Here is a 56,304-nt window from a genome sequence, read left to right as displayed (position 1 = left end):
AGTGCTGCATTTACTGCATAGCTGCTGCGAGTTGTTGCCGCAGAACCATGCCGTACGTGAACGCAAGGAAGAGATTTATCGCAGGCTGTGCCACCTCGATCTCGAAGTGGTACTCGAATAGGCCCCAGGGCCACAACCGCAAGGAGAAAAGCCATGGCCAAAGAAGGCTCGGTAGCCCCCAAGGAACGCATCAACGTCACCTTCAAACCCGCCACCGGCGGTGCTCAGGAAGAGATTGAACTGCCGCTGAAGCTGCTGGCAATCGGTGACTACACCCACCGCAAGGACGAACGCAAGATCGAAGATCGCAAGCCGATCAGCATCGATAAGGTGACCTTCGACGAGGTGTTGGCCAAGCAAGAGCTGAGCCTGTCGATGAACGTGCCGAACCGTCTGCAGGAAGAAGGCAGCACGGAAGAGTTGGGCGTGCAGCTGCGCGTCAATTCGATGAAGGACTTCAACCCGGCCAGCCTGGTCGAGCAAGTGCCTGAGCTGAAAAAACTGATGGAACTGCGCGATGCGCTGGTGGCCCTCAAAGGCCCGCTGGGTAACGCCCCTGCGTTCCGTAAAGCCATCGAAGGCGTGCTCGCCGACGACGAATCCCGCGGTCGCGTACTCGGTGAGCTGGGCCTCAACGCCGCAGCCCCGGACGCCTGAACCCAGCAGCCAAGGAAGCCAACACAATGAGCACTAGCGCAGCACAAGAGAAAGGCGCCGCGAGCGGCGAGTACAGCATTCTCGACAGCATCATCGCCGAAACCCGTCTGACCCCGGACGACGAAGCCTACGACATCGCCAAACGCGGCGTGTCGGCCTTCATCGAAGAACTGCTCAAGCCGCAGAACAACGGTGAGCCGGTCAAGAAAGCCATGGTTGACCGCATGATCGCCGAGATCGATGCCAAGCTCAGCCGTCAGATGGACGAAATCCTGCACCACCCGGATTTCCAGGCGCTGGAATCGTCGTGGCGTGGTCTGCAGCTGCTGGTCGACCGCACCAACTTCCGCGAAAACATCAAGATTGAAATCCTCAACGTCTCCAAAGAAGACCTGCTGGACGATTTCGAAGATTCGCCGGAAGTCATGCAGTCTGGCCTGTACAAGCACATCTACACCGCTGAATACGGCCAGTTCGGTGGTCAGCCGGTGGGCGCGATCATCGCCAACTACTACATGTCGCCAAGCTCGCCTGACGTGAAACTGATGCAGTACGTGTCCAGCGTTGCCTGCATGTCTCACGCGCCGTTCATCGCTGCGGCCGGCCCGAAATTCTTCGGTCTGGAAAGCTTCACCGGCCTGCCGGATCTGAAAGATCTGAAAGACCACTTCGAAGGCCCGCAATTCGCCAAATGGCAGAGCTTCCGGACTTCGGAAGACTCCCGCTACGTTGGCCTGACCGTGCCGCGTTTCCTGCTGCGTAACCCGTACGACCCGGAAGAAAACCCGGTGAAATCGTTCGTGTACAAGGAAACCGTTGCCAACAGCCACGAGCACTACCTGTGGGGCAACACTGCTTACGCGTTCGGCACCAAGCTGACCGACAGCTTCGCCAAATTCCGCTGGTGCCCGAACATCATCGGCCCACAGAGCGGTGGCGCTGTTGAAGACCTGCCGCTCCACCATTTCGAAAGCATGGGCGAAATCGAAACCAAGATCCCTACCGAGGTTCTGGTCAGCGACCGTCGTGAATACGAACTGGCCGAGGAAGGCTTCATCTCCCTGACCATGCGCAAAGGCTCAGACAACGCGGCGTTCTTCTCCGCGAGCTCGGTGCAGAAGCCGAAGTTCTTCGGCATCAGCGCAGAAGGCAAGGCTGCAGAGCTGAACTACAAGCTCGGCACTCAACTGCCGTACATGATGATCGTCAACCGCCTGGCTCACTACTTGAAAGTGCTGCAGCGCGAGCAACTCGGTTCGTGGAAAGAGCGTACCGACCTTGAGCTGGAACTGAACAAGTGGATCCGTCAGTACGTTGCCGACCAGGAAAACCCGAGCGCCGAAGTGCGTGGCCGTCGTCCGCTGCGCGCTGCGCAAATCATCGTCAGCGACGTTGAAGGCGAGCCGGGCTGGTACCGCGTGAGCTTGAACGTGCGTCCGCACTTCAAGTACATGGGTGCCGATTTCACCCTGTCGCTGGTTGGCAAGCTGGACAAAGAGTAAGAGCGACTCATGGACGGATACGGCAGCCTTTTCGAACGCCTTAATGGCGACGCAGAAAAACGCAGTGGTTGGAGCCGCGAGGTTTCCGCCATGGCGTCCGTGGCTGCCCATCTGGCCAAAATGCTCAGCACCCGGGCCGGCAGCGTGCAAACGCTGTCCGACTACGGGTTGCCCGATCTCAATGACATGCGTCTGAGCCTGCACGACTCTCTGAGTCAGGCCCGTCTGGCCATCGAATGCTTCATCGAAGCCTACGAGCCGCGCCTGAGCAACGTGCGTGTCATTTCCCTGCCGCGTGATCACGATCAGCTGCGCCTGGCCTTCAGCATCGAAGGCCTGCTGGAAGTTGATGGTTTCAAGCGCCAGGTCAGTTTCGCCGCGCGCCTGGATGGCAGCGGACAAGTGAAGGTCAACTAAGGAGATTCCCGATGTCTGGCAAACCCGCAGCACGCGTATCCGACCCCACCGCTTGCCCGCTCCCCGGCCACGGCACCAACCCGATCGCCGCCGGTTCCGGCGACGTGTTCTTCGACGGCCTCGCGGCCGCCCGCCAGGGCGATGCCTCGGCGTGTGGTGGTGCGATGTCGGGAGGTTTGGCCACCACTGTTTTGATCAACGGCAAACCTGCCGCGACGGTTGATTCGGTGGGGACACACGGCAACAAAGTTACGGCTGGATCCGGGACGGTGATTATCGGAAATTCGCATTCGCCCGCGCCATTTTCGGGGCTTGCCGCTATAGCGGTTGTCGCGGCGCTGGATTACCGACTGGGTTTGAAGTCCGGTGGCAACTCGGTACTGACGCCGCTGGAAATTCCAGACTTCGACGAGCTGAAATCAGGAACATCGGAAAACCGTGAGTTGGTCGATTTCGTCGTCGAGAACCGCATGGACGCAGCTGACAGTGTGAAGCTGGAAGTGCTGGACGGCGAGAAGCTGGTATACGCCGAAGCCAATACCGCGCCGTTCCTCCCGCCAGGCAAACACCCATGGCAATGGGACGGCTACGACACGGCCGGCATCCTCGATACCAAAGTCCTGAAAAGCCCGAACCTGAAAGTGCGCCTCACCGCGACCGGGGCGGGGAAGCAGCAAGTGACTGAAGTGAAGCTTGATTGCTCGGCTAAAAAGGTGAAATGGGTCGATGTGCGTGTTGACCGCAACGCCAAGACCGTTGAAGTCACGTTACGCCCGAGCTTTTCGGATGGCGGCAGCAGTGGCTCCACACCCGGACTGGTACCCACGCCTTTCAGCACGTTGCTCGGCTGGGCCAAGGAAGGTATCGAGTTGTACTGGTCGCGTAATGGCTCACGCGGCGGCGGTATCGCCGAGGGCATCACGACCAGCAAAGGCCTTTACAAAGTCACCGTCAAAACCGAGATCAACGTCGAGCCCAAAGCCGGGAATTTCCCTCTGATTGATTCGCTGTCGGCGGACTTCGGACGTTCCACCAGCCTGGCTATTGCAAGAAAGGTTTATCACAACGCCGGCTATGCCTATGAAAGCTACGTTGTTCAACGACGTCGATCTCCAGAGTTCGCTAAAGACATTGCCAGAGAAGAGTTCAAAGAAACGTCGGCTCATGAGTTTGGTCATTTGATTCTTAATGAGTACGGCGGTGGAATCATCCCCGGTTACTCCTGGACTCACAAAGAAACATCGACATTGATGCAAAACCCTAAGGACAACCACCCGACGCCGAACGCCGGCGAGGTGGATGTCATGCATTACTTCAGCAGTTACACGCAGTCCTCCGCTGATCTGCAAAAAAGAATGGCGGCGTCTGAACAGGACGTCAAAAGCCTGCTTTGGCTGGCAAGGGTCGAGTTCGATGACTAGGTTGACCGGTCTCATCTTGCCGTTCGTTTCCCTTTATGGCTGCGCTGCTCAGCAGGTGTACAACAACCATGTGTATGTCGAAAACCGCTGTGGCCAGCGCTTGGCAATGAGGGTTTCCAACGGCTCGAACCTGTATTCGCAGGATCGCCACATGACTGCCGAACCGGATTCCCGTGCCATGGTCGCGAGTTTTGCTTCCTATGGTGAGGATGTGATGGAGCAGATCCCGCATAACCATCTGTTGAAGATCAACGATGCTGCTGGCACCAGGATTATCGGCGCTCTGGAGTTGAAGAGGCGCCTGAGTGGCGTGCAGAAGGTCAGTCAAGGGACACAGCGCGAGTGGACAATCAGCGAGGCTTCGGTTTGTCCATGAAACTGCCTAGGACGATTTTGATGATGAGATGGGTAAGCTTCTTCGCGTGCTTCGTTTCGCTGGCTGCATGCGCTGCGCAGCAGGTCTATCGCAATGATGTTTACCTGCTGAACACTTGTGGAGTACCACTGGAGTTGGCGTTGGCGAACGACTCCAACTATGACGATCAGCCACGCAGCTTCACGTTAAACCAGAACCAGCGCAGTTCTATCGGCAACTACCAGTCATTCGGTGAAGACGTATCGGGTCAGATCAGCGACAAGTACAGCCTGTCGATCAAAAGCCAGAACGGGACTAAGTCCATCGATGCGCAGACGTTGCGAAATGCAGTAGCGAGCATCAAAAAAACTGAAGAAAAAGCTGTCCGCTCTTGGACGATCGATACCGGGGCTTTCTGCCCATGAAGCACATGTTCGGGTCGGCTCGATGAAACTCAGAGCCTGGCAATGCCTTGTCGCTTTCCTCTGCTCGGTCGGTTTGCTGACGATTCTGGTGGGATTTGCGTTGCTGTTGCGAATGGAAAGTTCGACCGAACCAAAGCTGTTCGCTCATCCCCACGCGTTGTGGATTGGCGCCGAGGATGGCGGGGTTTTTGTCGAGATCACCAAGCACGAAGCGCCGGACTATTACGTAGAAATTCGTCAAGAAAATGGTGAGATGTGGACTGAAGGCTGGGTTCGCTATGGCAACAGGGACAGTCATCCACTCAGCGCTGCGGCAATTGGTGGCTACGACGGTGAAGAACTCTATGTCTATACGGGTGTCGCGATCACGCCGCAAAAACAGGGAGTTGCGCAGCGATGAATAAATATGTGCCAGCGACCCCGGGGCAGGAGACGGACGCATGACCGATTCAGGTCGCTTCGCAATGATTTGGCTGCAGCGCTTGCTACTCGTGGTGGGAGCGATCGCCTGCATGCTCTATTTTGCTGCGCACGCGCTTTCCAACGCGTTGATGTTGCTAATGGACCGCGAAAATTTTATCCCTGCGCAGTCGTCCATCTGGACATTCGAACCTTACGAAATCAATCAAGGTTCTTCGTCTTACTGGCTCTACGGTGAGGACAGGGACAACTATTACTTTTTTGCGTACGTCCCTGAACATTCATATCGCGTAATCGCAAAAGACAATTGGTGCGCAGGCTTCGACAAGCGTGATGTCCGCACATGGTGCATGGATCACGCTGTGGAGGTTCGCCGATGACCGACTCATCAAGCGAGATGCTCATGCTCGGTCGCGCGCAACTCAGCTTCTTCATGGCTGCATTGTGGTGGCCATTGATGGCGGTGTTGGCGATCAGTTCCTGTGACCTGTGGAATGGCGAGTATTCAACACCCGAGTCGTCCGGAATTTATTGGCAGTACTTGTTGTGGTGGGGAATTCCCGGGCTTCTGGGCTTTTCGCTGTGGATGTCCCGATCGGCGCAGAGCCGCAACGAGCAACAGGCACTGCGGATGGTTTGGTGGGCGCCGGTGAAGTTCATCCCGTTCTACGCCGTGCCATGGATGCTGTATGGCTTGTTCAGTCTGATCGTCGGGCCGTCCAGTGACGCTTACATGGCGTACGGCTGGATCTCGATTGTGCCGTTTCTCCTGATTGGCGGTTACGTCTGTGCCGGCGTGACGGTCGCGCTCTACAGGATATTTTTTTGATGAGTTCCACTACCAGGCAGGTACCCCGTGTCCTTTAACCACTACTACCAAAGCGAACTCACCGCACTGCGCCAACTCGGTCGCCGTTTCGCCGAGCGTAGTCCGGCGCTGGCGCCGTATCTGGGCCAGGCCGGGCGGGATCCGGATGTGGAGCGGTTGCTGGAAGGCTTTGCGTTTCTGACCGGGCGCCTGCGCCAGAAGCTCGATGACGAACTGCCGGAGCTCAGCCATTCGCTGATGCAATTGCTCTGGCCCAACTACATGCGCCCGCTGCCGGCGTTCAGCATTTTGCAGTTCGATCCGCTCAAGCGTTCGGGCCCGGCGCTGGTGGTCGAGCGTGATACGCCGGTGGAGAGCAAGCCGATCGAAGACGTGCGTTGCCGCTTCCGCACTTGCTACCCGACTGAGGTGTTGCCGCTGGATCTCGCGGCGTTGAATTACTCGGTGAAGGGCGACGGCTCGCTGCTCAGCCTGCGTCTGGAAATGAGTGCCGACGGCCACCTCGGTGAGCTGGAACTGAGCAAGCTGCGCCTGCACTTTGCCGGCGAGCGTTACATCAGCCAGATGTTGTACCTGAGCCTGCTGCGCAACCTCGAAGGCATCGAACTGATTCCGCTCGACGGCGCCGGCAAGCCAATTGATGGCGTCAGCGGCAAGCCGATGGCGTTCAAGATTCCCGGTGACCGGGTCACCCCGGTGGGCTTTGCCGAAGAAGAAGCGTTGATCCCGTATCCGCTGAACACCTTCCGTGGCTATCGCTACCTGCAGGAATACTTCGCCTTTCAGGACAAATTCCTCTTCGTCGACGTCAACGGTCTGGACATCCTCAACGCGCTGCCGCAGGACACCCTCAAGCAGATGCGCGGCCTGGAATTGCGCTTCGACATTCGCAAGAGCGGCATCCTGCGCATGCGCCCGACACTGGATAACGTGAAGCTGTTTTGCACGCCGATCGCCAACCTGTTTGCCCACGATGCGTTGCCGATTCGTCTCGACGGCAAGCAGGACGAATACCTGCTGCTGCCCGCGGAATACGATCTGGAAAACTGCGGTGTGTTCTCGGTGGAAACCGTGACGGGCTGGAAGCCCGGCGGCCTCGGTTATCAGGAATACGTGCCGTTCGAATCCTTCGAGCACGACCCGAGTTTCGACGTGCCCAACAGCCGTCCGCATTACAGCATTCGCCAGCGCTCGTCCTTGCTGCACGACGGCCTCGACACTTATTTGAGCTTCGGCATTCGCCACACCGAAGCCCACGAAACCCTGTCGATCGAGCTGATCTGCACCAACCAGAATCTGCCGCGCAAGCTCAAGCTCGGCGACATCTGTGTGGCCTGCGAAGAGACGCCGGAGTTTCTCAGTTTCCGCAACATCACCCCGGCCACGTCGAGCTTCGCGCCGCCGCTGAACCGTGACTTCCTGTGGAAGCTGATCAGCAACATGTCGCTTAACTATCTGTCGCTGGCGGACGTCAATGCGTTGAAGGTGATTCTCGAAACCTACGACTTGCCGCGCTACTACGACCAGCACGCAGAGAAGGTCAGCAAACGCCTGCTCGGTGGCCTGAAGAATATCAAGCACCACCACGTCGATCGCTTGCACCGTGGCTTGCCGGTACGCGGCTTGCGCACCGAGCTGACCATCGACCCGGAAGGGTATATCGGCGAAGGCGATCTGTTCGTCTTCGCTTCGGTTCTTAACGAGTTTTTCGCGCTTTACGCCAGTCTCAATTCATTCCACGAGCTGCGAGTAAAAAGCACACAGGGAGAGGTGTACCAATGGACACCACGTATGGGCCTGCAGCCCCTGCTTTAAGCGGGCTCACCAAGGCGATACGCGAGTACTCGCTGTTTCAGGCAGTGCTGCTGGTGATCGATCGGCTGCGCGAGGCACACCCGTACCTGAGCGAAGACGATTTGTACGATCAGCTGGAATTCCAGGCCAATCCGAGCCTGGGTTTTCCCGGCAGCGACGTCGATCGCGTGGAGTTTTTCGAAGAGCACGGGCAGATGCGCGCGCGCATGCGTTTCAACCTGATCGGCCTGGTCGGTTCCGGTTCGCCGCTGCCGGCGTTCTATGGCGAACAAGCCTTGGGCGATAGCGAAGACGGCAACCCGACGCGCAACTTCCTCGACCTGTTCCACCATCGTTTGCAACGGCTGATGCTGCCGATCTGGCGCAAATACCGCTACCGCGCAAGCTTCCAGAGCGGCGCGCTCGACCCGTTTTCGGCGCAGTTGTTTGCGCTGATCGGCCTCGGTGGCGAAGAGATTCGCAAGGCCAAGGAACTCAACTGGAAACGCCTGCTGCCGTACCTCGGTTTGCTCAGTCTGCGCGCGCACTCGGCTGCGCTGATCGAAGCCGTGTTGCGTTACTACTTCAAGCACGAAGACCTGGTCATCGAGCAGTGCATCGAGCGCCGCGTCGAGATTCTCGAAGAACAGCGCAATCGTTTGGGCCGCGCCAACAGCCTGCTCGGCGAAGACCTGGTGCTCGGCGAGCACGTGCGCGACCGCAGCGGCAAATTCCGCATTCACATCACCGAACTCGACTGGCAGCGATTCCATGAATTTCTGCCGATCGGTTTTGGTTACCAGCCGCTCTGCGCGCTGGTGCGGTTCACCCTGCGTGACCCGCTCGATTACGACATCCGCCTGGTGCTGCGCCAGGAAGAAATCCGCGAACTGCGCATCGGTGAGCAGAACGCCTGTCGCCTCGGTTGGACCAGTTGGCTGGGCCGCGAAAAAGCGGACGGCGTGGTGACCCTGGGCAGCAAAATTCATTAAGGACGTGAGCCATGATCAACGTAGACCTGCAACAACTCATCCAGGCGCTGGACGCCGAAACCCGTCGTGATCTTGAGCGTTCGGCTGAGCGTTGCGTCGCCCGTGGCGGTAGCAAGATCCTCGTCGAAGACCTGATGCTCGGCCTGCTCGAACGTCCGAACGGCTTGCTTGCCCGCGCGTTGCAAGACGCCGATGTCGACGCCGGTGAACTCAGCGCGGCGCTGCAATCGCGCGTCGAGCACAGCGCTTCGCGCAACCCGGTGTTCGCCCCGGAACTGGTGCAGTGGCTGCAAGATGCGTTGCTGGTGGCCAACCTCGAACTCGGTCAGACCCAGGTTGAAGACGCCGCGCTGATCCTCGCGCTGTTGCGCAACCCGATGCGTTACGCCGGCAGCCGTTATCAGCCGCTGCTCGCCAAGCTGAACATCGATCGCCTGAAAGAATTTGCCCTGTCGCAACAGGAGCAACCGGCGGCCAACGGCAAACCGGCGGCGCAGGGCGAATCACTGTTGCAGCGCTTCACCCACAACCTGACCCAACAGGCCCGCGACGGCAAACTCGACCCGGTGCTGTGCCGTGACGGCGCGATTCGGCAGATGGTCGACATCCTCGCCCGTCGCCGCAAGAACAACCCGATCGTCGTCGGTGAGGCCGGTGTCGGCAAGACCGCCATTGTCGAAGGACTGGCTTCGCGCATCGCTGCCGGTGAAGTGCCGCAAGTGCTCAAAGGCGTCGAGCTGCTGTCGCTGGACATGGGCCTGTTGCAGGCCGGCGCCAGCGTCAAAGGTGAGTTCGAGCGTCGCCTCAAAGGCGTGATCGACGAAGTCAAAGCTTCGCCAAAACCGATCATTCTGTTTATCGACGAAGCCCACACGCTGATCGGCGCGGGCGGCAATGCTGGCGGTTCCGATGCGGCCAACCTGCTGAAACCGGCACTGGCCCGTGGCGAACTGCGCACCATCGCCGCCACCACGTGGGCCGAGTACAAGAAATACTTCGAGAAAGACCCGGCACTGGCCCGTCGTTTCCAACCGGTGCAATTACACGAACCGACCGTCAGCGAAGCGGTGACCATCCTCCGTGGTCTGGCCCAGGTTTATGAGAAAAGCCACGGTATCTATCTGCGTGATGACGCGGTGGTTTCGGCGGCGGAATTGTCCGCACGTTACCTGGCCGGTCGGCAACTGCCGGACAAAGCCGTCGATGTCCTCGACACCGCTTGCGCCCGCGTACGCATCAGCCTCGCCGCTGCCCCGGAAAGCCTGGAGCGTCTACGTGGCGAACTGGCTGAAGGTGGCCGTCAGCGTCAGGCCCTGCGCCGTGACGCCGAGGCCGGTCTGCTGATCGATCACGAAGCGCTGGAGGCTTTGGAAGCACGTCTCGACGACGCCGAAGACGAAATGGTCGCGCTGGAAGCCCTGTGGACTGAACAGAAAACCCTGGCCGAGCGCCTGCTCGATCTGCGTCAGCAACTGGCCAAGGCCCGCGAAGCCGCTGCCGTTGAACCGGTGCTCAGCGTTGAAGAAGACGCCGAAGGCACCGTCATCGAAACCCTCGCTGCCGAGGTCGAAGAAGGCCAAAGCGTCGAAGCGCTGGAAGCCCAACTCAACGAAACCCACAGCGCGCTGACTGCCGCCCAGGTCAAAGAACGTCTGGTCAGTTTCGAAGTGTGCCCGCGTCTGGTCGCCGAAGTGATCAGCGCCTGGACTGGCGTGCCGTTGGCGCAACTGGCTCGCGAGCACAACGCCAAAGTCGCCAGTTTCGCCACCGATCTGCGCACGCGCATTCGCGGTCAGGAACAAGCCGTGCACGCACTGGATCGCTCGATGCGCGCCACCGCTGCCGGCCTGAACAAACCTGATGCGCCAGTCGGTGTGTTCCTGCTGGTCGGCCCGAGCGGCGTCGGTAAAACCGAAACCGCGCTGGCCCTCGCTGATCTGCTGTACGGCGGCGACCGTTTCATCACCACCATCAACATGTCCGAGTTCCAGGAGAAGCACACCGTCTCGCGCCTGATCGGCGCACCGCCAGGCTACGTCGGTTACGGCGAGGGCGGCATGCTCACCGAAGCCGTGCGGCAGAAACCGTACTCGGTGGTGCTGCTCGATGAAGTCGAGAAGGCTGATCCGGACGTGCTCAACCTGTTCTACCAAATCTTCGACAAAGGCGTGGCCAACGACGGCGAAGGTCGCGAGATCGACTTCCGCAACACGTTGATCCTGATGACCTCGAACCTCGGCAGCGATCGCATCAGCGACCTTTGCGAAAACGGCGCACGGCCGACCGCCGAAGTGCTCGAAGAAACCATTCGCCCGGTGCTCAGCAAGCACTTCAAACCGGCGCTGCTGGCGCGGATGAAAGTGGTGCCGTACTACCCGGTCGGCGGCCCGGTATTGCGCGAGCTGATCGAGATCAAACTCGGTCGTCTCGGCGAGCGCCTCAGCCGTCGTCAGCTGGATTTCAGCTGGTGCCAGAACCTCGTCGATCACTTGTCCGAGCGCTGCACGCAAAGCGACAGCGGCGCGCGCCTGATCGATCATCTGCTCGATCAACACGTGCTGCCGCTGGTGGCCGATCGTCTGCTCGACGCCATGGCCACCGGTGAAAGCCTGAAGCGCGTGCACGCCACGCTCGACGGCGAAGCCAGTGTGACGTGCGAGTTCGCCTGAGGTGGGCGTGATGTTCACTCAAGTGCCGCAGCCGCTGGTGTATGCCGAAGCGTTGCTGGCGCAGTTCGCCAGTCTGTCGCGCGCGGCGGACGGTGCTGCGCTGCTGGGTGACTTCGTGCGCGGCTTGGCCGAGTTGAGCGGTTGCGAACTGGCGCAGTTGTACCTGCTCGACGCCACCCACACCTGCCTGGGGATGAACGCCGAATGCCTCGACGGCGCCCTGCAACCGCGTGAAGCGGCGAGCCTGCCGGCGGATTACAACGGTGAGCAACTGCTGCAATTCGCCCTGTGCCAGAACCGCGTGGTGTGCCTCGACGACTTGAGCGGCAGCCTGCACGAAACCAGTTTTCTGCCGGCGGTGGCCTCGCCGTGGCAGTCGCTGTTGTGCGTGCCGCTGGTCAATCAGCATAAGGCTGTCGAAGGCTTGCTGCTCTGCGCCAGTCGCCGTCGTACCGACCTGCAAGGTTTTGCCGACTCGCTCGGTCAACTCGGCTCGTTCGTGCTCGGCCAACTGCATTTGCTCCAGCGTCTGCGTCAGCCACGCGATGTGTCGGCACCGGTGGCGCGCAGCGTGCCGAGCATCAGCGGTTACGGCTTGATTGGCAAAAGCACCGCGATGCGCCAGACCTACTCGCTGATCGGCAAAGTCCTGCACAGCCCGTACACCGTGCTGTTGCGCGGCGAAACCGGCACCGGCAAGGAAGTCGTCGCGCGGGCGATTCACGATTGCGGGCCGCGTCGCTCGCAGGCTTTCATCGTGCAGAACTGCGCGGCGTTCCCTGAAAACCTGCTGGAAAGCGAGCTGTTCGGCTATCGCAAGGGCGCCTTTACCGGCGCCGATCGCGACCGCGCCGGGCTGTTCGACGCGGCCAACGGCGGCACGCTGTTGCTCGATGAGATCGGTGACATGCCGCTGTCACTGCAATCGAAATTGCTCCGCGTTTTGCAGGAAGGCGAGATTCGTCCGCTGGGCTCCAACGACACGCACAAGATCGACGTGCGCATCATCGCCGCGACTCACCGCGATCTGTCGGTGCTGGTCAGCGAAGGTAAATTCCGCGAGGACTTGTACTACCGCCTCGCGCAATTTCCGATTGTGCTGCCGGCGTTGCGTCAGCGCGAAGGCGACATCCTCGACCTGGCCCGGCATTTCGCCGAAAAGGCTTGCGCCTATTTGCAGCGTGATCCGGTGCGTTGGTCGGACGCGGCGCTGGAGCATCTGGCGGGTTACACCTTCCCCGGCAACGTCCGCGAACTGAAAGCGCTGGTCGAACGCGCGGTGCTGTTGTGCGAGGGCGGCGAGTTGCTGGCCGAGCATTTCTCCCTGCGCATGGAGCCGATGCCCGAAGACAACAGCAGCCTGAATCTGCGTGAACGCCTGGAGCAGGTCGAGCGCACGCTACTGCTCAACTGCCTGCGCAAAAACGACGGCAACCAGACCCTCGCCGCCCGCGAACTGGGCCTGCCCCGCCGCACGCTGCTATACCGCCTCGGCCGCCTGAATATCAATTTGGGTGACTTCGATGGTTGAACAGAAATTGATCGCCTTGTCCCGCACTCCCACGGCCAATGAATTCCTTAAGGCTGTTGATTCCCCTGTGGCGAGGGGATTTATCCCCGATCGGCTGCGCAGCAGCCGCAGTCCGGTAAACACGGTTTCACACAGTGACCGCGCTGGCAGGTTTTGGGGGGGCTGCGCACCCCATCGGGGACAAGTCCCCTCGCCACAGGAGATCGTGGCACCTCCTTGGATTGGCTCTGAGCCTCGGTTTAGAGCCCCCCAAACCAATAAATTCGCTAATAACGGCGCCGCCCGCAAGGGCCGGCGCTTTGTGCTTTGTCTACCCCTGGAGACCCTCTGATGTCTGTTCGTCACTGGCACGCTGTCCTGCTGACCCTCGTCGTTCTATGCGGCCTTGGCGGCTGTAGCGGCAACTACAAATTCAACGACAACGACTATCGCCCGCTGGGTGATCCGCAAGCGGCCAATCGCGGTAAGTGATTGCAAGGAGCAGCAAACATGGAATTGGTTTTCGAAATGCTGAACACCAAGCAATTCGTGCCCACCGAGTTGTGCCAGAAGACCTTCAAGCAGGCCGGCGGCGTGATCGGGCGGGGCGAGGATTGCGACTGGATCATCCCTGACCGCAAGCGTCACCTGTCCAATCACCACGCGATTGTCAGCTACCGCGAAGGCTCGTTTTTCCTGACCGACAGCAGCAGCAACGGCATTCAGGACGGCGGCAGCGGCGCGCGTCTGCACAAGGGCGAACCGGTGCGCATCGAGCACGGCAGCACCTACGTGCTGGGCGACTTCGAGATTCGTGCGCGACTGGTGCGTGACCCGGCCACGTTCGACGGCGAAGCCGGCCGTCCGCGCGCGGCGGGCAGCATCATTCCCGACGACGCGTTCCTCGACCTTGACCCGCTCAATGCCATCGAACAGCAAGAGCGCGTGTACTCGGAAATCGACGAATTGCTAGCGCCGACCGCCAAACCCGAAGACTCCCGTCAGCGTGCCGACTACGCACGCATCGACATGGAAAGCCTGATGGTGCCGGAGCTGATCGCCGCTCCCGTCGAGCCTGAACCCGCGCCGGCGCCGAAGCCTGTTGAACGGCAAAGCGAAGGTTTCTGGGAGCACTTCGGCGCCGCGCTGGGTGTCGACGTCAAAGGCCTCAACCACGACGAACGCGAAGCGCTGGCACTGAATGCCGCGCGCTTGCTGCGTCAGAGCGTCGGTGGTTTGCAGCAGAGCCTGCGCACCCGCTCGGAGCTGAAAAACGAGCTGCGTCTGGCGCAGACCATCGTCCAGGGCACCAACAAGAACCCGCTGAAATTCGCCGTCGATCCGAGCGAAGCGCTGGAGATTCTGTTGCAGCCAAGCAAGCCCGGTCATCTGCCGGCCGAGCAAGCTATCTCCCGCGCGTTCCGTGATCTGCAGGCGCATCAAGTGGCGCTGCTGACCGCCAGCCGCGCCGCCGTACGCGGCACGCTGGAGCACTTCTCGCCGGAGCAATTGACCCTGCGTTTCGAGCGCGACAACAAGCCGCTGATCGCAACATCGGGTGGGCGCTGGAGAGCGTTCGGCCGTTATCACCAGGCACTGCGTCAGGACGATGACTGGAGCGAGCGCCTGTTGGCCCGCGACTTCGCTCAGGCCTACGAAGAACAGATCCGCCTGATTTCCACCCTCCACACCGACCACCAAGGATGATGCGCATGTCTCGCCGCTCGACCGCTTTTTTCCAGACGCTGACTGCGCTCACTTTGCTGGCGTTGCTCGCCGGTTGCTCGTCGCTATCGCCGTACTCGAACGTGACCAAGGTCAACCTGAAACTGACTGGCAGCGATCAGTTGAACCCCGATCTCAACGGCCGTCCTTCGCCGATCGTGGTGCGCCTGTTTGAACTCAAACACCCGGTGACCTTCGAAAACGCTGACTTCTTCAGCCTCTACGAGCGCGCCAAGGAATCCCTCAACCCGGATCTGGTGGCCACCGAAGAACTCGAACTTCGCCCGGGTGAAACCGTCGAGTTGAAGCTCAGCGTGGAGGAGGGCAGCCGTTACGTGGGCGTGCTCGCCGCTTACCGCGATCTGCCGGAAACCGAGTGGCGCTACACCGTGCAGGTCACCCCGCAGGAACTCACCGAGGCTGATCTGACCCTCGATCAGACGGGTATCCGCAACAGCCAAGAAACGCTCGCCAAGGCGGATAACTGATCATGAATACCCATAAAGTCATTTGGCAGGAAGGCATGCTGCTGCGGCCGCAGCACTTCCAGCACAACGATCGCTATTACGATCACCAGATGAAAACCCGCACCCAGTTGCTGGGCAGTTACACCTGGGGTTTCCTCAATCTGGAGATCGACCTGCAGTTCCTCAACATGGGCAAACTGGTGGTCAGCCAGGCTTCGGGGATTCTTCCGGACGGCAGCCTGTTCGAGCTCGGCGGCAACACCGAACCGCTGGCGCTGGACGTACCGCCGAACACCGGCAACACCCCGATTTTTCTGGCGCTGCCGCTGGTCACCGGTAACCACATCGAGGCGCGCCGTCCGGAGCAGTCCGACGTGCTCGCGCGCTTCACCGCGTACGACGCTGAAGTGGCTGACTCCAACGCCGGCGACGATTCCGCCAGCCAGGTCAGCTGCGGTCGCCCGGATTTCAAACTGATGCTCGGCGAGCAGCAGAGCGATCAGGCGTATGTGAAGCTGAAGATCTGCGACGTGCTCGACACGACGCCCGACGGCGTGATCAGCCTCGATCCGGATTTCGTGCCGACCTACATTCAGGCTCACGCGTCCAGCTATCTGCTGTCGTGCCTGAAAGAAGTCATCAGCATGCTCAACCACCGTGGCGACACGATTGCCGAGCGGATTCGCTCCAACGGCAAGGTCGGCGGCGCTGAGGTTGGCGACTTCATGATGCTGCAACTGATCAACCGCACCGAGCTGCTGCTGCGTCACTACCTCGGTCTGGAGCAAGTGCACCCGGAAGAGTTGTACCGCACGCTGCTGACCATGCTCGGCGATCTGGCGACGTTCTCCGGCGAGAGCAAACGCCCGCGTCTGGACAGCCGTTATTCCCACGCCGATCAGGGCGGCAGCTTCCGCAAACTGATGGAAGCGATCCGTCAGGTGCTGTCGATGGTGCTCGAACAGCACGCCATCGAGTTGATCCTGCAAGCCCGTCAGTACGGGATCATCGTTTCGCCGTTGCACGACCACAAATTGCTCGGCACCGCGTCGTTCGTGCTGGCAGCGAGTGCCAACTGCGATTCCGAAGAACTGCGCCACCGCTTGCCGGCGCACCTCAAGGTCGGCCCGGTGGAGCGCATCCGCCAACTGGTCAACCTGCATTTGCCGGGGATCAAGGTCAAACCGTTGCCGGTGGCCCCGCGGCAGATCGCGTTCCACTCCAACAAAACCTATTTCATTCTCGAACTCAGTTCCGAAGACCTGGCACAACTGGAACGCTCCGGCGGTTTCGCGTTCCACGTGTCCGGCGAATTCGCCGAGCTTGAACTGAAATTCTGGGCCATCAGGAACTGACCGACATGATCAAGGACATGGAACACAACCAGGACGACAAAACCGTCCTGCTCGACCGTCAGGGCCACGGCCCGGCGTCGAGTCCGCTGACCGACTTCGCCGCGCCACCGCGCTTCGAACAACTGGAAGAACGGATGATCTACGCCGCGCGCCTGCGCCCGGCAGAGTCGTTCAATATCAGCCTCAATTCGCTGGTGGCCGCGTCCTCCGATTTGCTTTCGGAAGTGGTGCGCCTCAAGCACAGCGAAAGCCGCGAAGACTTGTACGCGCTCAACGAGCGCCTGACCGCCGGGCTCAAACTGTTTGAAGTGCGCGCCCTGCACAACGGCGCCGAAAGCAGTCAGGTGATGGCCGCGCGTTACGTGCTCTGCACCGTGGTCGACGAAGCCGTCGTGACCACGCCGTGGGGCAACGAGAGCGAGTGGTCGCAGATGAGCCTGCTCAGCAGCTTCCACAACGAAACCTTTGGCGGTGAGAAGTTTTTCCAGCTGCTTGATCGGCTGTCGAAAAACCCGGTCAAACACCTGCCGATGCTTGAGCTGATGTATCTGTGCCTGTCCCTCGGTTTCGAGGGCAAGTACCGCGTACAGGCACGCGGCATGCTCGAACTCGAAGGCATCCGCGACGCCTTGTACCGTCAGATTCGTCAGTTGCGTGGCGACGTGCCGCGCGAGTTGTCGCCGCACTGGGAAGGCCTCAACGATCAGCGCCGCAGTCTGGTGCGCATCGTGCCGGCGTGGATGGTGGTGTTGTTCACGCTGGTCTGTCTGGTGGTGATGTATTCGGGCTTCGCCTGGGTTCTGGGCGAGCAGCGCGACACCGTTCTGCAACCTTATCAGCCGCTTGATCCGGCCGCGGTGCAACCGCAGTCGCAGCCGTAAACAGGGACGTGTGATGAAAAAGTTTTTCAAGAAAGTCGGCGCCTTCCTGCGCCAGACCTGGGTCTGGACTCTGCTGCTGGTGCTGTTCGTGGCGCTGCTGGTGTGGTTCGTCGGCCCGTTGTTGGCGGTCGATGACTACAAGTTCTGGGAGAGCCCGACCTCCCGCCTGCTGACCATTGCCGTGCTGTTCCTGATCTGGGGCCTGGTCATGGTCTTCGTCAGCTGGCGCGCCGGTATCCGCAAGAAAGCCGAAGAAGAAAGCGAAGACGGTCAGGATCGCATCCGCCGTGAAGAGTTGATCGACGAAGAGCAGAAAGAGTTGAAGGCGCGCTTCAAAGACGCGCTGAAAACCCTGAAGACGTCCAGCCTCTATCGTGGCCGCAGCGAGCGCTGGCGCAGTGACTTGCCGTGGTATCTGCTGATCGGCCCGCAGGGTTCCGGCAAGACCAGTCTGCTGGACTTTTCCGGTCTGGAATTCCCGATCAACAAAATCGACCGCAAGCTGACCCGCGACACCCTCGGCACCCGTCATTGCGACTGGTACTTCGCCGACCACGGTGTGCTGATCGACACCGCCGGCCGTTACCTGACGCAGCCGGACGCCGAAGTCGACAGCAGCGCCTGGACGACCTTGCTCGAGTTGCTGCGCAAGCGTCGCCGTGGCCGTCCTTTGAACGGTGTGCTGGTGACCATTCCGGTGGAAACCCTGCTCGGCGGTAGCGAGCAAGACATCGACACCCTCGCGCGTCAGGTGCGTGGCCGTCTGCAAGACGTGCATCAGAAACTGCACGTCGACGTGCCGGTGTATCTGGTGCTGAGCAAGGCTGACAAGCTGCTGGGCTTCGACGAATTCTTCGATCAGCTGAGCCGCGAAGAAAGCGATCAGGTGCTCGGCACCAGTTTCCGCAAGGATCAGGTCGGCACCGACGTCGCGGTACTGCGCAATGAATTTGAAGAGCTGCTGCGTCGCCTCAACAGCCAGGTGATCATGCGCATGCACTCCGAGCGCGACACCCAGCGCCGTGGCCGCATCCTCGACTTCCCGCATCAACTCGGGCAGATCGGCGAGCGCCTGTGCCTGTTCGTCGACATGGCGTTCACTGGCAACCGTTATCAGCGTGCCACGCAACTGCGTGGTTTCTACCTGACCAGCGCACCGCACCTGACCCAGGAAATGGATTCGACCACCGCCGGCATCGGCGCGAGTCTGGGCATGAGCGCCGGTGTATTGCCGACGCTGCGCAGCGGTCGTTCGCGCTTCATTCACCACTTGCTCAGCCGGGTGATCTTCCCCGAGGCGGATCTGGCTGGTCTCGACAAGCGTGAACGCAGCCGCATCCATTGGGGCCAGCGTGCGTTGTACATCGGCGCACTGGCGTCGTTGGCGCTGTTCGGCGTGCTCTGGGCCGGTGGTTTCTCGGCCAACTACGAGCGTCTGGAAAACCTCCGCACGCTGGCGCAGAACTGGACGCAACAACGTTCGGCACTGACCCCGCGTGATGACGCGATGGGCGTGCTGAAAACCCTCGACACCAGTTATGCCGCGACCCAGGTGTTCCCGAAAAAGGGCGACGTTTCGTATCACGAACGTGGCGGTCTGTATCAGGGCGAAGACGTCAATCCGCCGGTCGCCGACGCCTACGAGCGTGAGCTGCAAGCGCAGTTGCTGCCACGGGTTGCTTCGCAGCTCGAAGGGCAGATCCGCGCCAATTTGCAGGATCGTGAAAAGCTGCTCAACAGCCTGCGCGCGTACCTGATGCTGAACATGAAAGATCGTCGCGACGCGGCGTGGCTCAAGGACTGGATCGCCACTGACTGGTCGCAGCGCTACACCGGCAACACCGCGGTGCAGAACGGTCTGAATACTCACCTCGAACGCCTGCTCAAGCAGCCTTTTATCTATCCGCTTAACGACCAATTGGTCGCGCAGGCGCGGCAGGTATTGCGCAGCGAATCGCTGGCCAACGTGGTGTATCGCATGCTCCGCGAGCAGGCGCGCAATCTGCCGGAATACCGTTTCAGCCAACACCTCGGCCCACAAGGCTCGCTGTTTATCGGCACCGATTACGTGATTCCGGGCTTCTACACCCAAGAGGGTTATCAGCAGTATTTTTCGGTACAGGGCGCGACTCTGGTCACCGACATCCTGCGTGACAACTGGGTGCTGGGCGAAGGCGCGGGCATCAGCGACATGGACTTGCGTCGTCTGATGGTCGAGCTTGAGCAGTTGTATTTCCGTGACTACGCCAACTACTGGAGCGAAGCCGTTGGCCAGGTGGCACTGCCGCCGATCAACGACGCCGGTGAAGGCGCCGAGCAACTGGCGGGCCTGACGTCGGCCAACTCGCCAGTGCTCGCGTTGCTCACTGAAGTGCGCGAGAACACCCGCTTCCAGGCTGTTGCTGACCCGGTGGATCAAGCCGCCGATGCCGCTGATGCGCTGGCCGAGCAGAAAGGCAAACTGGGCAAGGTCGGTAAACTGGCGGCCGCCGCAGCAGACAAGGCTTCGGCCCTGACCGTTGCGAAGAACCTGCCGGACACCGCGAAGAAGTCGCTGCAACGTCGCTTCGAGCCGCTGCATCGTTTGCTCGATGACAACAACGGCCCGGCCGCTGACCTGACGCCGGCGCTCAACGCGCTCAACGACCTGCAACTGCAACTGGCCAGCCTGGCCCGTTCCAGCTCGCCGGAACAAGCCGCGTTCGAACTGGCGAAAACCCGCATGAGCGGCCAGCGTGATGCGCTGACCAACCTGCGCAATGCCTCCGGTCGTCTGCCGCGTCCGCTGAGCGTGTGGTTCAACGTGCTGGCCGAAGACTCGTGGCGTCTGGTGCTGAACGATGCGTACCAATACATGAACGGCCGTTATCAAAACGAGCTGTACAGCGTGTATGGCAAAACCATCAGCAAGCGTTATCCGTTCAGCGCTACCAGCACCAGCGACGTGGCGATCGCCGACTTCCGCGAGTTCTTCAAGGATCAAGGCATCGCTGACCGTTTCTTCGACAACTACATGCGTCCGTTCGTCAGTGGCGATCCGGGCAACTACCGCATGCGTAGCGTCGATGGCCACAGCCTGCCGGTGTCCAAGGTTTACCTCGATCAGATGGCCGCCGCACTGACCATTCGCAAGAGCTTCTTCTCGATCAACCCGGCCGAGCCGACCGTGCAGTTCAAACTCGAGCCGTACACCCTCGATCCGGCGGTCAGCCGTTCCGAGTTCAAGTTCGGCGACAAGACCATCGAATACCGTCACGGCCCGATTGTGCCGGTGTCGTTCAAATGGCCAACCGATGCTGAAGACGGTCGCACCAGTCTGGTGATGGACAAGATGTCGGGGCGTCCGATCGGCATCGAGAAAAACTCCGGCCCGTGGTCGCTGTTCCGTCTGTTTGATCTGATGCAGACCGAGTATCTGAACGGTCGCGACGTGCTGGTGCTGAAAGCTGACGTGGGTGGCCTGCGCGCCAACTACCTGCTGACCAGCCAACGCTCGCCGAACCCGTTCGACATGGGCGTACTGCGCACCTTCCGTATGCCGGTGCAGCTCTGATGCTCGTGGCCAGTGCCTGGCGCAGCGCGGCGCGTACCGACCCGGGCAAGGTGCGGGCGCGCAACGAAGATGCCTTCCTCGACTCGCCACAGCAGGGGCTGTGGGTGGTCGCGGACGGCATGGGCGGTCATCAGGGTGGCGACATCGCCAGCCAGTTGATCGTCGCCAGCCTGGCTGAACTGCCGCAACACGATGACTTCGACGAACGCCTCAAAGCCATTCGCCAGTGCCTGCATTGGGTGAACCGACGTTTGGGGCAGGAGTTGACCGTCACCGCCGGCCGTCACGACAGCGTCATGGGCAGCACCGTTGTGGCGCTGCTGGTGGAAGGCAATCGCGCGGCCTGCATCTGGGCCGGCGACAGCCGTTGTTATCTGTGGCGCGGGCAGCGTCTGTATCAGCTGTCCAAAGACCATTCGCTGCAACAACAATTGATCGACGAACAGAAAATGAGCGTCGATCAAGCGGCGGCGCACCCGGCGGCTCATGCCTTGACCCGAGCCGTCGGCGCGGCCGAACAACTGACCCTGGACGTCCTCGAACTCGAGGTCTATCCGGGCGATGCGTTTTTGCTTTGCAGCGATGGTTTGTACCAAGGCCTGAGCAGCGATGCCCTCGGCAACGCCCTCAGTCTCAGCGCGCCGCACGTGGCGCTGGAACGTTTGTTCGACGGCGCCTTGCGGGGCTCCGCGCGGGACAACCTGACTGCCGTGGTGATCCGCCAATGAGTGAAATTGAATCGCCAATCGATGACGTGTTGATCAGCGAAGAACAGGCCAGCAACCTGACCTACTTCGCCTTCGCCAAGTCGCACAATGCCGAACCTGCGCTGGCCCCTAAAAAGGCCAGCATCGGTGTGCTGCCCGATGTGTTGGCCGGTCGCTACCGCCTCGAGCGTTTGCTCGGGGCCGGTGGCATGGGCGCGGTTTACCGGGCGCGGGATCTGCTGCACGAACAGTTTGGCGATCCCGACCCTTACGTTGCGCTGAAAATCCTCAGCGAAGAATTTGCCGAGTCGCCGGACGCCAGTGCCTTGCTCTACAGCGAGTTCGCCCTGACCCGACGCCTGCGCCACGACAACGTCGTGCGTGCACACACTTTTGAAGTCGACACCGACTGCCAGCGGGCCTTCATCACCATGGAATACATGCGTGGCCTGACCCTGGACAAATTGCTCTGCGAGCGGCCCCTCGGCCTGCCGTGGAAAGAACTGCGCGACATCGTCCTGCCGCTGCTCGACACGTTGGCGTATGCCCACTGTCGCGGCGTGCTGCACGGTGATCTGAAACCGAGCAACGTCATGCTCAGCGAAGACGGCCTGCGCCTCTTCGACTTCGGCCTCGGCCAAGCGGAGGAGGGTGTGCTGCCCGGTCTGCCGCACCTGAGCCGTGAACGCTTCAACGCCTGGACACCGGGCTACGCCGCCCCCGAACTGCTTGAAGGCCAGCCGTTGTCGGCCGGCGCGGACGTGTACGGCGTGGCCTGCGTGATCTACGAGCTGGCGGGCGGCAAGCCGCCGTTCCGCCGCGTGGCCTCGACCCTGGCCCGCGACGAACACCTGGAGCGCGAGCTGCACGCGCCGAAAAACCTACCGAAACACTGCTGGCCCGCGCTGCGCAAAGCGCTGAGCTTCAATGCGGCAGAACGCAGCATCACTGCCGGTCAATTGCGTGACGCCATGAGCGCCACTTCGTCCTGGCGGCAACGCCTGCGTTTTCGGGCGTAACGGATGACATTCGAACAGGGAGCACACAATGTTCAACTCAGCTAACGAGACCCACTTCAGCCTGACGGTGGAAGACTATGTCGGCGACCTGCAAGTGCTGTCGTTCACCGGCACCGAGGGTGTCAGCCAGCCGTATCGTTTCGACCTCGAACTGGTCAGCGAAAACCCCGATCTGGATCTGGAAAAACTCCTGCACAAGCAGACCTTTCTCGCGTTCGATCCGCAGGGCTCCGGCATTCACGGGCAGATCTATCGCGTCGCTCAAGGCGATGCCGGCAAGCGCCTGACCCGCTACAAAATCTCTATCGTGCCGCAGCTGCAATACCTGCATCACCGCACCAACCAGCGCATCTACCAGCAGATGTCGGCGCCGAAAATCATCGCGTTGATCCTCGACGAACACGGCATCAAGGCCAACGCCTACAGCTTCCAGCTCAGCCAGCCATGCCCGGATCGCGACTACTGCGTGCAGTACGACGAAACCGACCTGCATTTCGTCCAGCGCCTGTGCGAAGAGGAAGGCATTCACTACCACTTCCAGCACAGCGAAAAAGCCCACCTGCTGGTGTTTGGCGATGACCAGACCGTGTTCCAGAACCTCGGCCAGCCGACCGCGTACGTGCAAGGCAGCGGCATGGTCGCCGACGAACCGGTGATCAAAGGCTTCAAACTGCGCCTGGAAACCCGCACCACACGCACCATGCGCCGCGACTACGACTTCGAAAAACCGCGCCTGCAAATGGAAGCCGCCTACAAACCGGATGGCGAGAGCAATGAACCGGATCTGGAAGACTACGACTACCCCGGCCGCTTCCTCGACCGCGCGCGCGGCAAGTTCCTCAGCCAGCGCGCCCTCGAACGCCACCGCGCCGACTACCGTCAGGCCGAAGGGCGCGGCGACCAGACCAAACTGGTCAGCGGCCACTTCATGGAAATGTCCGACCACCCGCGCAGCGAATGGAACGACCTATGGCTGCTCACCGAAATCGTCCACGAAGGCAAGCAACCGCAAGTGCTCGAAGAAGGCGTGACCAGCGACACCACCAATAACAAGGACGACTTCCATCAGGGCTACCGCAACACCTTCCTCGCCACCCCGTGGGACGTGTTCTACCGCCCGGCCCTCGAACACCCGAAACCGCGCGTACTCGGCAGCCAGACCGCCATGGTCACCGGCCCCAAAGGCGAAGAAATCCACTGCGATCAATACGGCCGCATCAAAGTGCAATTCCACTGGGATCGCGAAGGCCTCGCCGACGACAAAACCAGCTGCTGGCTGCGCGTCTCCAGCTCCTGGGCCGGCGACCGCTACGGCGCCATCAGCATCCCGCGCATCGGCATGGAAGTCCTCGTCACCTTCCTCGAAGGCGACCCCGATCAACCACTGGTGACCGGCTGTCTGTACCACAAAGAAAACCCGGTGCCGTACGCACTGCCGGCGAACAAAACCCGCAGCGTATTCAAAACCCTTAGCTCCCCGGGAGGCGGTGGGTACAACGAACTGCGCATCGAAGACAAGAAAGGTGCGGAGCAGATCTACATCCACGCCCAGCGTGATTGGGATGAGAACGTCGAGCATGACCAGAAGATTCGGGTCGGGAATGAACGTCACGACACGGTTGAGAAAAACACCTACACCGAGCTGAAAGCTGAAGAACACCGCACCACGATCGCTGATCGCAAGATTGAAGCGAAGGCTGACGATCACCTGACGGTGGGGCAGAGCCAGCACGTCAAACTGGGTACGGCGCAGCTGACCAGTGTCGGGAATGAGATTCACCTGAAGGCGGGTGACAAGATTGTGATCGAGGCGGGATCGGAGCTGACGATTCTGGGTGGGGGGAGTTTTATCAAGCTGGATGCGGGCGGCGTGACGGTGGTTGGGCCGGTGGTGAAGATTAATGCGGGTGGGGCGGCTGGGTCGGGGACGGGGATCGGGATTTTGACACCGGTCATACCGTTGATTGCGGATCAGGCTCGGGCGGGGAACACTCTAAAAAATGCAGCTGTTGAAAATTTCTATGGGCAAATGAAGTTCGTCACGAGTACGGGTGTTCCTTACAGCTCAGTAGCTGCGGCATTTATCATTCCTAATAGGACTGCACCATTAACATTTCGAAGCGATGCGGACGGACTGTCGCCAAACGTCAAAGCCGAGTCCATCCAAGAAGCAGAAGTGCATTTAATCTGGGATGATTTTGAGGTTCCGGAAGGTTCTGATGATTATGAGAAAGGACGCAAAGCATGAAGCAGGAGCCCATCACCAAATTAGACATAAGCAAAAAACAGGATGCCAGACCACACGAGTATTGTGTGACGTGCGAACAATCCTGGTCTTTTGCTCAGATGGAAGCCGTTAAGCGCTTGAGTATTCGCGAAAAAAGCCTTTTTTCAGGGAAAAGCAAGCTAACCCTGGTGAGTGACTTCAGTGTCAGGGCTGCGCGAATTGCAGGAAACTATGCACGTTTTTACCTCGAGACTGAACCCGGCGGTAGGCCTGAATTAAAAGGTCGATTCTATTGGATGGGCCTTGCCGCATTCGCCAGTAAGCAGGTCATGTGTGGGCTGGACTTCACAAAATTTGCCCAACGAGCTTCTGCACCCCTCGTCGTCATGCCTGCGACTTATGCTGAGGTCAATGCCGCGATTCTGGTTGGGAAAAATGGGTTGGGCAAAGGCAACTTCTGGTTATTTCAGGATATTTTTTGTTGGCATTGGTTATATGTTAAATCTCCCGATGAGTTTATGTCGTGCAAATCTCGTCGTAATGTCGATACCTATGAAACAGAAACCCAAAAGCGCGTTAAAGATTTACCGTGGGCAAGTGCGGCGCTTGGCTCAATAAACAACCTAAAGAAAACCAACGAAATTGATGAGGCGTTTGATTTAATAAAGGCTGTAGAAGCAATGCCCGCGGGCGCCGCGCGGGAAACAGCAAAATTCGAATCGCTTTTGAAAATTGCCGATCATGAACAATTAAAAATTCTGCAGCCGCTTATTTATGATGATTGGACATTTCAAAAAATTCTTGACGGTCAGGCGTTGTCCGAAGGGCTTCCCTACGTTCCGTTGAGATCTGCTGCGTTTGCAATTGCGTGTGATGTAAAAGACTCTGAGCATAGAGTTCAGATGACGGACGACGATGGCAGTCTATATAAAGCCAAAGAACGAATGAAATTCATTCTGGCGATTGCTAAGCAGTACCACAAATTAATGCAGATAGAGACTCGGCGTATGGAGTCGACAATTGCCACCATCGCAAGTTGGGCCGACAAGACATGAAGCACCATCTATTGATTTTGTTAGTTTTGTTAAGTGGTTGTGGTAATGATCAGGGCGAAGTGAGTACTAAAATGGAAAAGAGTAATCCGGTTGTCAAAATTGACGTTGACGGTTCTTTCGATGCTCTGTTTAAAAGCAGTCCTTTGAGGTTCTCCGAGGAATGCCCAGCATCGATGGGGATTTGTTGGTACAAAATAAACATGCGCAGTGGTGATCCATCTATCCCTAACGTTGTTGTCGATGTGGCTGGCGATAACCTCACAGTCGATAAAGTGACCGACATCAGTGTCTCACGAGTGACAGGAGAGGAGAATGTCACGGACTTCGACCTGACGCTGCTCGGGTTGCCTGATAATACGAGCCATGAAGATAACCGTAAGTGGGTTTATGAACTTCTGAATGGTTTCAAATTAGCCGGTTGGAAAAAGTACTTTTACCCTGCAGATCCACGCATTTCGGGAGACGAGTTGGCGAAGATACCGCAGGGAAAGCAAGTCTTTGGTGAGTATCCATTAAGCCATCCCATGTTTGATCCCGATGTTTCACTGGCACTCGATAAGTGGATGGAAGTTAAATCTTTCTACAACTGGTATATGTATAAAGGTAATGAGTTTGTTCATGTGATGGTTCAGCGCAGTGACAGTGATACTGAACCAAAATCTAAAGGCACTTATCTGACTGTCATAGAATTTACCTCTCAAGAAAACACTTGGAAGCTGGATTTTAAGGAGGAGGACAGGGCTGATTGGAAGCAGAAATTCCCTGCTCGACTGAATGAACTGTTAGCGCGCCGAGCAGAAGCTGAGAAACTGGCACGTTTGGCGGGGGTTCAGATTCAGGAAAATTATCAGGCCCCTGACATCGAGTCGAGTGTCCGCCAATAAAGTACGAACGGGTGTTCATTGATCCTGACTCAGGTCGGCACTCTTTTTCATTTGAAGGCTATTTCCAAATGGCCGGTATTCCATTTGGGAAATTAAGCATGAAGCGTTTTGTATTTTTACCGCTGTTTTCATTTTTGATCAGCGGTTGCGATGATGTCAGTGGTAGCCGAGGCATGGCAGACATTGCCACCAACCGCCCCATTGAAATTAATATGCATGAAGATATTGAAGGGTTAGTCGCGCGTAGTCCTGTAATATTTTCCGAAGGTTGCATGTCAGCAGTTAACATGTGTTGGTATAAGGTTGAAAGATCCTTTGGTGACAGCAAACTTCCGACTGTTATTATAGATAAGTCTCTGACACTCGACCACGTCGCTCGTATCAGCATTGCGGTAGATAGTGATGTTGGTAGAAGTGTTGAGGATCTAGATCTTTCAATTCGATCGTTGCCAGATAACAGCTTGCATGATGATTACAGGCTGTTCCTTTTTGAACTGATTGATAAGATCACCGCTGCTGGCTGGCAACATTATTATTCGCCATCCGATCCGCGAGTTTCTGGATCGCAGATGGATAAGATTGATACACCAGACTACGTACTGGGCGACTACGTATTGAGCCATCCTTGGCTAGATCCGAGCTATCGTTTAGATCTGAGGCGCTGGTTGAGGATTGGGCGTTTTCATACGTGGACTTTTTTCAAAGACGGTAACTATCTTAAGGTGCAGGCTTGGAGCCGGGATTCGGATGATGCACCTGAGGAGCGAGGCACTTATCTGGTTAGTTTGAATTTCAAAACGCAATCAGAGTATTGGCGCACTACATTTGATACTGATAAAGAAAATGCCCGCTGGACGGAGCTCATGCCGGAGAGATTAGAAAAATATCGGATTATCCGAGAGGCAAGAGAGCAAAAGGCAATTGAAGCGGGTATTGAAATCGATACGAGTTATCACGATCCAGTTATTCAGGCGCTGAAATGAGCGTGCGGTGTTTCGATCAAAACGAGGGCTCGCGATCGGCGCCTATGGATAGCAGGTTTTCCGACGCGTTAGCCAGAATGGTTTCCGTGTCGAGCTCTTCGCAGATGTTAAAGAGGTTGCTTTTGCGGCGGTTGGACGGTTTTTTGGAGTGTGTGGGGAAGTTGTAGGCGAAGGTACGTTTAGTGGCCAGCTCGCTTGGTTCACGCATGCCGCCGTGCTTTGCGGGAAAATTCCTAGGGAGTTGCAGGGCGGAGGATCAAAAGATCGCAGCCTTCGGCAGCTCCTACAGGAATGTATTTCGGGAGGTGTAGGGGAGTGTGACTTGGTGGTCATCGTGTTGGGAAAACGGGGGATCGTCTTCAAACGGTGTTGAATAGTGGCGTTCCAGCGTGAAGTGGTTAAACTGCCCCGGCCGTTCATTTTCCTTTTGAGGCTGTGCGCATGAAATTTCGTTTTCTTCTGTGGATGCTGGGTCTGTTGATGGGTAAGGCCAGCCGGACAAATCCTGCATTCCAGCAGCAGTTGGGTGACAAGGATCTGGTGTTTCAGCTGCAGACGCTGGACGGGAAAGTGGCGCGGCATTTTGTGGTCAAGGATCAGCGCATCACCAGCAAGTCTGGCGTGGTGGCAGAGCCAGCGTTTGCGATTGCGTTTAAAGATGCGGGTTATGGCTTTGCCACGATGCAGGCGAAGAACAAGCAGCTGGCGTTTATGCAGGGGATTCAGGACAAGTCGATTCAGCTGAAGGGCAATCCGGCGCTGGTGATGTGGTTTCAGGGGTTGATGAAGTATTTGAAGCCGAGGAAGGCTAAGCCGAAAGCCTGAGGGCTAGAAGCTGAAGTAGAAGGGCCTGAGTCGATAGTCTGAGTAGAAGGCCTGAGTAGAGGGCTTGAGTAGAAGGGCTTTTGTGGCGAGGGGATTTATCCCCGATGGGCTGCGAAGCGGCCCCGAATCCTGAGACCTCGGTTTGACTGACACACCTTGTGGCTGGGTTTGCGACTGCTTCGCAGCCGGTCGGGGATAAATCCCCTCACCACAGGGTTTTGTGTGAATCAGCTAGATTGAGTTGGGTTTTTCGCGAGCAGGCTCGCTCCCACAGGGGGATTGTGTAAATCCTTGGGGGAGCGGGCCTGTTTTGTTTTAGCCCTGGCTGAATTGCGAAGCCAGTTCGCGCAGCAGGACTTCGGCTTCGAGGACTTTGCTGACGACGTCGTTGGCTTTTTCGCGGGTCAGGCCAACGCGTTCGAGCAGGGCGTCTGGAATGTCTTCATCCGGGCCCGAGCCAATCCCGCGTCCACGCAGCAATCGCACGGCCAGGCACACTAGATTCGGATACTCGGCATAAGCGCCGTCGTAGCTCGGATCGTGCTGGAAGCGCAGCGCGGTGGCCAGTTCGTCCGGCATGTCCCAGTAGCGCATCAGCCACGAGCCGATCTGTTCACGGCTGATACCGAGCAGGTGTTGCTCGATGTAGCTGTGGCACAGGTGCGGGTTGACCTCCAGGTGGCGGCAGATCAGCGAGAAGTGCGGCGGGAACACGTGGGCCAGCAGCAGATAACCGAAGTTGTGTAGCAGACCGGCGAGGTAGGTCAGGCCGGCTTCCGGGCGCTGGGCGCGCGGCATGGCGCGGGTCAGGCCTTCGATGACGGCGGCGGTGTAGATCGACTGCTGCCAGTACGGCGTCGAGTGTTGCGGATGGTCTTTTGGCAGGCTCAGGGTCTTGCCGAGGGCCAGACCCAGCGCGAGGTTGATCACCAGATCGAAACCGAGCACGCGGACGATCGCGTCTTCTACCGAGCGAATCTTGCCCGGCGAGGCGTAGTACGGCGACGCCGCCCAGCTCACCACTTGTGCGGCCAGCGCCGGGTCGGTTTCAACGACGCCGGTGATGTCGTCGATGGTCGCGTTCGGGTCGACGCGCAGCTTGATGATTTTTTGCGCGGTTTCGGCCAGCGGCGGAATCTCGATGGTCGCTTCCAGACGCTGCTGAATGCGCCGTGCGGTAAACGCTTGCACGGCCTGGGTGATTTCCTCGCGGTCATCGTCCGGGCGGTCGAGGTTCGGGCGGATGCTGTTCAGCGCTTCGCCGAAGTTGGCGGCGCTGGCCTTGGTCAGCATGCTTTTGAAGGCTTCGCTGGTGATTTCCAGCAATACGCCCGGCTCGCCGGAGTTGATCAGCAGCTTCGGCTCACGCAGCAGGCTTTCTTCGTAGAGGCACGGCGAACTGGTCAGTGCCGGCAGGCCTGGCAGCAGGCTCAGGCTGTGTTTGCCGAGCATCTTTTGCAGACGCTCGGTCGATACGGCGGTCAGGCGACGGCCCGTCAGTTCGGCGAGGCGATTGAGGTCGAGCAACTGGCTCTGCGGAAACAGCACCATCAGCGCGCCGACAGCGTCGTCCAGCAACACGGCTTGTACCTTGCGCGAGGCATTGAGGCCGTGGTGGTCGAGCACTTCTTCGTAGGCGATCCCGAGCTTGTCCAGCAGCAGCCGAATGACAGACGGCGCGTGCGGGGATTCGGGGGCGAGAGCGGCTTCGGTCATGGTCTGTATCCGTTTTTGAAACAATGGCAGGAGTATAACCAGCTTGGTCAGAACGAGCTGTCAGAAACTGCGACGGTGCTCACACTTGGCCGTATTGCTGCCCGTGGCGCAACCAGCGGTCAAGCAACGGGCTGACGTGGGTCGGCCAGCGTTCCAGCAGCGCTTGCGCAGCGTCACGAACGGCAGGCAATAAGTCGGCGTCGCGCATCAGATCCGCGACCTTGAATTGCAGCAAACCGGTCTGACGAGTGCCGAGCATTTCACCGGGGCCGCGCAATTCGAGATCTTTTTCGGCGATGACGAAACCGTCGTTGGTCTCACGCATGATGCCCAGACGCTGGCGACCGATCTGCGATAGCGGCGGATGGTAAAGCAGCACGCAATGGCTGGCGGCGCTGCCCCGACCGACACGGCCGCGTAACTGGTGCAGTTGCGCGAGGCCGAGGCGCTCGGGGTTTTCGATGATCATCAGGCTGGCGTTGGGTACGTCTACACCGACTTCGATCACCGTGGTCGCGACCAGCAGTTGCAGGTTACCGGCCTTGAACTCGGCCATGACTGCGGCCTTCTCGACGGGTTTCATGCGCCCGTGAATCAGCCCGACTTTCAACTCGCCGAGGGCGAGGGTGAGATCTTCAAAAGTGGTTTCGGCGGCCTGACAGGTCAGCTCTTCCGACTCTTCGATCAGCGTGCACACCCAATAGGCCTGACGGCCCTCGGCGCAGGCACCGCGCACGCGTTCGATGACTTCGACGCGGCGGGTGTCGGTGACCAGCACGGTGTTGACCGGGGTTCGACCGGGCGGCAGTTCGTCGAGGATCGAGGTGTCGAGGTCGGCGTAGGCGCTCATCGCCAGCGTGCGTGGAATCGGCGTCGCGGTCATGATCAGTTGATGCGGACACATGCGTCCACCGACGCCTTTCTGCCGCAGCGCCAGACGTTGCTGCACACCGAAGCGATGCTGTTCGTCGATGATCACCAGCGCCAGATTCTTGAATTTCACTTCGTCCTGGAACAGCGCGTGGGTGCCGACCACCATCGGTGTGCCACTGGCGATCTGCTCCAGCGCGGCGACGCGGTTCTTGCCCTTGAGCTTGCCGGCCAGCCACGCCACTTCGATGCCCAGCGGTTCGAGCCAGCGCTTGAAGGTGATGAAGTGTTGTTCGGCGAGAATCTCGGTCGGCGCCATCAGCGCGACTTGATAACCGGCTTCCAGCGCTTGCAACGCAGCTAGGGCGGCGACCACGGTTTTACCCGCGCCGACGTCACCCTGAATCAGCCGCAGCATCGGTTCGTGCTGACTGAGGTCGTAGGCGATTTCGTTGCCGACGCGCTGTTGGGCGCCGGTCGGGTTGAAGCCAAGATTCGCCAGATATTTCGGCGGCAGCTTTTTCGCTTTCGGCATCGCCGGCGCGCGCAACGAGCGCATGCTTTCGCGCAGACGTTGTTGCGACAGTTGATGGGTCAGCAGCTCTTCGAAGGCCAGACGATGCTGCGCCCAGTGATGACCGAGGGCGAGTTCGTCGACGTCGGCATCGGCGGGCGGGTTGTGCAGGTAGCGGATCGCGTCGGCCAGCGGCGCGAGTTGATAGTCGCGTGCGAGTTCGGTCGGCAGCCAATCGGGCAGGGTGTCGGGCTTGAGCATGGTCAGCGTCTGCATGCACAGTTGACGCAGACGCGCTTGGGTCAGGCCTTCGGTCAGCGGGTAAACCGGGGTCAGGGTTTCATCCACTGGCGGTGGTTCGTCGCCGGTGATAGCGCGATATTCCGGGTGGTAGATTTCTAGGCCTGAGGCGCCGGGCCGGGCTTCGCCGTAGCAGCGAATCCGTGTGCCGCGCTTGAGGCCTTCTTTCTGCGCGTTGCTGAAATGGTAGAAGCGCAGACTCAGCCCGCCGGTGCCATCCTGCATGCGCACGACGAGGCTGCGGCGGCGGCCCATGACCACGTCGGCGCCGCTGACGGTGCCTTCGACCACGGCGTCCTGACCCGGTCGCAAATGGCCGATCGGCACCACGCGGGTGCGATCCTGATAACGCAGCGGCAGGTGAAACAACACGTCCTGGAGATTCTCCAGACCGACCTTGGCCAATTTCTCGGCCATGGCTTCACCGACACCCTTGAGTGCCGTCACCGACACTTGCGACAGCTCAGTCATGACGCTCGCTTAACCGGCCGTAACCGGTGTCGCTGGCTTGGCCACCGAGCACAGGCGAATGGAGTCGGCGAGGATTTCGATGGCTTTCGGCCGTGGGAAACTCGCACGCCAGGCGATGGCCACGGTGCGGAACGGCACCGGTGGCGACAGCGGACGCACTGCGATCACGCCGGGGGCGTAGTGATGGCTGTCGACGGCGGACAACGGCAGGATCGAGATGCCCAGACCGGACGCGACCATGTGGCGAATGGTTTCCAGCGAACTGGATTCGACCGTGGTGTGCTTGGCGCCGTCGCCGCCTTTGGTCAGGGTCGGGCAGGCTTCGAGCACCTGATCGCGGAAGCAGTGACCTTCGCCGAGCAGCAGCAGGCTCTTGTCGTTGAGCAGGCCGGCGTCGATGGTTTCTTTTTTCGTCCACGGGTGCTGGGCCGGCATGAGCACGTAGAACGGCTCGTCGTACAGCGGCAGGGTCAGCACGTCAGCTTCGTTGAACGGCAGGGCGATGATGATCGCGTCGAGTTCGCCGTTGCGCAGTTTGTCGCGCAGCACGTGGGTGAAGTTTTCTTCGATGTACAACGGCATCTGCGGTGCGACCCGGTGCAGTTGTGGAATCAGGTGCGGGAACAGGTACGGGCCGACCGTGTAGATCGCGCCGACTTTCAGCGGTGCGGTCAGCTGATTCTTGCCGGCCTGGGCCAGTTCGCGGATGCCTTGGGCTTGCTCAAGAACTTTCTGCGCCTGGGCGACGATGCCTTCGCCGACCGGGGTCACGCGCACGGCGCTCTTGCTGCGCTCGAAAATCAGCACACCGAGTTCGTCTTCAAGTTTCTTCACGCCCACCGACAGGGTCGGCTGGCTGACGTGGCATTTCTCGGCCGCGTGGCCGAAATGCTGCTCTTGGGCGAGGGTAACGATGTAGCGTAATTCTGTGAGGGTCATAGCAAAGCGTCCATGAAGATGCGGGCCAAGCATACCGGCTGCAATCGATAGACGCACGTTATCAGACTGAGGGCGACATGCGACTACTGCAAAAAGCAAAAGATCGCAGCCTTCGGCAGCTCCTACAGGGAAATGCATTCCAATGTAGAAGCTGCCGAAGGCTGCGATCTTTTGATCTTGCTACTTAACGGCGGCGTTCGAGGGAGTAAACAAACGGTGCAACAATTTCAATCGAGCCGTTGTTCAGCATGTCAGCCGGTGGCTTTGGCAGCGGTTGTGCGCGGCGAATCATTTCCAGGGTAGCCCGGTCAAGATCAGCGTTGCCAGAGCGGCCCACCAGTTCGAATGACAGCACGTTACCTTCGGCATCCACCACGAAACGCAGACGGTTCAAGCCTTCCTTGCCGCGTGCCTGAGCACTGGCCGGGTACTTTTTGTACTTGGCCAAATGCGCGAGCAGGGTGCCTTGCCAGCTGGCTTTGGCAGCCATCTGGGCCGGCGACGGGCCTGGTGCAGGCTGGGCGGATTTCTCCGTCGGTGCCTGAGTCGGCTGGGTGTCGGCCGGTTTTTCCTCGGAAGGTTTCTCCTTCGGCGGATCAGGCAGCTTCTTCTCGACCGGCTTCGGCGGTTTAGGCTTGGGCTTCGGTTTAGGTTTCTGCACCGCGATTTCAGCTTTCGGGGCTTCGGCCAGTTTCGGAATCGGCAACTCTTCAACCGGAGCCGGTGGCTGCGGCGGTGTGACGACTTTCGGCGGAGCAGGCGGTGGCGGGGCCGGAACCGGGGCCAGCTCGACCATCATTGCCTGCGGCGGCAATTCGATGGGCGGGCGGGCGGTCCAGTTCAGCGCCAGCGCGATGGCCAGCGCATGAACGCCCAGCACCACGGCCAGGCTACCGCTGTAACGCGTCAGCTTATGGCGCGTCGTGATCATTTCTTGGCTGCCGTCTCAAGTCCTACCAGGCCGACCTTCAGGTAACCGGCGGAACGCAGGTTATCCATCACGCTCATCAGGTCGCCGTAATCCACGCCTTTGTCAGCCTGGAAGAAGATGGTGGTGTCTTTCTTGCCCTTGGTTCTGGCGTCGAGGGTGGCACCCAGTGCTTCGGGCTTCACTTCGTCTTCGCCGAGGAACAGACGCTGATCAGCTTTTACGCTGAGGAACACCGGTTTCTCTGGCCGCGGCGCCGGTTTGGCGGTCGAGGCAGGCAGGTCGACTTTGATGTCCACGGTGGCCAACGGAGCGGCCACCATGAAGATGATCAACAGCACCAGCATCACGTCGATAAACGGCGTGACGTTGATTTCGTGATTCTCGGCCAGATCGTCGTCTGCGCCTTCTTTCAAATGCAGGCCCATGGCCGATTACCCCACTTTAACCATGTGCGGCTGCGAGCTGCGCTCAGGCTGGTGGTCGAGGTCGCGGCTGACCAGCAACAGGACTTCTGCCGAAGCATCGGAAACCTGCGCCTTGTAACCGGCGATCGAGCGGGCGAAGACGTTGTAGATCACAACCGCTGGAATCGCTGCAACCAGACCCAGTGCAGTGGCCAGCAGGGCTTCAGCAATACCCGGTGCCACAACGGCGAGGTTGGTGGTCTGGGTTTTGGCGATGCCGATGAAGGAGTTCATGATGCCCCACACGGTACCGAACAGGCCGACAAACGGCGCGGTGGAACCGATGGTGGCGAGGACGCCGGTGCCGCTGCTCATGTTGCGACCGCAGGCTGCAACCAGACGCTCAAGACGGAAGCTGACGCGTTCCTTGATGCCTTCTTTCTCGCGGCTGTTGACCGACAGGCGCATCTCTTCGAGCGCATCGTGCACCAGCAGGTTGGCGAGGGTGCCTTCCTTGCCGGCGGTGGCGCTGGCTTCTTTAAGGGTGGTGGCTTTCTTCAGGGCGGCGATTTCGCCACGCAGACGACGCTTGGCGCCCATCAGCTCAAAGCCTTTGGCGATCCAGATGGTCCAGGTGATGATGGACGCGATGGCCAGACCGATCATCACGATTTTGACGATGATGTCAGCGTTCTGGTACATGCCCCACGGCGACAGGTCGTGGGCCATGCCCAGCGTGTTGTCGGCTTCGAGAACTTCAGGAACGTCGGCAGCGTCTACCGCTTGCACTGGATCGGTTGCAGCCGGTGCAGCAGCCGGGGCGGTGGCAGGCGCGTCAGCAGCAGGAGCGTGCTGTTCGGTCGCGGCCGGTGCGGCTGGCGCTTGCGCGTCAGCGAAGGCGGCGGTCGGTGCCAGCATCAGGCTGAGCAGCAGAGCCGCCACTGCGCTCCAGGCGCGAGGTCGTTGGGTTGGCGAAGCGGGGATTTGATTACGTGTCATGCTGGCCGGACCTGAGATAGAAAAACGATGATGCTCTTCCAGGCCTCGTGAGGCCGAGAACAAAAGTGGCAGGCATTATTGCAAGTAATTCTTGTTAACAAAAGTAATAGAGTATCTTTTTTTCCTTGATTGCTAGCCGCTCGTCACTCGCCGGGCCTAGTCTGTCGCTTTCCGATGGGAGTTTTCTGATGTCTGCGCCTTCTGTTCTGATTGCCGGTTGTGGCGATATTGGTAGTCGTCTGGCCACGCAATTGCTGGCCGCTGGCTGGGAAGTCCATGGCTTGCGCCGGGATGTGTCACGTCTGCCTGAGGGTGTCATTGGTGTTGCCGGGGATCTCTTTAATGAAGATTGCCCGGACACCTGGCCGATCGGTGCGGTGGATTACCTGGTGTATTGCGCTGCTGCGACGAATCATGATGAAGCCGGGTACCGCGCGGCTTATGTGCAGGGTTTGCAGAATGTGTTGAGCTGGCTGGATGACTATGGCCAGGTGCCGGAGCGGCTGTTGTTTGTATCCAGCAGCAGTGTTTATGGGCAGATGGATGGCGAGTGGGTGGACGAGACCTCAGCGACAGTGGCCAGCGGTTTCTCCGGACGGTTGATGCTTGAGGCTGAGCAAGTCGCGCTCAAGAGCGGTATCCCGGCGAGCATCCTGCGCCTGACCGGTATTTACGGGCCTGGCCGCGAGCGTCTGCTGACGCAAGTTCGCGAGGGTTATCGCGTCGCCGTCGAGCCACCGTTGTATGGCAATCGCATTCACGCGGACGACGCGGCGGGTCTGCTGAAGTTTTTGCTCGAGGCGGATCGGCAGGGGACTGCGCTGGAGAACATCTACATCGGCGTCGACAATGCACCGGCACCGTTGGCCGAAGTGGTCGACTGGTTGCGCGAGTATTTGGGTGTGACCGAGTGGGCGGCAGAGGCGAGCGTGCGGCGCACGGGCAGCAAGCGCTGCAGCAATGCCCGGGCAAAGGCCCTCGGCTGGACGCCAACATACCCAAGCTACCGCGAAGGCTACGCCGCGATCCTCGAAGGTAAATGCTGACGGCGTAACACCACAAACCACTGTGGGAACCGATCCCCTGTGGCGAGGGGATTTATCCCCGATGGGGCGCGCAGCGGCCCCAAATCCTGCAATCGCGGTTGATCAGATAAACCGCGTACAAAGGTTTTGCGACTGCTTCGCAGCCGATCGGGGATAAATCCCCTCGCCACAGAGGTTCCCACCTTGGATATTCAGTGGTTTCAGAAGATGATTACTGTTTTTCCAGCAACCACTTGCGAGCACCCGGTGTGAACTGCGGCTGTTCATCCGCCAGCGCGGAGTTCACCGCTTGCAGGATTTCCAGCTCTTTGCCCTTGCGCACAAAGATCCAGTTATTACCCTGACCGTTCTGCTGCAGCCACATGCTGTCGTTGCCGTTGCTCATCGACGCGCAATCGCCCGCCAGGCACAGCGCATATCGATCGGCACCCGGCATACCGGACACCTGGCCATCGGCCTGGAACTGCACGGTGGCGCCTTCGCCTTCACCGCTGGTGATTTTCCAGCTGCCGCCCATGTAGGCGGAATACAGCGCACGCTCGAAACTCGCACCGATCGGCGCGCCTTCCGGTACCGGAATCGGTGCGCGATCGAACAGTTGCTCGGGTTCGTTATCGCCGGCGGCCTGTTGCAGTTGGCTGCCGTCACGTTTCAACGCGCTGGCGGAGCTGCCGTAGAAGTCGACTTTCCAGGTGCCGGACTCTTCGCCCAGCAGCCGTCCTTCGACGTTCTCAAAACCATTGGTGTAGCGGGCCTGACTGGCCTTGGTGTTGATATCCCACTCAAGGTTCGGGCCGTAAGCCTGAAGTGCTTCGCGCAGGGGGCCGCCCTTGGCTGCAGCATTGATCGCCACCTGATTGATCCAGGTGCCGCTGATGTCACGGTCGGCAGGGTTGCTGGCGCAGCCGCCGAGGAGGAGGGCGAGCAGCGGAAGAGCTAGCGCTTTGCGCATGGTGGAATCCTTTCAAAACCTTTTCTTGCAGAGCAGTCGGCGCGGCGTTTGAAGGCCGCGCCGTGCGCATCACTCGATGACCAGAATGGCATCCATTTCAACCTGCGAACCCTTTGGCAGGGCAGCAACGCCGATGGCGGCGCGGGCCGGGTACGGCTGGTCGAAGTATTTGCCCATGATCTCGTTGACCTTGGCGAAGTGGCTCAGGTCGGTGAGGAAGATGTTCAGTTTGACGATGTCCTTGAACGAACCACCAGCGGCTTCGGCCACGGCTTTGAGGTTCTCGAACACCTGGACGGTCTGGGCTTCGAAGCCTTCAACCAGTTCCATGGTTTTTGGGTCCAGAGGAATCTGACCCGACATGTAAACAGTGTTGCCTGCCTTGATCGCCTGGGAGTAAGTACCGATGGCGGCCGGGGCCTTGTCGCTGGTGATAACAGTCTTGGTCATGTAGGACTCCTTGTTAGGGTTGCGTTATGCACGCATGCGGGTGATGCGGATCACCCCGGTCAAGGCGCGCAGTTTCTTGATCACGCGGGCCAGGTGCACTCGGTCGTGGACGCTGACCACCAACTGGACAACGCTGATGCGACCATCGCGTTCGTCCATGCTGATTTTCTCGATATTGCCGTCGGCTGCGTTGACGCTGCTGGCCAGCAGAGCGATCAGGCCGCGCTGGTGTTCCAGCTCGACGCGCAGTTCGACGTTGAATTCGCCGGTGACATCCTTGGCCCACGAGAGCTGGATGCATTTTTCCGGGTTGTGCCGGATTTCGCTGATATTGCGGCAGTTGTCGAGGTGCACGACCATGCCTTTGCCAGCCGACAGGTGCCCGACAATCGGGTCGCCCGGGATCGGCGTGCAGCACTTGGCGTAGCTCAGCACCAGACCTTCGGTACCGCGAATCGCCAGCGGGCCTTCAGGACTTGGCAGCTGTTCGCCTTCGCCGAGCAAGCGGCGGGCGACGACGTAGGCCATGCGGTTGCCCAGGCCAATGTCTTCAAGCAAATCTTCGATCAGTTCGAGGCGGTACTCGGTGAGCATCGCTTTGACGCGTTCGGCCTGGACTTTCTCCAGCGAACTGTCGAAACCGTTGAGCACCTTGTTCAGCAGGCGTTCGCCGAGGCTGATGGACTCGGAGCGGCGCTGCAGTTTCAGCGCATGGCGGATGTGCGTACGCGCCTTGCCGGTGACCACAAAGTTGAGCCACGCCGGATTCGGCCGGGCGCCGGGTGCGCTGACGATCTCGACCGTGGAGCCACTTTGCAGCGGTTCGGACAGCGGTGCGAGTCGACGGTTGATCCGGCAGGCAATGCAGCTGTTGCCGACGTCGGTGTGTACCGCGTAAGCAAAGTCGACCGCCGTGGAGCCTTTCGGCAGCTCCATGATCCGGCCTTTCGGCGTGAACACATAGACCTCGTCCGGGAACAGGTCGATCTTCACGCTCTCGATGAATTCCAGCGAGTTGCCGGCACGTTGCTGCATTTCCAGCACGCCTTTGACCCACTGACGGGCGCGGGCGTGAGTGCCTTTCGGCTGCTCGTCACCGCTGGATTTGTACAGCCAATGGGCGGCGATGCCGTTGTTGGCCATCTCTTCCATTTCGCGGGTACGGATCTGAATCTCGATCGGTACACCGTGCATGCCGAACAGCGTGGTGTGCAGCGACTGATAGCCGTTGGCCTTGGGGATCGCGATGTAATCCTTGAAGCGCCCCGGCAACGGTTTGTACAAATTATGTACAGCGCCTAGCACGCGATAGCAGGTATCGACCTTGTCGACGATGATCCGGAACGCGTAGACGTCCATGATCTCGTTGAAGGCCCGACGCTTGCCGCGCATTTTCTTGTAGATGCCGTAGAGATGTTTCTGACGACCGCTGACTTCGCCCTGGATGCCGTCGATGGCGAGGCAATGGCCAAGGGATTCTTCGATCTTGTTGACGATTTCCTTGCGGTTGCCCCGGGCGCGCTTGACCGCCTGGTAGATCCGCGCGGAACGCATCGGGTGCATGGCCTTGAAGCCGAGGTCTTCGAATTCGATGCGGATCGCATGCATGCCCAGCCGGTTGGCGATGGGCGCGTAGATTTCGAGGGTTTCCTTGGCGATCCGCCGGCGTTTTTCGCCGGACAGCACTTCCAGCGTGCGCATGTTGTGCAGGCGGTCGGCGAGTTTGACCAGGATCACGCGAATGTCGCGCGCCATGGCCATTGCCATTTTCTGGAAGTTTTCGGCTTGGGCTTCGGCCTTGGTCTCGAAATTCATCTGGGTCAGTTTGCTGACCCCGTCGACCAGTTCGGCCACGGTTTCACCGAACTGCGCTTGCAGCGCTTCTTTGGCGATACCGGTGTCTTCGATCACGTCATGCAGCATCGCGGCCATCAGGCTCTGATGATCCATGTGCATGTCGGCAAGAATATTGGCCACGGCAAGAGGATGCGTGACGTACGCCTCGCCGCTGCGACGGCGTTGACCGTCATGGGCTTGTTCGGCGTAGAAATACGCTCGGCGGACCAGGTTGACCTGGTCGTTGCCGAGGTAGGTCGATAAGCGATCGGCGAGGGCGTCTATGCTCGGCATGATGATTCCTGCCGTAAGCTGTGATCCCGCGCCGTGCTACGTCGACCAGGCATAGGCTTAGACGGCCTCGTTGGACTCGTCCTCGAACGCTGCGAACAGCGGCTCATCCTGGACGATTTCTTGCTCGGCGATGAACTCGTAGCTCATCAGGCCTTCAGCGATTTCACGCAGCGCTACAACGGTAGGCTTGTCGTTTTCCCACTGAACCAGTGGCTCTTTGCCGCCGGTGGCCAGTTGACGGGCACGTTTGGTAGAGAGCATGACCAGCTCAAAACGGTTTTCCACGTGGTTCAGGCAGTCTTCAACGGTTACGCGGGCCATGGTATTCCTCGGAGCGAATGCAATATGCGCGCTGCCCGGTTGGGCGAGCGGACTCAACAGTTTAAAAAATCACCAGCGATTAGGGAAGCGCTGATTTTTTAACCAAGCCCTTCAACGCGCTGCAAGTGCCAATGTAAAGCGCTTGCAGGCCTTTTGGGAAGTGCTGATTAACCGAGCAATTCGGCCAGCAATTTGCCGTGAAGCTGTTGCTGACGCTTCTGAATGAGCTGATTGGCGCGGAAAATCGCCTTCAGATCGTCCAGCGCGTGGGCGAAATCGTCGTTGATGATCAGGTAGTCGTAGTCGACGTAGTGGCTCATTTCGCTGACCGCTTCACGCATGCGGCCGTCGATGATTTCGTCGCTGTCCTGACCACGGTTGGTCAAACGCGAATGCAGTGCTTGCAGCGACGGCGGCAGAATGAAGATCGAGCGCGCCTGCGGCATCAGCTTGCGCACTTGCTCGGCGCCTTGCCAGTCGATTTCCAGAATCAGGTCGTGACCTGCGTCGAGGGTTTGCTGCAGATGGCTTTGCGAGGTGCCGTAGAGGTTGCCGAAAACCTCGGCGCGCTCAAGGAAATCGCCGTGTTCGCCCATCTTCACAAACGCTTCCCGCGTCACGAAGTGATAGTTCACGCCGTCGACTTCGCCCGGACGCATGGCGCGGGTGGTGTGCGAAACCGAAACGCGGATCTCCGCGTTGGCGTCGGTCAAAGCCTTGACCAGACTGCTCTTGCCCGCGCCCGAAGGGGCGGAAATGATGTACAGGGTGCCGGTGCTGTGGGTCATGTCGGGGTTGCCTTACTCAATATTCTGCACTTGTTCGCGCATCTGCTCGATCAACACCTTGAGGTTGACGGCGGCTTGGGTGCTGCGCGGATCAAAGGCCTTGGAGCCCAATGTGTTGGCTTCGCGGTTGAGCTCCTGCATCAGGAAGTCCAGGCGACGCCCGGCTGCACCGCCGGACTTGAGCACCCGGCGCACTTCGATGATGTGGGTGCTCAGGCGATCCAGTTCTTCGGCCACGTCGCTCTTTTGCGCGAGGATGACCATCTCCTGTTCCAGACGCTGCGGATCCAGCTCGGCCTTCATGTCGGCGAAGCGGTCGAGGACTTTCTGGCGTTGGGTCGCGAGCATCTGTGGCACCAGTTCACGCAGGGTCACGACGTCTGCTTCGATCGATGTCAGGCGCTCGTTGATCAACCGGGCCAGCTCCGCGCCTTCGCGCTCACGGCCAGCCTTCAACTCTTTCAGACCTTGATTGAACAGGGCCAGCGCTTCGGCGTTCAGCGCCTGCGGATCGGTTGCATCGCCGACCAGAACGCCAGGCCAGGCCAGGACTTCCAGCGGGTTCAGCGCTGCAGGGTTTTTGATCAGGCCCGCGATGGTTTCAGCGGCAGCGACCAGTTGCGCGGCGCGCTCGCGGTCGATTTGCAGCGCTTTGCCGGTGCTTTCTTCGGTGAAACGCAGGGTGCATTCCAGTTTGCCCCGCGACAGGCCCTGACGCAGCGCTTCACGCACCGCGCCTTCGAGGTCGCGAAAGGTTTCCGGCAAGCGCAGGTGCGGTTCCAGATAGCGACTGTTGACCGAGCGCAGTTCCCAGCTCAGGGTGCCCTGTACGCCGGCTTTCTCGACGCGGGCGAAGGCGGTCATGCTGTGCACCATGGCGGTAACCTCGCAATGCAGATCGGCGCGAAACCTGGGTTCCGCAAGCGCGATATCAATGAATTTATGCCGACTGGCAGCAAAGGCGCAGGATTGTAGCGCAGTGCGGCGAATGCGCCCAAACACACGGTGTGACAAAGGGCTGCAGCCCGTCGGTAATGCGTGTTTCAGGGCCCTCGGTCGTCGGCTCGAATTTTTAACCCGTGCCCAGTCGCGGTGCACCGCTCTATAATGCTCGGCAGTTTTCCGTCCTCAGTACAGGTATCTCCTATGAAACGTCCAAGTGGTCGCGCTGCCGATCAGCTCCGCTCGATCCGCATTACCCGCAACTACACCAAACACGCCGAAGGATCGGTGCTGGTCGAATTCGGTGATACCAAAGTCATCTGCACCGTCAGCGTCGAAAACGGCGTGCCGCGTTTCCTCAAAGGTCAGGGCCAGGGTTGGTTGACCGCCGAGTACGGCATGCTGCCGCGCGCCACTGGCGAGCGTAACCAGCGTGAAGCGAGCCGTGGCAAGCAGGGCGGTCGCACCCTGGAAATCCAGCGTCTGATCGGCCGTTCCCTGCGCGCTGCGCTGGACATGTCCAAGCTGGGCGATGTCACCTTGTACGTCGACTGCGACGTGATCCAGGCTGACGGCGGCACCCGCACTGCATCCATCACCGGCGCCATGGTTGCTCTGGTTGATGCGCTGAAAGTAATCAAGAAGCGCGGCGGCCTGAAGGGCGGCGACCCGCTCAAGCAAATGATCGGCGCGGTATCGGTCGGCATGTATCAGGGCGAAGCGGTACTGGATCTGGACTATCTTGAAGATTCCGCTGCCGAGACCGACCTCAACGTCGTGATGACCAGCACCGGTGGTTTCATCGAAGTGCAGGGCACCGCTGAAGGCGCGCCGTTCCAGCCGGAAGACCTCAACGCCATGCTGGAACTGGCCAAGCAAGGCATGAACGAGATTTTCGAACTGCAGAAGGCCGCACTGGCTGACTGAGCAGGTTCATAACCGCAAGGAGAGTGCGATGAGTGACGAGCAAGCGCTGCTGCCCAAACCGAGCCAGGAGGTTCGCCAATGGGCGATGTTTTGTCACTTGTCCGCTTTGCTGGGAATCTGGATTCCGTTCGGCAACCTGATCGGGCCGTTGATTCTCTGGCAAATGAAGCGTGAAAAGGATCCGTTTATCGATGCCCAGGGCAAAGAGGCGCTGAATTTTCAGATCACTGTCGCGATTGCGTCGTTGATCTGCTTCCTGCTGATGCTGTTGCTCATTGGCTTCGTCCTGATCGTGATACTGGGCATCGGTGCACTGGTGCTGACGATCATTGCCGGGGTGAAGGCCAACGAAGGCTATCCGTACCGGTATCCGTTTACCTGGCGGTTGATCAAGTAGGCTCGCGGGCCTGACGGGCGGAGTGCGCAATGGCTCAGCCGGTCTTTCCTTCTATCGAGCAGCAGACCGAGGAATGGCGGATGAAACCCGCCGCCGTGCTGACGGATCTGCAATCGACCGGCGCTGCGGTGTTCCGCTGGCAGCGTTCATCCACAGACAGCTATCACTTTGAACGTACTGAACCGCGCGAGCATGTTTTGCTCAGCGTGATGCTTGCGCCCATGCAATCGCGTGCCGCTGTTGGCGGCCGGCAGGTGTGGGACGGGCAGATTCACAGTGGTCAGGTGCGATTGCTGCAGCCCAGCCAATCCGCGAGCTGGGACACGCGTAGCGCTTTCGACATCCTTCATGTGCATTTGCCAATGCCGGCGTTGACCGCTGCGGCGCAGGAGCAAGGATTGAGCTTCGCCGGATTTCGCGGAACGCATCAGCCGCTGTATCAAAACGACAGAGTGGCTCATTTGCTGGCCCGGCAATTGGCGCTGTCCATCGGTGACAACAGTCGGGGCGCCCGTGAGCAGGCGGATCTAAGCGTTCAGGTATTGATTGCTCATTTATTGAACAGTTATGAGCTTTCGAGCACCCAGCCAAGAGTTGCCAGCCAAGGCCTGATGGATGCCTTGCGCTACATCGAGCGTCACCCCTGCGAAAAGCTCTGCATTGCCCGGTTGGCGGCAATTGCGGCGATGAGTGAATTCCACTTCGCTCGTGAATTCAAACGCGCTTTTGGCACTTCACCGCATGCCCACGTACTGGTTGTGCGCCTGCAACGGGCGCGCAACGCTTTGGAAAACTCCGCCAAGACTATTTTGGAAATTGCCCTGGAATCCGGGTTTGCCGACTCCAGCCATTTCGCCCGAGTCTTTCGTAAAGCCTATGGCATCAGCCCGAAGGATTTTCGCCAGTCCCGATAAAACTCGTGAGCAAGAAAGTACCGGCAATTGAGCAAGGATCGGCGCGACGACAGCTCTGCCCTCGTTGAACACTGTCCGCACTTCAACGACACGGAGCCAGCCAATGGCACACCTCGGACACGCTGTGCGCGACTATCGCCTGCAACTCATGTACTCGCTGATGGATCGCGAAGGCTTTGATGCTTTGCTTTTCACCCAGGCCGACTTCTTCCAGTTTGCGACCAACTTCAATACCGACGTAGAGACGTGGGAACGGCCAATTCTGTGCGTCGTACCGAGGAACGGCGCGCCGTTTGTGATCGCTCATGAGCTATCGACGCATCATTGGCGTTTCACCAAAGAAGCCGGGCATCTTTGGATCGAGGATGCACGTTTTTATGCCGAGCATCCGCGTGTGCAAAATCGCCTGCCCTTGGTCAGTCAGTGGAGTGAGCTGGTCGCACAATCTTTGCGCGATGCCGGGCTGCATCGGTCGCGCATTGGCGTCGACGCGATCACGGCGCCGTTGGCTCGCGTCGGTACTTTGCTGCCATCGTTGGTGCTGCAAAACGCGACCGAAGAGTGCCGCACGTTGCGGCTAGTCAAGCATGCCGAAGAGATCCAACTGATGCGCGAAGCCTGTGCGTTGACGGATTGGTTGCAGGATCGCTACCGGGAAAACATCCGCCCCGGACGACTGGTTCAGGAGCTGGACATGAGCATGGCCGCACTGTTTGTCGAAGAAGCGGCTAATCGTTTCCCCGGTGAGGATGTGCAGTGCATTGAGTTTTTCACCCTGTCCGGCCCGGCGAGCTGTGCACCCCACGGCGATGGTCGGCAGTGCGGCGCACGCATCGAGAAGGGTCATGGTCTGGTGAACATCATCATTCCGCGTATCAACGGTCTGATCATCGAGAACGAGCGCACCTGGTTTTGCGGCAAGCCTTCGGCGCGGCAAATTCAGTTGTATGAGGCGGCGCGGGAAGCCAATGAAGCGGCGTGCGAAGCGGCGGTGACGGGCAATCCGGTTTGCGCGATAGATGCGGCGGCTCAAGGGGTTTTCGAGCGGCATGGAGTGGCGGACTTGATCATCCATCGTACGGGCCATGGACTTGGGCTGGTCGGCCATGAGTTTCCCCACGACATGGCGTTCAATACGCGACCGCTGATGAGTGGCGAAGTGTATTCGGCTGAGCCGGGGATTTTTCAGTGGGGGCTGGGTGGCTTTCGGATCGACGACACGGTGGTGATTGGCGACACGCCAGACATCCTGACGCGCGCGCCCCGAGACATCTCCAGTCAGACAATTCTCTGATTAATAAAAATGCCCGTGTTTCACCTACGGGCATTTACATGAATGCAACCGGATTAGTTTCTTTGGGATGTAGGATTAATCTATTGCCGATGAATGGTAGTCATATAGTTATATATTTTTCGCTATTACATGTTTAGTCACAACTGCACTGCCTTGGTGCTGGCTCCGTCCTTGGCATCGGCGATGGACGATTGTTAAAGTTGCCCGGCGTTATGTTTCTCTTGAAATATTTCGATATATTCAAGCCGTCGAAGGTTCTTGAATTCCACAGCAATCAGTGTTGAGACAATCAGCCGATTCACGGCGCGCGCTCAGGAAAAGAGCTCGTCCCTGAATATAGCCAAGAATAATCAAAATGATTCAGCTCGATTTTTACGGAACACTCGTGGCCGCTTCCTTAGTACTTTTACTGGGGCGTGGTTTAGTTACTCGCGTTGGGTTTCTGCGCAATTACAATATTCCCGAACCGGTTGCCGGGGGCCTATTGGTTGCGCTTGTTCTTCTGATCATGCGAACACTGGATGTTGAAGTTCGCTTCGATACTTCGCTGCAAACGCCTTTGATGTTGGCCTTCTTTGCCACTATCGGTTTGAGTGCAGACTTCGCCAGCCTGAGAAAGGGCGGGCGCGTTGTTGGGATCTTTTTGGTGGCAGTCGCCGGGCTGCTGGTGGTGCAGAACGCGATGGGCGTTGGCCTCGCCACTCTGCTCGGACTTGACCCGCTGATGGGTCTGTTGACCGGTTCGATCACTCTGGCGGGCGGTCACGGTACCGGCGCGGCGTGGGGCACGATGTTCAGTGAGAAATACGGTTTGGCCTCTGCCTCTGAACTGGCGATCGCCTCGGCGACTTTTGGTCTGGTGCTGGGCGGTTTGATTGGTGGGCCAGTGGCTCGCCTGTTGATCAAACGTGTTGAGGTGCCCGGTTGCCAGAATCAGCAAGCGCCACGGCTCCCCAAGGGTTTTGAGCAGCCGAACAAAGAGCGCTCGATAACGCCGTTTTCATTTATCGAAACACTCGCCCTGATCGCGGTCAGCCTTCTGGTCGGCAATCTGCTGAACGGTTGGCTGCAAGGCAGCGCGCTTGAATTGCCGACCTTTGTTTGTGTGCTGTTTGTCGGTGTGTTGCTGCGTAACGGCCTCTCGGCGCTGGGGCTTTATCAGGTGTTCGAGCGGGAAGTGTCGGTGTTGGGCAATGTCAGCCTGTCGCTGTTCTTGGCGATTGCCTTGATGTCGCTGAAGCTGTGGGATCTGGCGGCGCTGGCGTTACCGATCTTCATCATTCTGGCGGTGCAGACCTTGGTCATGGCGCTGTTTGCGATTTTCGTGACGTTCCGCATGATGGGCCGCAACTACGATGCGGCGGTGCTGGCCGCAGGGCATTGCGGTTTTGGTCTCGGTGCCACGCCGACGGCAATCGCCAACATGCAGGCGGTGACGCAGCGTTACGGGCCTTCGCAGATTGCGTTTCTGGTGGTGCCGATGGTTGGTGCGTTCTTCATTGACATCATTAACGTCATCGTGATCAAGCTGTATCTGGCCCTGCCGATGTTTGTCGCGCTCTGAGGTTCAGCCCGCTTTAGGCTAGCGCACAAAAAATGCCCGTATCTCGCGATACGGGCATTTTTTTGACTGCGATTCGACGCTTAGATGGTCAGCGTCCAGTCGTAGTCGACGATCAGCGGCGCGTGCTGCGAGAACCGTGGCTGACGCGGCAGACGTGCGCTGCGTACAAAGCGGCGCAAGCCCGGTGTCAGGATCTGGTAGTCGAAGCGCCAGCCCAGATTGAGCATCTCGGCCTGTTCGTTATCCGGCCACCAGCTGTACTGGTCGCCTTCACGGCTGACTTCGCGCAGGGCATCGACATAACCCATGTTGCCGACAATCTCGTCCATCCAGGCGCGTTCCGGCGCCAGGAAGCCCGGGGATTGCTGGCTGTCGCGCCAGTTCTTGATGTCGAGCTTCTGCTGCGCCACGTACAGCGAGCCACAATAAATGTACTCGCGGCGTTTGCGTCGCTGTTTGTCCAGGTACTTGCCGAAGTCGTCCATGAGCTTGAACTTCTGGTTCAAGTCCTCATCGCCGTTCATCCCCGAAGGGAGCAGCAAGGTGGCAATACTGACTTTGTCGAAATCTGCTTGCAGGTAGCGCCCGTAGCGGTCGGCCGTCTCGAAACCGAGACCGCTGATGACAGCCTTCGGTTGCAACCGCGAATACAAAGCCACGCCGCCTTGGGCAGGGACTTCAGCATCGCAGGCATAAAGGAAGTAGCCATCCAGTTGGAAGGCTGGGTCATCCAGTTCAAAGGCGGAGGCACGGGTGTCCTGCAGGCAGATGACGTCGGCATTCTGAGCTTGCAGCCAACTGAGCAAACCGCGCTCGACTGCCGCCTGAATACCATTGACGTTCACACTGATGATCCGCATAAATGGCCCCAAAAATCGCGTGCGTGTATGATACACGGCGTCAAGCTAATTAGCTAAATCCGTGGTATTTGGGGTTTTTTTCATGCAAGCGTATCAGCGCGATTTCATTCGTTTTGCCATCGATCGCGGCGTTTTGCGCTTCGGTGAGTTCACCCTGAAGTCCGGGCGCACCAGTCCTTACTTCTTCAACGCCGGCCTGTTCAACTCGGGCTCGGCCCTGGCGCAGCTGGGGCGTTTCTACGCTGCAGCCATCGCTGAAAGCGGCATTCCCTTCGACGTTCTGTTCGGCCCGGCCTACAAAGGCATCCCGCTGGCGGCCACCACCGCCGTCGCATTGGCCGAGCATCACGACCGTGACCTGCCATGGTGCTTCAACCGCAAGGAAGCCAAGGCCCACGGCGAAGGCGGCAGCCTCGTTGGCGCGCCGCTGACCGGCGACGTGCTGATCATCGACGACGTGATTACCGCTGGCACCGCGATCCGTGAAGTGATGCAAATCATTGCTTCACAGGACGGCGCCAAGGCTGCCGGCGTGCTGATCGCGCTGAACCGTCAGGAACGTGGCAACGGCGAGTTGTCGGCGATTCAGGAGGTCGAGCGTGATTTCGGCATTCCGGTGATCAGCATTGTTTCGCTGAATCAGGTGCTGGAGTTCCTCGCGGATGATCCGCAGCTCAAGCAGCATCTGCCAGCCGTGGAAGCGTACCGCACCCAGTTTGGCGTCTGATACGACATCATTCTGTAGGAGCTGCCGGAGGCTGCGATCTTTTGATCTTAAAAACAGAATCAAAAGATCGCAGCCTTCGGCAGCTCCTACAGGGGTTTCGATTTAGCGCAGGTTTCTCCATTTTTTCAGCAGTTTCAGGGTCAATCCTGCGTTGATCAGCGCAAACGCCAGCAGCGCCAACACCACCATCACGTACAACGTGCGATCCACATCAAAATCCCACAGATCCAGCGTGCTGCTGCGAATAATCCCCACGGCAGCCGGCAAGTTGACGTAAAACAGCGCCACAAACGCACACGTCAGCGGCAGCGCCCGCCCGTAAAAAGCCTCGCGAACCTTGCCCCTGCTGCGTTTTCGGTTCAGCGGCCCCGACTGATATTCATCCAGTGCCAACGCTTCACTGAGCGCCGGCCACGCCAGGTTGAACAGGAAGGTGGTCAGGGTCAGCAGCAAGCCACTGACCGCGACGATGTCACTGAACGGCATTCAGGCCCAGCGTTGCGCAGAGCAAGGCGTGGCTGTCCTCGCTGATCTCGAACTGCCCGGCGCTGCCCTTGCGCTTGGTGATGGGTTTGAAGGTTGGCTCGTTCTGCGTGATCAGCATGTTCAGCTCATCGCGTATCACGTCCGAGCTGATGACCACCAGAAACACGGTTTGCGCGTATTCAGCCGTCTCGATCACCGCACGCATGCTGTGCTGGAGGATGTCGTCGAGCTGATTGCGAAAGCGCGACACGGTGTTTTTCAGCAGGGTTTTGCTTTGGCTTTGAGTCAGCTGAAAGATCGTCGAGATCTGCGATTCAGTCGGCAAGGTCTGCCCGAAATAGCTCTGAATCAGGTAGAGCAGACGATCCTGCTTGGCCTCGTCAGCGCGGCTGGGCATGCCGCCCTCGACCAGCATTTTCAGGTATTCGGTCAGGCTGGCCTTGGCAATGCGCTGCAACGCGTGGGTGATTTCCGCGTCACCAATGCGCAAGGTTTTCTTGACCGGTTCCTTTTGTTCCAGCTCGAAAGCGGCGGCGTCGATCGTGAACGAGATCTGCATGGCTCAGGCGCTCCGAGGTTATTTTTTGTTCGAGGGCGTGATGACCTCGGCGCTTTTGATGTTGGCAGGCTTTTCCGGATAAGGGTCTTTGATCGCATCACCTTGGCCGGTGAGGATTTTCCAGCCATTCAACGCATGTGCTGTTTTGCGAAATTGCGGGCACGGTGGCATCGAGGTTTTGGCTTGATTGGAATACTGATGGCCGCAATCGACGCACTCGTAAGTGCCAGGGGAAACATCGCTGCCGTAAGGGACGTAATCTTTTTGCATGGGTAAATCTCCGGTGGATGAAGGGAAGATCCTAGGGAGATTTGTTCTGAGGTGATGTCGGACGTTTCGCTTTGTTAAGTCAGACATTTCTTGCGCGCATAAAAAAGATCGCAGACTTCGTCAGCTCCTACAGGGATTTCGCACAAACGAAATCCGCTTTTGTAGGAGCTGCCGCAGGCTGCGATCTTTAGCCTTTCAGCAATCAGTGACGCTTGCGATTACTGATCAGCGTACCCACACCAGTATCAGTGAAGATTTCCAGCAGGATCGCGTTCGGTACACGACCGTCGATGATCAACGAGCTACCGACGCCGCCCTGAACCGCTTCCAGCGCACAACGGATCTTCGGCAGCATGCCGCCGTAGATGGTGCCGTCAGCAATCAGATCGTCAACTTGCTGCGTGCTCAGGCCGGTCAGCACGGTGCCCGACTTGTCCATCAGGCCGGCGATGTTGGTCAGCAGCATCAGCTTTTCAGCTTTCAGCGCTTCGGCGACTTTGCCAGCCACCAGGTCAGCATTGATGTTGTACGACTCACCGTTGGCGCCGACGCCGATTGGCGCGATCACCGGGATGAAATCACCTTTGACCAACAGGTTGAGCAAGTCGGTGTTGATCCCGATGACTTCGCCCACGTGGCCGATGTCGATGATTTCCGGCTGGGTCATCTCCGGGGTCTGGCGGGTAACGGTGAGCTTTTTCGCACGAATCAGCTCGGCGTCTTTACCGGTCAGGCCGATGGCGCTGCCGCCGTGGCGGTTGATCAGGTTGACGATACTTTTGTTGACCTGACCGCCCAAGACCATTTCGACGACGTCCATGGTCGCCGCGTCGGTGACGCGCATGCCATCGACGAAGTGGCTTTCGATCGACAGGCGCTTGAGCAGATCACCGATCTGCGGGCCGCCGCCGTGCACGACCACCGGGTTGATGCCGACGGCTTTCATCAGCACGATGTCGCGGGCGAAGCCGGTTTTCAGCTCCTCGCTTTCCATCGCGTTGCCGCCGTATTTGATCACCAGGGTCTTGCCGACATAACGTCGGATATAAGGCAGCGCTTCGGACAGGACCTTGGCAGTGTTGGCGGCGGCATCGCGTTCGAGGGTCATTCAGGGCTCCGGGTGGATCAGAACGGTAGTTGGAGATCAGGTGCAACACGTTTCAATTGGGCGTGGAACACGTCCTTGATGCGCTGCAATTCAGCCTCGTCATCGGCCTCGAAGCGCAGCACCAGCACCGGTGTGGTGTTGGACGCGCGCACCAGGCCCCAGCCTTTGGCGTAATCGACTCGCACGCCGTCAATGGTGGTCAGGTCAGCGCCTGCGCCCCACTGTGCGTCGTGCAGTGCATCAATGATGCTGAATTTGCTCTCTTCGGTCACATGGATATTGATTTCCGGCGTAGAAATATCGTTCGGGAAGGTCGCAAACAGCTCTTCCGCAGTAGATTTTTCCTTGCTGAGGATCTCCAGCAGCCGCGCGGCGCTGTAGATGCCATCGTCGAAACCGAACCAGCGCTCCTTGAAGAAGATGTGCCCGCTCATTTCACCGGCCAATAGAGCACCGGATTGTTTCATTTTCTTTTTGATCAACGAATGACCGGTCTTCCACATTAGCGGACGGCCGCCGTATTCCTTGATCAGCGGTACCAGTCGACGGGTGCATTTGACGTCGAAAATGATCTCGGCGTCCGGGTTGCGCGCAACCACGTCACGGGCGAACAGCATCAGCAGACGATCCGGGTAGACGATGCTGCCGGTGTTGGTCACCACGCCGACACGGTCGCCATCGCCGTCGAACGCCAGGCCGATGTCGGCGTTGGTTTCCTTGACCTTGGCGATCAGGTCGACGAGGTTTTCAGGCTTGCCCGGATCCGGGTGATGGTTCGGGAAGTTGCCGTCGACTTCGCAGAACAGCGGGATGACTTCGCAGTTCAGCGCTTCGATCAGTTGTGGGGCGATCACGCCGGCCGCGCCGTTGCCGCAGTCGACCACGACTTTCATGCGCCGCGCCAGTTTGATGTCCTGGACGATTTCGGTGTTGTAGCGGTCGAGGATTTCGACTTGGGTAACGCTGCCGGTGCCGCTGCTCAGATTGTTGGTCTTGATGCGCTCATGCAGCACCTGAATCTGTTCGTTGGCGAGGGTGTCGCCGGCGATGACGATCTTGAAGCCGTTGTAGTTCGACGGGTTGTGGCTGCCGGTGAGCATCACCCCGGACTTGCCGGCCAGCACGTTGGCGGCGTAGTACAGCGCCGGCGTCGGCACCAGGCCGACATCGCTGACATGGCAGCCGCTTTCGGCGATGCCGCGAATCAGCTCGGCAACCAGCTCCGGGCCGGACAAGCGGCCGTCGCGACCGACGGATACATTCGGCTCACCTTGAGCGAGGCTCTGCGAACCGATGGCGCGGCCGATCCAGTAAGCGGTTTCGGCATTGAGGAATTCCGGCACGGTGCCGCGAATGTCATAGGCGCGGAAAATGCTGTCGGGCAGCTTCGGGGCGATCTTGGCTGGGGTGCTCATCTACGGAAATGCTCCATCTCGAAAGTGGCGGGACAGACCGACGAATCGTTCGACGGCAGGCTCAAACTGAAGGGTATGACGGCGTTTTCCACAGAGAGTTCGTGGTATGAAAGGGCCATGACGCCTCGGCTGGCGTGGCTTTCGGCCGGCAAAACCTTGATTTACGGTGTTAAAACCTGTCGCACAAATTGCACAAATTTCTCTTCTGTAGGAGCTGCCGAAGGCTGCGATCTTTTGACTTTGTTTTTTAAGATCAAGATCAAAAGATCGCAGCCTGCGGCAGCTCCTACAGGAGATGTGTTCGGTTATTTGGTGCCGGTATGGCCAAAACCGCCGGTGCCGCGTTCGGTTTCGACGAACTCTTCAACCATTTCGAAGTGCGCCTGTACCACCGGTACCAGCACCAGTTGCGCCAGACGTTCGCCGACGGTCATGGTGAAATCGCTCTGGCCACGGTTCCAGCAGGACACCATCAGCGGGCCCTGGTAGTCGGAGTCGATCAGGCCGACGAGGTTGCCCAGCACGATGCCGTGCTTATGGCCCATGCCCGAGCGCGGTAGGATCAGTGCGGCAAGGTTCGGGTCGCCGATGTAAACCGACAGACCGGTGGGGATCAGCACGGTTTCACCCGGCTTGATCACGATGTCCTGTTCCAGCATGGCGCGCAGGTCGAGGCCGGCGGAGCCCGGAGTGGCGTATTGCGGCAGCGGAAAATCGGTGCCGATGCGTGGGTCGAGGATCTTGGCTTGCAAAGCGTGCATGTAAATTAAACCTGGTTCAGACGTTCGGCGATAAAAGTGACCAGTTGGCGAGCGATCTTGCTCTTGCTGGTCTGGGCGAAAACCGTGGCGTGCAGCTCACGGTCAATCACGCTGCAGGCGTTTTCTTCGCTGTTGAAACCGATGCTCGGGTTGGCGACGTCGTTGGCGACGATCAAATCGAGATTCTTGTCCTTCAGCTTGCGTGCAGCGTAGTCGAGCAGGTGTTCGGTCTCGGCGGCAAAGCCGACACTGAACGGACGGTCGGGACGGGTCGCGATGGTGGCCAGAATGTCTGGATTGCGCACCATTTGCAGGACGAAGCCATCACCGCTCGTAGGATCTTTCTTGAGTTTTTGCGGGGCGATGACTTCCGGGCGGTAGTCCGCAACCGCTGCCGAGGAAATGAACACGTCGCACGGGATCGCCGATTCACACGCCGCGAGCATGTCGCGGGCGCTGACCACGTCGATACGCGTGACGCGATCTGGCGTCGGCAGGTGCACCGGGCCGCTGATCAGCGTGACGCGGGCGCCGGCTTCAACCGCTGCTTCGGCGAGGGCAAAGCCCATTTTTCCGGAGCTGTGGTTGGTGATGTAGCGCACCGGATCGATGTTTTCCTGAGTCGGACCGGCAGTGATCACCACATGTTTGCCGGTCAGTGCCTGGCGCTGGAAACAGTCTGCCGCGCACTGCGCGAGGTCGGTGGCTTCCATCATCCGGCCCATGCCGACGTCGCCGCAGGCCTGACTGCCCGAGGCCGGGCCGAAGGTCTTCAGGCCACGGCTTTCAAGGAGTTGCAGGTTGGCCTGGGTCGCCGGATCACGCCACATCGCCTGATTCATGGCCGGCGCGACAGCGACGACAGCGTCAGTGGCGAGTACCAGCGTGGTCAGCAAATCATTGGCAATGCCTTGCGCCAGACGCGCGAGCAGGTCGGCGGTGGCCGGGGCGATCAGCACCAGATCGGCCCACTTGGCCAGCTCGATGTGGCCCATCGCGGCTTCGGCGGCCGGGTCGAGCAAGTCGAGGTGCACCGGGTGGCCGGACAGCGCCTGCATGGTCAGCGGGGTGATGAATTCGGCGCCGCCGTGGGTCATGACCACGCGCACTTCGGCGCCCTGGTCGATCAGGCGACGAACCAGATCGGCGCTCTTGTAGGCCGCGATGCCGCCGCCGACGCCCAGAACGATGCGTTTCCGATACAGCCGCTGCATAGGTCTGCCTTTCATTTCGTGGGTGACATACGTGGCGAAACCCCCTCCCCAGGGTGAATCCGCCCGCAAAAAAGATGGGCTAAGATATCACAGCGACCGCTACGGAACAGCGGCGCCCACAGACAGGGAAGTGCTATGAGTATTCGTGATTGGCCCGCGGCTGAACGCCCGCGGGAAAGGTTGTTGGAACAAGGTGCGGCGAGTCTTTCGGATGCGGAACTGCTGGCGATTTTCCTTCGTACCGGCGTGCCGGGGAAAAGTGCGGTGGATCTGGCGCGGCATTTGTTGAGTCAGTTCGGCAGCCTGCGTTTGTTGCTTGAGGCCGATCAGGACGCATTCAGCAAACAATTGGGTTTGGGCCCCGCAAAGTACGCGCAGCTGCAAGCGGCGCAAGAAATGGGCAAGCGGCATCTGGCCGAACGCTCGCGCGAGAAACCTGCGCTGGAGAATCCCCAGGTCGTCCGTGATTACCTCAAAGCCATGCTGAGGCATGAGCCTCATGAGGTGTTCGGCTGTCTGTTTCTCGATTCAAAACATCAGGTGCTGAATTTCGAGGCCTTGTTTCGCGGCTCGATCGACAACACCAGCGTGCATCCCCGGGAAGTGGTGAAGCGTGCGTTGGCTAACAACGCGGCGGCGGTGATCCTCTGCCATAACCATCCGTCGGGGAACACGGATCCGAGTCAGTCAGATCGGTTGCTGACCAAGCGACTGCAGAAAGCTTTGGATTTGATTGATGTGCGGGTGCTCGATCACTTCATCATCGGTGACGGCGAGCCGCTGTCGATGGCGGAATGTGGCTGGATGTAACTTCCACTCCCTGTAGGAGCTGCCGCAGGCTGCGATCTTTTGATCCTAAAAAAACAGAATCAAAGGATCGCAGCCTGCGGCAGCTCCTACAGGGGCAGGTTATTTGAGGTTGACCTTGGAGTAGTCCTGACGGCCAAACGGGCTCACCGAATATCCCTGCACGTCTTTGCGCGTTAGCGCATACGCCGTCGGGTGCGCCAACGGCAGCCACAGCGCCTGCTGCTGAATCTGCGCCTGCGCCTGCTCGTACAGCTTGGTGCGTACACCTTGCTCGCTGGTGGTCTTGCCGGCGCTGATCAGCTTGTCCAGATCGGCGTTGCAGTAGCGCGCGAAGTTAGTCCCCGACTTGACCGCAGCGCAGGAAAACTGCGGCGTGAGGAAGTTATCCGGGTCGCCGTTATCGCCCGCCCAGCCCATGAACAACAGATCATGCTCGCCCGCCTTGGCGCGACGAATCAGCTCGCCCCACTCGATCACGCGGATTTCCGCCTGAATACCGATCTCTGCCAGATCCGACTGCAACATCTGTGCGCCGAGGCTTGGATTCGGATTG

55 protein-coding genes and 2 pseudogenes (2 of these 57 running past the window's edge) are annotated in these 56,304 nt (G+C 59.2%); 35 read left to right on the top strand and 22 right to left on the bottom strand.

The features are described from left to right. The 26 genes and pseudogenes from tssA to AD669_RS26690 all read left to right on the top strand — a co-directional run. Positions 1-121: the 3' portion of a type VI secretion system protein TssA gene (gene tssA, locus AD669_RS26815; RefSeq protein WP_053125117.1), read on the top strand. It extends 1,442 nt beyond the left edge of the window; 121 of the gene's 1,563 nt are visible here — the last part of the coding sequence; its start codon lies off the left edge, out of view; its stop codon occupies positions 119-121. Between the two features lie 32 nt (positions 122-153). Continuing rightward, a complete protein-coding gene (tssB, locus tag AD669_RS26810; protein WP_053125115.1) occupies positions 154-657 on the top strand; it encodes a type VI secretion system contractile sheath small subunit in 504 nt (167 codons plus the stop codon). A gap of 26 nt (positions 658-683) precedes the next feature. Next, positions 684-2,159, top strand: coding sequence for a type VI secretion system contractile sheath large subunit (gene tssC, locus AD669_RS26805; RefSeq protein ID WP_042561804.1), 1,476 nt, complete (start codon positions 684-686; stop codon positions 2,157-2,159). A gap of 9 nt (positions 2,160-2,168) precedes the next feature. Continuing rightward, positions 2,169-2,576, top strand: a complete 408-nt coding sequence (tssE, locus tag AD669_RS26800) for a type VI secretion system baseplate subunit TssE (RefSeq protein WP_053125113.1) — start codon at positions 2,169-2,171, stop codon at positions 2,574-2,576. Positions 2,577-2,587: 11 nt separating this feature from the next. Next, a pseudogene (locus tag AD669_RS29115) lies at positions 2,588-2,905 on the top strand (PAAR domain-containing protein); the annotation flags it as partial. 1,243 nt (positions 2,906-4,148) lie between these two features. After that, entirely contained in the window at positions 4,149-4,373 is a 225-nt protein-coding gene (locus AD669_RS28875; protein WP_256218970.1) for a hypothetical protein, read from the top strand. Further along, positions 4,370-4,777, top strand: a complete 408-nt coding sequence (locus tag AD669_RS26785; protein ID WP_172680175.1) for a hypothetical protein — start codon at positions 4,370-4,372, stop codon at positions 4,775-4,777. The genes AD669_RS28875 and AD669_RS26785 overlap by 4 nt, the downstream gene beginning before the upstream one ends. Before the next feature lie 22 nt (positions 4,778-4,799). Further along, positions 4,800-5,177, top strand: a complete 378-nt coding sequence (locus AD669_RS26780; protein WP_053125105.1) for a hypothetical protein — start codon at positions 4,800-4,802, stop codon at positions 5,175-5,177. Positions 5,178-5,217: 40 nt separating this feature from the next. After that, positions 5,218-5,577 carry a hypothetical protein gene (locus tag AD669_RS26775; RefSeq protein ID WP_053125103.1) on the top strand — a complete coding sequence of 120 codons (360 nt, stop codon included), beginning with the start codon at positions 5,218-5,220 and terminating at the stop codon, positions 5,575-5,577. After that, the gene (locus AD669_RS26770) at positions 5,574-6,026 is read left to right on the top strand and encodes a hypothetical protein (protein WP_053125101.1); all 453 of its coding nucleotides are present in this window, start codon (positions 5,574-5,576) and stop codon (positions 6,024-6,026) included. Before AD669_RS26775 ends, AD669_RS26770 begins: the two co-directional genes overlap by 4 nt. Positions 6,027-6,053: 27 nt before the next feature. Then, the gene (gene tssF, locus AD669_RS26765) at positions 6,054-7,841 is read left to right on the top strand and encodes a type VI secretion system baseplate subunit TssF (RefSeq protein WP_053125099.1); all 1,788 of its coding nucleotides are present in this window, start codon (positions 6,054-6,056) and stop codon (positions 7,839-7,841) included. Further along, a complete protein-coding gene (gene tssG / locus AD669_RS26760; RefSeq protein ID WP_053125097.1) occupies positions 7,805-8,812 on the top strand; it encodes a type VI secretion system baseplate subunit TssG in 1,008 nt (335 codons plus the stop codon). Before tssF ends, tssG begins: the two co-directional genes overlap by 37 nt. Positions 8,813-8,823: 11 nt before the next feature. Next, on the top strand, positions 8,824-11,481 hold the full coding sequence (gene tssH / locus AD669_RS26755) for a type VI secretion system ATPase TssH (protein ID WP_053125095.1): 2,658 nt from the start codon (positions 8,824-8,826) through the stop codon (positions 11,479-11,481). Between the two features lie 10 nt (positions 11,482-11,491). Next, the gene (locus tag AD669_RS26750; protein ID WP_053125093.1) at positions 11,492-13,012 is read left to right on the top strand and encodes a sigma-54-dependent Fis family transcriptional regulator; all 1,521 of its coding nucleotides are present in this window, start codon (positions 11,492-11,494) and stop codon (positions 13,010-13,012) included. Positions 13,013-13,342: 330 nt separating this feature from the next. Then, complete coding sequence (locus AD669_RS26745; protein WP_053125091.1) at positions 13,343-13,483, top strand: hypothetical protein; 141 nt, start codon at positions 13,343-13,345, stop codon at positions 13,481-13,483. An 18-nt stretch (positions 13,484-13,501) separates the two neighbouring features. Next, positions 13,502-14,698: a type VI secretion system-associated FHA domain protein TagH gene (tagH, locus tag AD669_RS26740; RefSeq protein WP_053125089.1), complete on the top strand. Its 1,197-nt coding sequence runs from the start codon at positions 13,502-13,504 to the stop codon at positions 14,696-14,698. 5 nt (positions 14,699-14,703) lie between these two features. Further along, positions 14,704-15,204, top strand: coding sequence for a type VI secretion system lipoprotein TssJ (gene tssJ, locus AD669_RS26735; RefSeq protein ID WP_053125087.1), 501 nt, complete (start codon positions 14,704-14,706; stop codon positions 15,202-15,204). A gap of 2 nt (positions 15,205-15,206) precedes the next feature. After that, positions 15,207-16,538, top strand: coding sequence for a type VI secretion system baseplate subunit TssK (gene tssK / locus AD669_RS26730; protein ID WP_053125085.1), 1,332 nt, complete (start codon positions 15,207-15,209; stop codon positions 16,536-16,538). A 5-nt stretch (positions 16,539-16,543) separates the two neighbouring features. After that, positions 16,544-17,419, top strand: coding sequence for a type IVB secretion system protein IcmH/DotU (gene icmH / locus AD669_RS26725; RefSeq protein ID WP_053125083.1), 876 nt, complete (start codon positions 16,544-16,546; stop codon positions 17,417-17,419). Between the two features lie 13 nt (positions 17,420-17,432). Then, positions 17,433-20,972: a type VI secretion system membrane subunit TssM gene (gene tssM, locus AD669_RS26720; protein ID WP_053125081.1), complete on the top strand. Its 3,540-nt coding sequence runs from the start codon at positions 17,433-17,435 to the stop codon at positions 20,970-20,972. Next, positions 20,972-21,700 carry a PP2C family serine/threonine-protein phosphatase gene (locus AD669_RS26715; protein ID WP_053125079.1) on the top strand — a complete coding sequence of 243 codons (729 nt, stop codon included), beginning with the start codon at positions 20,972-20,974 and terminating at the stop codon, positions 21,698-21,700. Before tssM ends, AD669_RS26715 begins: the two co-directional genes overlap by 1 nt. Then, positions 21,697-22,698, top strand: coding sequence for a serine/threonine-protein kinase (locus AD669_RS26710; protein ID WP_053125077.1), 1,002 nt, complete (start codon positions 21,697-21,699; stop codon positions 22,696-22,698). The genes AD669_RS26715 and AD669_RS26710 overlap by 4 nt, the downstream gene beginning before the upstream one ends. Positions 22,699-22,726: 28 nt before the next feature. Continuing rightward, on the top strand, positions 22,727-24,946 hold the full coding sequence (locus AD669_RS26705) for a type VI secretion system tip protein VgrG (RefSeq protein ID WP_053125074.1): 2,220 nt from the start codon (positions 22,727-22,729) through the stop codon (positions 24,944-24,946). Then, entirely contained in the window at positions 24,943-25,980 is a 1,038-nt protein-coding gene (locus tag AD669_RS26700; RefSeq protein WP_256218966.1) for a DUF2515 family protein, read from the top strand. Before AD669_RS26705 ends, AD669_RS26700 begins: the two co-directional genes overlap by 4 nt. Further along, the gene (locus AD669_RS26695) at positions 25,977-26,864 is read left to right on the top strand and encodes a hypothetical protein (protein ID WP_156316193.1); all 888 of its coding nucleotides are present in this window, start codon (positions 25,977-25,979) and stop codon (positions 26,862-26,864) included. The genes AD669_RS26700 and AD669_RS26695 overlap by 4 nt, the downstream gene beginning before the upstream one ends. Positions 26,865-26,932: 68 nt before the next feature. Continuing rightward, positions 26,933-27,847, top strand: a complete 915-nt coding sequence (locus AD669_RS26690) for a hypothetical protein (protein ID WP_256218965.1) — start codon at positions 26,933-26,935, stop codon at positions 27,845-27,847. A gap of 16 nt (positions 27,848-27,863) precedes the next feature. Here AD669_RS26690 and AD669_RS26685 read toward each other — a convergent pair whose 3' ends face one another. Next, positions 27,864-28,055 (bottom strand): hypothetical protein, encoded by a 192-nt coding sequence (locus AD669_RS26685; protein WP_053125070.1) that lies wholly within the window; start codon positions 28,053-28,055, stop codon positions 27,864-27,866. 233 nt (positions 28,056-28,288) lie between these two features. On the opposite strand from AD669_RS26685, the gene AD669_RS26680 reads away from it, so the two are divergent. Further along, positions 28,289-28,672 carry a helicase gene (locus AD669_RS26680; RefSeq protein ID WP_053125068.1) on the top strand — a complete coding sequence of 128 codons (384 nt, stop codon included), beginning with the start codon at positions 28,289-28,291 and terminating at the stop codon, positions 28,670-28,672. A gap of 315 nt (positions 28,673-28,987) precedes the next feature. Here the strand turns inward: AD669_RS26680 and AD669_RS26675 are convergent, their stop codons facing one another. The 6 genes from AD669_RS26675 to exbB all read right to left on the bottom strand — a co-directional run bounded on the left by AD669_RS26675 (position 28,988) and on the right by exbB (position 35,816). Further along, the gene (locus AD669_RS26675; RefSeq protein ID WP_053125066.1) at positions 28,988-30,388 is read right to left on the bottom strand and encodes an aminoacyl-tRNA deacylase and HDOD domain-containing protein; all 1,401 of its coding nucleotides are present in this window, start codon (positions 30,386-30,388) and stop codon (positions 28,988-28,990) included. Between the two features lie 79 nt (positions 30,389-30,467). Then, positions 30,468-32,543, bottom strand: coding sequence for an ATP-dependent DNA helicase RecG (gene recG, locus AD669_RS26670; RefSeq protein WP_053125064.1), 2,076 nt, complete (start codon positions 32,541-32,543; stop codon positions 30,468-30,470). 9 nt (positions 32,544-32,552) lie between these two features. Next, a complete protein-coding gene (locus AD669_RS26665) occupies positions 32,553-33,482 on the bottom strand; it encodes a hydrogen peroxide-inducible genes activator (protein WP_053125062.1) in 930 nt (309 codons plus the stop codon). A gap of 184 nt (positions 33,483-33,666) precedes the next feature. Continuing rightward, positions 33,667-34,413: an energy transducer TonB gene (locus AD669_RS26660; protein WP_038359287.1), complete on the bottom strand. Its 747-nt coding sequence runs from the start codon at positions 34,411-34,413 to the stop codon at positions 33,667-33,669. Further along, entirely contained in the window at positions 34,410-34,838 is a 429-nt protein-coding gene (gene exbD, locus AD669_RS26655) for a TonB system transport protein ExbD (protein WP_053125060.1), read from the bottom strand. The genes AD669_RS26660 and exbD overlap by 4 nt, the downstream gene beginning before the upstream one ends. Before the next feature lie 6 nt (positions 34,839-34,844). After that, a complete protein-coding gene (gene exbB, locus AD669_RS26650) occupies positions 34,845-35,816 on the bottom strand; it encodes a tonB-system energizer ExbB (protein ID WP_053125058.1) in 972 nt (323 codons plus the stop codon). 188 nt (positions 35,817-36,004) lie between these two features. Here exbB and AD669_RS26645 point away from each other — a divergent pair, with 188 nt between their 5' ends. Next, entirely contained in the window at positions 36,005-36,862 is an 858-nt protein-coding gene (locus tag AD669_RS26645) for an SDR family oxidoreductase (protein ID WP_053125056.1), read from the top strand. A gap of 211 nt (positions 36,863-37,073) precedes the next feature. Here the strand turns inward: AD669_RS26645 and AD669_RS26640 are convergent, their stop codons facing one another. The 6 genes from AD669_RS26640 to AD669_RS26615 form a co-directional block, all read right to left on the bottom strand. Then, positions 37,074-37,814, bottom strand: a complete 741-nt coding sequence (locus AD669_RS26640) for a hypothetical protein (protein ID WP_053125054.1) — start codon at positions 37,812-37,814, stop codon at positions 37,074-37,076. 69 nt (positions 37,815-37,883) lie between these two features. Beyond that, positions 37,884-38,264 (bottom strand): RidA family protein, encoded by a 381-nt coding sequence (locus tag AD669_RS26635; protein WP_003229509.1) that lies wholly within the window; start codon positions 38,262-38,264, stop codon positions 37,884-37,886. Between the two features lie 24 nt (positions 38,265-38,288). Next, positions 38,289-40,394, bottom strand: a complete 2,106-nt coding sequence (gene spoT / locus AD669_RS26630; protein WP_016985811.1) for a bifunctional GTP diphosphokinase/guanosine-3',5'-bis pyrophosphate 3'-pyrophosphohydrolase — start codon at positions 40,392-40,394, stop codon at positions 38,289-38,291. 57 nt (positions 40,395-40,451) lie between these two features. Beyond that, positions 40,452-40,715 carry a DNA-directed RNA polymerase subunit omega gene (gene rpoZ, locus AD669_RS26625; RefSeq protein ID WP_016985812.1) on the bottom strand — a complete coding sequence of 88 codons (264 nt, stop codon included), beginning with the start codon at positions 40,713-40,715 and terminating at the stop codon, positions 40,452-40,454. Between the two features lie 167 nt (positions 40,716-40,882). Beyond that, positions 40,883-41,503 (bottom strand): guanylate kinase, encoded by a 621-nt coding sequence (gene gmk / locus AD669_RS26620; RefSeq protein ID WP_053125052.1) that lies wholly within the window; start codon positions 41,501-41,503, stop codon positions 40,883-40,885. Positions 41,504-41,515: 12 nt separating this feature from the next. Beyond that, positions 41,516-42,379 carry a YicC/YloC family endoribonuclease gene (locus AD669_RS26615; RefSeq protein ID WP_053125050.1) on the bottom strand — a complete coding sequence of 288 codons (864 nt, stop codon included), beginning with the start codon at positions 42,377-42,379 and terminating at the stop codon, positions 41,516-41,518. Positions 42,380-42,649: 270 nt separating this feature from the next. Here AD669_RS26615 and rph point away from each other — a divergent pair, with 270 nt between their 5' ends. The 5 genes from rph (at position 42,650) to gltS (ending at position 47,541) form a co-directional block, all read left to right on the top strand. Then, positions 42,650-43,372 (top strand): ribonuclease PH, encoded by a 723-nt coding sequence (gene rph / locus AD669_RS26610; protein WP_016985814.1) that lies wholly within the window; start codon positions 42,650-42,652, stop codon positions 43,370-43,372. 28 nt (positions 43,373-43,400) lie between these two features. Continuing rightward, complete coding sequence (locus tag AD669_RS26605; protein WP_053125048.1) at positions 43,401-43,769, top strand: DUF4870 domain-containing protein; 369 nt, start codon at positions 43,401-43,403, stop codon at positions 43,767-43,769. 29 nt (positions 43,770-43,798) lie between these two features. Then, a complete protein-coding gene (locus tag AD669_RS26600) occupies positions 43,799-44,683 on the top strand; it encodes a helix-turn-helix domain-containing protein (protein WP_082341505.1) in 885 nt (294 codons plus the stop codon). Positions 44,684-44,786: 103 nt separating this feature from the next. After that, the gene (locus AD669_RS26595; RefSeq protein ID WP_053125045.1) at positions 44,787-45,977 is read left to right on the top strand and encodes a Xaa-Pro peptidase family protein; all 1,191 of its coding nucleotides are present in this window, start codon (positions 44,787-44,789) and stop codon (positions 45,975-45,977) included. A 355-nt stretch (positions 45,978-46,332) separates the two neighbouring features. Next, positions 46,333-47,541 (top strand): sodium/glutamate symporter, encoded by a 1,209-nt coding sequence (gene gltS, locus AD669_RS26590; protein WP_053125043.1) that lies wholly within the window; start codon positions 46,333-46,335, stop codon positions 47,539-47,541. 80 nt (positions 47,542-47,621) lie between these two features. Here the strand turns inward: gltS and AD669_RS26585 are convergent, their stop codons facing one another. Beyond that, positions 47,622-48,401: an exodeoxyribonuclease III gene (locus AD669_RS26585; RefSeq protein ID WP_007920349.1), complete on the bottom strand. Its 780-nt coding sequence runs from the start codon at positions 48,399-48,401 to the stop codon at positions 47,622-47,624. A gap of 82 nt (positions 48,402-48,483) precedes the next feature. Between AD669_RS26585 and pyrE the strand changes: the two genes are divergently transcribed. Beyond that, positions 48,484-49,128: an orotate phosphoribosyltransferase gene (pyrE, locus tag AD669_RS26580; RefSeq protein WP_053125041.1), complete on the top strand. Its 645-nt coding sequence runs from the start codon at positions 48,484-48,486 to the stop codon at positions 49,126-49,128. Positions 49,129-49,230: 102 nt separating this feature from the next. On the opposite strand, the gene AD669_RS26575 is transcribed toward pyrE, so the two are convergent. The 7 genes and pseudogenes from AD669_RS26575 to coaBC all read right to left on the bottom strand — a co-directional run bounded on the left by AD669_RS26575 (position 49,231) and on the right by coaBC (position 54,941). Next, on the bottom strand, positions 49,231-49,614 hold the full coding sequence (locus tag AD669_RS26575) for a hypothetical protein (RefSeq protein WP_053125039.1): 384 nt from the start codon (positions 49,612-49,614) through the stop codon (positions 49,231-49,233). Then, positions 49,601-50,173, bottom strand: coding sequence for a hypothetical protein (locus AD669_RS26570; protein WP_053125037.1), 573 nt, complete (start codon positions 50,171-50,173; stop codon positions 49,601-49,603). The genes AD669_RS26575 and AD669_RS26570 overlap by 14 nt, the downstream gene beginning before the upstream one ends. An 18-nt stretch (positions 50,174-50,191) precedes the next feature. After that, positions 50,192-50,443, bottom strand: coding sequence for a hypothetical protein (locus AD669_RS26565; protein WP_053125036.1), 252 nt, complete (start codon positions 50,441-50,443; stop codon positions 50,192-50,194). 202 nt (positions 50,444-50,645) lie between these two features. Next, positions 50,646-51,551 carry an acetylglutamate kinase gene (gene argB / locus AD669_RS26560; protein ID WP_053125034.1) on the bottom strand — a complete coding sequence of 302 codons (906 nt, stop codon included), beginning with the start codon at positions 51,549-51,551 and terminating at the stop codon, positions 50,646-50,648. Between the two features lie 17 nt (positions 51,552-51,568). Then, positions 51,569-52,945, bottom strand: a pseudogene (locus AD669_RS26555) (phosphomannomutase/phosphoglucomutase); the annotation flags it as partial. A 326-nt stretch (positions 52,946-53,271) separates the two neighbouring features. Continuing rightward, on the bottom strand, positions 53,272-53,727 hold the full coding sequence (gene dut, locus AD669_RS26550) for a dUTP diphosphatase (protein WP_008086463.1): 456 nt from the start codon (positions 53,725-53,727) through the stop codon (positions 53,272-53,274). A gap of 5 nt (positions 53,728-53,732) precedes the next feature. After that, a complete protein-coding gene (coaBC, locus tag AD669_RS26545) occupies positions 53,733-54,941 on the bottom strand; it encodes a bifunctional phosphopantothenoylcysteine decarboxylase/phosphopantothenate--cysteine ligase CoaBC (protein ID WP_053125030.1) in 1,209 nt (402 codons plus the stop codon). A 135-nt stretch (positions 54,942-55,076) separates the two neighbouring features. On the opposite strand from coaBC, the gene radC reads away from it, so the two are divergent. Continuing rightward, positions 55,077-55,751 (top strand): DNA repair protein RadC, encoded by a 675-nt coding sequence (radC, locus tag AD669_RS26540; protein WP_053125027.1) that lies wholly within the window; start codon positions 55,077-55,079, stop codon positions 55,749-55,751. 99 nt (positions 55,752-55,850) lie between these two features. Here the strand turns inward: radC and AD669_RS26535 are convergent, their stop codons facing one another. Beyond that, a protein-coding gene (locus tag AD669_RS26535) for an ABC transporter substrate-binding protein (protein ID WP_053125025.1) crosses the window boundary here: on the bottom strand, positions 55,851-56,304 show its final stretch. Its footprint extends 1,133 nt past the window's final position; the window shows 454 of its 1,587 coding nt (coding positions 1,134-1,587); its start codon lies beyond the right edge, outside the window — the gene reads right to left on this strand; its stop codon occupies positions 55,851-55,853.

Origin of the sequence: Pseudomonas sp. P1.31, from assembly GCF_001269815.1 — a bacterium.
In the GTDB taxonomy this organism is placed as follows: domain Bacteria; phylum Pseudomonadota; class Gammaproteobacteria; order Pseudomonadales; family Pseudomonadaceae; genus Aquipseudomonas; species Aquipseudomonas rustica.
The sequence above is the reverse complement of the archived record's forward strand: the minus strand, read 5'-3'. Positions and strand labels throughout refer to the sequence as shown.

Excerpts from the sequence above, each read along its gene's own strand:
- tssG (WP_053125097.1), top strand. The coding sequence starts at position 7,805 with ATGGACACCACGTATGGGCCTGCAGCCCCTGCTTTAAGCGGGCTCACC.
- AD669_RS26710 (WP_053125077.1), top strand. The coding sequence starts at position 21,697 with ATGAGTGAAATTGAATCGCCAATCGATGACGTGTTGATCAGCGAAGAA.
- AD669_RS26680 (WP_053125068.1), top strand. The coding sequence starts at position 28,289 with ATGAAATTTCGTTTTCTTCTGTGGATGCTGGGTCTGTTGATGGGTAAG.
- AD669_RS26635 (WP_003229509.1), bottom strand. The coding sequence starts at position 38,264 with ATGACCAAGACTGTTATCACCAGCGACAAGGCCCCGGCCGCCATCGGT.
- AD669_RS26695 (WP_156316193.1), top strand. The coding sequence starts at position 25,977 with ATGAAGCACCATCTATTGATTTTGTTAGTTTTGTTAAGTGGTTGTGGT.
- AD669_RS26780 (WP_053125105.1), top strand. The coding sequence starts at position 4,800 with ATGAAACTCAGAGCCTGGCAATGCCTTGTCGCTTTCCTCTGCTCGGTC.
- AD669_RS26665 (WP_053125062.1), bottom strand. The coding sequence starts at position 33,482 with ATGACCCTCACAGAATTACGCTACATCGTTACCCTCGCCCAAGAGCAG.
- tssC (WP_042561804.1), top strand. The coding sequence starts at position 684 with ATGAGCACTAGCGCAGCACAAGAGAAAGGCGCCGCGAGCGGCGAGTAC.
- tssK (WP_053125085.1), top strand. The coding sequence starts at position 15,207 with ATGAATACCCATAAAGTCATTTGGCAGGAAGGCATGCTGCTGCGGCCG.
- AD669_RS26690 (WP_256218965.1), top strand. The coding sequence starts at position 26,933 with ATGGCCGGTATTCCATTTGGGAAATTAAGCATGAAGCGTTTTGTATTT.
- icmH (WP_053125083.1), top strand. The coding sequence starts at position 16,544 with ATGATCAAGGACATGGAACACAACCAGGACGACAAAACCGTCCTGCTC.
- AD669_RS26570 (WP_053125037.1), bottom strand. The coding sequence starts at position 50,173 with ATGCAGATCTCGTTCACGATCGACGCCGCCGCTTTCGAGCTGGAACAA.
- AD669_RS26645 (WP_053125056.1), top strand. The coding sequence starts at position 36,005 with ATGTCTGCGCCTTCTGTTCTGATTGCCGGTTGTGGCGATATTGGTAGT.
- AD669_RS26745 (WP_053125091.1), top strand. The coding sequence starts at position 13,343 with ATGTCTGTTCGTCACTGGCACGCTGTCCTGCTGACCCTCGTCGTTCTA.
- AD669_RS26750 (WP_053125093.1), top strand. The coding sequence starts at position 11,492 with ATGTTCACTCAAGTGCCGCAGCCGCTGGTGTATGCCGAAGCGTTGCTG.
- exbB (WP_053125058.1), bottom strand. The coding sequence starts at position 35,816 with ATGACACGTAATCAAATCCCCGCTTCGCCAACCCAACGACCTCGCGCC.
- AD669_RS26775 (WP_053125103.1), top strand. The coding sequence starts at position 5,218 with ATGACCGATTCAGGTCGCTTCGCAATGATTTGGCTGCAGCGCTTGCTA.
- tssE (WP_053125113.1), top strand. The coding sequence starts at position 2,169 with ATGGACGGATACGGCAGCCTTTTCGAACGCCTTAATGGCGACGCAGAA.
- AD669_RS26600 (WP_082341505.1), top strand. The coding sequence starts at position 43,799 with ATGGCTCAGCCGGTCTTTCCTTCTATCGAGCAGCAGACCGAGGAATGG.
- AD669_RS26565 (WP_053125036.1), bottom strand. The coding sequence starts at position 50,443 with ATGCAAAAAGATTACGTCCCTTACGGCAGCGATGTTTCCCCTGGCACT.
- AD669_RS26770 (WP_053125101.1), top strand. The coding sequence starts at position 5,574 with ATGACCGACTCATCAAGCGAGATGCTCATGCTCGGTCGCGCGCAACTC.
- tssB (WP_053125115.1), top strand. The coding sequence starts at position 154 with ATGGCCAAAGAAGGCTCGGTAGCCCCCAAGGAACGCATCAACGTCACC.
- AD669_RS26615 (WP_053125050.1), bottom strand. The coding sequence starts at position 42,379 with ATGGTGCACAGCATGACCGCCTTCGCCCGCGTCGAGAAAGCCGGCGTA.
- AD669_RS28875 (WP_256218970.1), top strand. The coding sequence starts at position 4,149 with ATGACTGCCGAACCGGATTCCCGTGCCATGGTCGCGAGTTTTGCTTCC.
- coaBC (WP_053125030.1), bottom strand. The coding sequence starts at position 54,941 with ATGCAGCGGCTGTATCGGAAACGCATCGTTCTGGGCGTCGGCGGCGGC.
- tagH (WP_053125089.1), top strand. The coding sequence starts at position 13,502 with ATGGAATTGGTTTTCGAAATGCTGAACACCAAGCAATTCGTGCCCACC.
- tssM (WP_053125081.1), top strand. The coding sequence starts at position 17,433 with ATGAAAAAGTTTTTCAAGAAAGTCGGCGCCTTCCTGCGCCAGACCTGG.
- AD669_RS26705 (WP_053125074.1), top strand. The coding sequence starts at position 22,727 with ATGTTCAACTCAGCTAACGAGACCCACTTCAGCCTGACGGTGGAAGAC.
- gmk (WP_053125052.1), bottom strand. The coding sequence starts at position 41,503 with ATGACCCACAGCACCGGCACCCTGTACATCATTTCCGCCCCTTCGGGC.
- AD669_RS26575 (WP_053125039.1), bottom strand. The coding sequence starts at position 49,614 with ATGCCGTTCAGTGACATCGTCGCGGTCAGTGGCTTGCTGCTGACCCTG.
- AD669_RS26660 (WP_038359287.1), bottom strand. The coding sequence starts at position 34,413 with ATGATCACGACGCGCCATAAGCTGACGCGTTACAGCGGTAGCCTGGCC.
- AD669_RS26605 (WP_053125048.1), top strand. The coding sequence starts at position 43,401 with ATGAGTGACGAGCAAGCGCTGCTGCCCAAACCGAGCCAGGAGGTTCGC.
- exbD (WP_053125060.1), bottom strand. The coding sequence starts at position 34,838 with ATGGGCCTGCATTTGAAAGAAGGCGCAGACGACGATCTGGCCGAGAAT.
- recG (WP_053125064.1), bottom strand. The coding sequence starts at position 32,543 with ATGACTGAGCTGTCGCAAGTGTCGGTGACGGCACTCAAGGGTGTCGGT.
- spoT (WP_016985811.1), bottom strand. The coding sequence starts at position 40,394 with ATGCCGAGCATAGACGCCCTCGCCGATCGCTTATCGACCTACCTCGGC.
- AD669_RS26640 (WP_053125054.1), bottom strand. The coding sequence starts at position 37,814 with ATGCGCAAAGCGCTAGCTCTTCCGCTGCTCGCCCTCCTCCTCGGCGGC.
- tssH (WP_053125095.1), top strand. The coding sequence starts at position 8,824 with ATGATCAACGTAGACCTGCAACAACTCATCCAGGCGCTGGACGCCGAA.
- dut (WP_008086463.1), bottom strand. The coding sequence starts at position 53,727 with ATGCACGCTTTGCAAGCCAAGATCCTCGACCCACGCATCGGCACCGAT.
- AD669_RS26685 (WP_053125070.1), bottom strand. The coding sequence starts at position 28,055 with ATGCGTGAACCAAGCGAGCTGGCCACTAAACGTACCTTCGCCTACAAC.
- AD669_RS26675 (WP_053125066.1), bottom strand. The coding sequence starts at position 30,388 with ATGACCGAAGCCGCTCTCGCCCCCGAATCCCCGCACGCGCCGTCTGTC.
- argB (WP_053125034.1), bottom strand. The coding sequence starts at position 51,551 with ATGACCCTCGAACGCGATGCCGCCGCCAACACTGCCAAGGTCCTGTCC.
- AD669_RS26715 (WP_053125079.1), top strand. The coding sequence starts at position 20,972 with ATGCTCGTGGCCAGTGCCTGGCGCAGCGCGGCGCGTACCGACCCGGGC.
- radC (WP_053125027.1), top strand. The coding sequence starts at position 55,077 with ATGAGTATTCGTGATTGGCCCGCGGCTGAACGCCCGCGGGAAAGGTTG.
- AD669_RS26785 (WP_172680175.1), top strand. The coding sequence starts at position 4,370 with ATGAAACTGCCTAGGACGATTTTGATGATGAGATGGGTAAGCTTCTTC.
- tssJ (WP_053125087.1), top strand. The coding sequence starts at position 14,704 with ATGTCTCGCCGCTCGACCGCTTTTTTCCAGACGCTGACTGCGCTCACT.
- rpoZ (WP_016985812.1), bottom strand. The coding sequence starts at position 40,715 with ATGGCCCGCGTAACCGTTGAAGACTGCCTGAACCACGTGGAAAACCGT.
- AD669_RS26595 (WP_053125045.1), top strand. The coding sequence starts at position 44,787 with ATGGCACACCTCGGACACGCTGTGCGCGACTATCGCCTGCAACTCATG.
- pyrE (WP_053125041.1), top strand. The coding sequence starts at position 48,484 with ATGCAAGCGTATCAGCGCGATTTCATTCGTTTTGCCATCGATCGCGGC.
- rph (WP_016985814.1), top strand. The coding sequence starts at position 42,650 with ATGAAACGTCCAAGTGGTCGCGCTGCCGATCAGCTCCGCTCGATCCGC.
- gltS (WP_053125043.1), top strand. The coding sequence starts at position 46,333 with ATGATTCAGCTCGATTTTTACGGAACACTCGTGGCCGCTTCCTTAGTA.
- AD669_RS26585 (WP_007920349.1), bottom strand. The coding sequence starts at position 48,401 with ATGCGGATCATCAGTGTGAACGTCAATGGTATTCAGGCGGCAGTCGAG.
- AD669_RS26700 (WP_256218966.1), top strand. The coding sequence starts at position 24,943 with ATGAAGCAGGAGCCCATCACCAAATTAGACATAAGCAAAAAACAGGAT.